Origin of the sequence: Streptomyces sp. NRRL S-350 (genome assembly GCF_000719705.1) — a bacterium.
Classification (GTDB): domain Bacteria; phylum Actinomycetota; class Actinomycetes; order Streptomycetales; family Streptomycetaceae; genus Kitasatospora.
On the sequence record NZ_JOHO01000018.1, the window covers coordinates 1 to 57,140 of the forward strand.

General features: G+C 73.7%; 47 protein-coding genes (1 of these 47 running past the window's edge). 13 read left to right on the top strand and 34 right to left on the bottom strand.

The annotated features are described in order from the left end of the window. Nucleotides 1-140 precede the first annotated feature (140 nt). The 3 genes from IF30_RS0118220 to IF30_RS0118230 all read right to left on the bottom strand — a co-directional run bounded on the left by IF30_RS0118220 (nt 141) and on the right by IF30_RS0118230 (nt 2,083). Nucleotides 141-944 (bottom strand): DUF3710 domain-containing protein, encoded by an 804-nt coding sequence (locus IF30_RS0118220; protein ID WP_030239202.1) that lies wholly within the window; start codon nt 942-944, stop codon nt 141-143. A gap of 69 nt (nt 945-1,013) precedes the next feature. Further along, nucleotides 1,014-1,481 (bottom strand): dUTP diphosphatase, encoded by a 468-nt coding sequence (gene dut / locus IF30_RS0118225; protein WP_030239204.1) that lies wholly within the window; start codon nt 1,479-1,481, stop codon nt 1,014-1,016. Then, complete coding sequence (locus tag IF30_RS0118230) at nt 1,478-2,083, bottom strand: PaaI family thioesterase (RefSeq protein ID WP_030239207.1); 606 nt, start codon at nt 2,081-2,083, stop codon at nt 1,478-1,480. The genes dut and IF30_RS0118230 overlap by 4 nt, the downstream gene beginning before the upstream one ends. Before the next feature lie 136 nt (nt 2,084-2,219). Between IF30_RS0118230 and IF30_RS0118235 the strand changes: the two genes are divergently transcribed. Next, nucleotides 2,220-2,669, top strand: coding sequence for a DUF3093 domain-containing protein (locus tag IF30_RS0118235; RefSeq protein WP_420791146.1), 450 nt, complete (start codon nt 2,220-2,222; stop codon nt 2,667-2,669). A gap of 282 nt (nt 2,670-2,951) precedes the next feature. Here the strand turns inward: IF30_RS0118235 and IF30_RS0118240 are convergent, their stop codons facing one another. The 4 genes from IF30_RS0118240 to IF30_RS0118255 form a co-directional block, all read right to left on the bottom strand. Beyond that, a complete protein-coding gene (locus tag IF30_RS0118240; protein ID WP_030057692.1) occupies nt 2,952-3,251 on the bottom strand; it encodes a DUF4193 domain-containing protein in 300 nt (99 codons plus the stop codon). Nucleotides 3,252-3,723: 472 nt separating this feature from the next. Further along, nucleotides 3,724-4,707 carry an acyl-ACP desaturase gene (locus IF30_RS0118245; protein WP_030239213.1) on the bottom strand — a complete coding sequence of 328 codons (984 nt, stop codon included), beginning with the start codon at nt 4,705-4,707 and terminating at the stop codon, nt 3,724-3,726. A 227-nt stretch (nt 4,708-4,934) separates the two neighbouring features. Continuing rightward, on the bottom strand, nt 4,935-6,242 hold the full coding sequence (locus IF30_RS0118250; protein ID WP_037900413.1) for a sensor histidine kinase: 1,308 nt from the start codon (nt 6,240-6,242) through the stop codon (nt 4,935-4,937). Between the two features lie 99 nt (nt 6,243-6,341). Further along, the gene (locus IF30_RS0118255; protein WP_030057689.1) at nt 6,342-6,995 is read right to left on the bottom strand and encodes a response regulator transcription factor; all 654 of its coding nucleotides are present in this window, start codon (nt 6,993-6,995) and stop codon (nt 6,342-6,344) included. 443 nt (nt 6,996-7,438) lie between these two features. Between IF30_RS0118255 and IF30_RS0118260 the strand changes: the two genes are divergently transcribed. After that, a complete protein-coding gene (locus IF30_RS0118260) occupies nt 7,439-7,624 on the top strand; it encodes a hypothetical protein (RefSeq protein ID WP_030057688.1) in 186 nt (61 codons plus the stop codon). 149 nt (nt 7,625-7,773) lie between these two features. Here the strand turns inward: IF30_RS0118260 and IF30_RS0118265 are convergent, their stop codons facing one another. Then, the gene (locus IF30_RS0118265; RefSeq protein ID WP_030239220.1) at nt 7,774-8,592 is read right to left on the bottom strand and encodes an inositol monophosphatase family protein; all 819 of its coding nucleotides are present in this window, start codon (nt 8,590-8,592) and stop codon (nt 7,774-7,776) included. Between the two features lie 106 nt (nt 8,593-8,698). Further along, complete coding sequence (locus IF30_RS0118270) at nt 8,699-9,841, bottom strand: ferrochelatase (RefSeq protein ID WP_030239223.1); 1,143 nt, start codon at nt 9,839-9,841, stop codon at nt 8,699-8,701. 138 nt (nt 9,842-9,979) lie between these two features. Between IF30_RS0118270 and IF30_RS0118275 the strand changes: the two genes are divergently transcribed. Beyond that, entirely contained in the window at nt 9,980-11,248 is a 1,269-nt protein-coding gene (locus tag IF30_RS0118275; protein ID WP_078891484.1) for an MFS transporter, read from the top strand. Between the two features lie 101 nt (nt 11,249-11,349). Further along, nucleotides 11,350-12,672, top strand: coding sequence for a D-arabinono-1,4-lactone oxidase (locus tag IF30_RS0118280; protein WP_030239226.1), 1,323 nt, complete (start codon nt 11,350-11,352; stop codon nt 12,670-12,672). A gap of 123 nt (nt 12,673-12,795) precedes the next feature. Here the strand turns inward: IF30_RS0118280 and IF30_RS0118285 are convergent, their stop codons facing one another. Then, the gene (locus IF30_RS0118285) at nt 12,796-13,656 is read right to left on the bottom strand and encodes a hypothetical protein (RefSeq protein ID WP_063752692.1); all 861 of its coding nucleotides are present in this window, start codon (nt 13,654-13,656) and stop codon (nt 12,796-12,798) included. A gap of 518 nt (nt 13,657-14,174) precedes the next feature. Here IF30_RS0118285 and sepH point away from each other — a divergent pair. Next, complete coding sequence (gene sepH, locus IF30_RS0118290; RefSeq protein WP_078891486.1) at nt 14,175-15,263, top strand: septation protein SepH; 1,089 nt, start codon at nt 14,175-14,177, stop codon at nt 15,261-15,263. 100 nt (nt 15,264-15,363) lie between these two features. Here the strand turns inward: sepH and IF30_RS0118295 are convergent, their stop codons facing one another. Then, nucleotides 15,364-16,239 (bottom strand): sulfurtransferase, encoded by an 876-nt coding sequence (locus tag IF30_RS0118295; protein ID WP_107054439.1) that lies wholly within the window; start codon nt 16,237-16,239, stop codon nt 15,364-15,366. 165 nt (nt 16,240-16,404) lie between these two features. Here IF30_RS0118295 and IF30_RS0118300 point away from each other — a divergent pair, with 165 nt between their 5' ends. Then, nucleotides 16,405-17,148 (top strand): VOC family protein, encoded by a 744-nt coding sequence (locus tag IF30_RS0118300; protein ID WP_324605641.1) that lies wholly within the window; start codon nt 16,405-16,407, stop codon nt 17,146-17,148. On the opposite strand, the gene IF30_RS0118305 is transcribed toward IF30_RS0118300, so the two are convergent. The 4 genes from IF30_RS0118305 to IF30_RS0118320 all read right to left on the bottom strand — a co-directional run bounded on the left by IF30_RS0118305 (nt 17,145) and on the right by IF30_RS0118320 (nt 22,637). Then, nucleotides 17,145-17,801: a thymidine kinase gene (locus IF30_RS0118305; RefSeq protein WP_030239241.1), complete on the bottom strand. Its 657-nt coding sequence runs from the start codon at nt 17,799-17,801 to the stop codon at nt 17,145-17,147. The two genes, IF30_RS0118300 and IF30_RS0118305, sit on opposite strands and share 4 nt — an antisense overlap. 61 nt (nt 17,802-17,862) lie before the next feature. Beyond that, on the bottom strand, nt 17,863-19,050 hold the full coding sequence (locus IF30_RS0118310; RefSeq protein WP_030239243.1) for an alkaline phosphatase family protein: 1,188 nt from the start codon (nt 19,048-19,050) through the stop codon (nt 17,863-17,865). Between the two features lie 31 nt (nt 19,051-19,081). Further along, complete coding sequence (locus IF30_RS0118315; protein WP_030239246.1) at nt 19,082-19,678, bottom strand: DUF5998 family protein; 597 nt, start codon at nt 19,676-19,678, stop codon at nt 19,082-19,084. A gap of 91 nt (nt 19,679-19,769) precedes the next feature. Next, on the bottom strand, nt 19,770-22,637 hold the full coding sequence (locus tag IF30_RS0118320) for a GNAT family N-acetyltransferase (RefSeq protein WP_030239249.1): 2,868 nt from the start codon (nt 22,635-22,637) through the stop codon (nt 19,770-19,772). Between the two features lie 225 nt (nt 22,638-22,862). Here IF30_RS0118320 and IF30_RS0118325 point away from each other — a divergent pair, with 225 nt between their 5' ends. Next, nucleotides 22,863-23,144 carry an HPr family phosphocarrier protein gene (locus IF30_RS0118325; RefSeq protein ID WP_030239251.1) on the top strand — a complete coding sequence of 94 codons (282 nt, stop codon included), beginning with the start codon at nt 22,863-22,865 and terminating at the stop codon, nt 23,142-23,144. 121 nt (nt 23,145-23,265) lie between these two features. On the opposite strand, the gene IF30_RS0118330 is transcribed toward IF30_RS0118325, so the two are convergent. The 3 genes from IF30_RS0118330 to IF30_RS0118340 form a co-directional block, all read right to left on the bottom strand. Further along, nucleotides 23,266-24,459, bottom strand: coding sequence for an RtcB family protein (locus IF30_RS0118330; RefSeq protein ID WP_030239252.1), 1,194 nt, complete (start codon nt 24,457-24,459; stop codon nt 23,266-23,268). A gap of 334 nt (nt 24,460-24,793) precedes the next feature. Further along, nucleotides 24,794-26,158: a M16 family metallopeptidase gene (locus IF30_RS0118335; RefSeq protein ID WP_037900425.1), complete on the bottom strand. Its 1,365-nt coding sequence runs from the start codon at nt 26,156-26,158 to the stop codon at nt 24,794-24,796. Between the two features lie 20 nt (nt 26,159-26,178). Then, nucleotides 26,179-27,564, bottom strand: a complete 1,386-nt coding sequence (locus tag IF30_RS0118340; protein WP_030239256.1) for a M16 family metallopeptidase — start codon at nt 27,562-27,564, stop codon at nt 26,179-26,181. 274 nt (nt 27,565-27,838) lie between these two features. Here IF30_RS0118340 and IF30_RS0118345 point away from each other — a divergent pair, with 274 nt between their 5' ends. After that, nucleotides 27,839-30,289, top strand: coding sequence for a DNA gyrase/topoisomerase IV subunit A (locus tag IF30_RS0118345; protein ID WP_030239257.1), 2,451 nt, complete (start codon nt 27,839-27,841; stop codon nt 30,287-30,289). A gap of 218 nt (nt 30,290-30,507) precedes the next feature. After that, nucleotides 30,508-31,410 (top strand): sucrase ferredoxin, encoded by a 903-nt coding sequence (locus IF30_RS0118350; protein WP_030239259.1) that lies wholly within the window; start codon nt 30,508-30,510, stop codon nt 31,408-31,410. Between the two features lie 53 nt (nt 31,411-31,463). Here the strand turns inward: IF30_RS0118350 and IF30_RS0118355 are convergent, their stop codons facing one another. The 3 genes from IF30_RS0118355 to IF30_RS0118365 form a co-directional block, all read right to left on the bottom strand. Then, nucleotides 31,464-32,540 (bottom strand): ABC transporter substrate-binding protein, encoded by a 1,077-nt coding sequence (locus tag IF30_RS0118355; protein WP_030239262.1) that lies wholly within the window; start codon nt 32,538-32,540, stop codon nt 31,464-31,466. Between the two features lie 131 nt (nt 32,541-32,671). Next, complete coding sequence (locus tag IF30_RS0118360; protein ID WP_030239265.1) at nt 32,672-33,541, bottom strand: ABC transporter permease; 870 nt, start codon at nt 33,539-33,541, stop codon at nt 32,672-32,674. After that, a complete protein-coding gene (locus tag IF30_RS0118365; protein WP_030239268.1) occupies nt 33,531-34,340 on the bottom strand; it encodes an ABC transporter ATP-binding protein in 810 nt (269 codons plus the stop codon). Before IF30_RS0118365 ends, IF30_RS0118360 begins: the two co-directional genes overlap by 11 nt. A gap of 302 nt (nt 34,341-34,642) precedes the next feature. Here IF30_RS0118365 and IF30_RS0118370 point away from each other — a divergent pair, with 302 nt between their 5' ends. Both IF30_RS0118370 and IF30_RS0118375 read left to right on the top strand, forming a co-directional pair. Continuing rightward, nucleotides 34,643-36,238, top strand: a complete 1,596-nt coding sequence (locus IF30_RS0118370) for a sensor histidine kinase (protein WP_037900416.1) — start codon at nt 34,643-34,645, stop codon at nt 36,236-36,238. After that, nucleotides 36,238-36,924, top strand: coding sequence for a response regulator (locus tag IF30_RS0118375; RefSeq protein WP_030239273.1), 687 nt, complete (start codon nt 36,238-36,240; stop codon nt 36,922-36,924). The genes IF30_RS0118370 and IF30_RS0118375 overlap by 1 nt, the downstream gene beginning before the upstream one ends. 232 nt (nt 36,925-37,156) lie before the next feature. Here the strand turns inward: IF30_RS0118375 and IF30_RS0118380 are convergent, their stop codons facing one another. The 6 genes from IF30_RS0118380 to IF30_RS0118405 form a co-directional block, all read right to left on the bottom strand. Continuing rightward, on the bottom strand, nt 37,157-38,908 hold the full coding sequence (locus tag IF30_RS0118380) for a cation acetate symporter (RefSeq protein ID WP_051710574.1): 1,752 nt from the start codon (nt 38,906-38,908) through the stop codon (nt 37,157-37,159). A gap of 71 nt (nt 38,909-38,979) precedes the next feature. Further along, nucleotides 38,980-39,576, bottom strand: coding sequence for a DUF485 domain-containing protein (locus IF30_RS49375; RefSeq protein WP_324605639.1), 597 nt, complete (start codon nt 39,574-39,576; stop codon nt 38,980-38,982). A gap of 125 nt (nt 39,577-39,701) precedes the next feature. Continuing rightward, complete coding sequence (locus IF30_RS0118390) at nt 39,702-40,394, bottom strand: response regulator transcription factor (protein ID WP_030239283.1); 693 nt, start codon at nt 40,392-40,394, stop codon at nt 39,702-39,704. Then, nucleotides 40,391-41,587 (bottom strand): sensor histidine kinase, encoded by a 1,197-nt coding sequence (locus IF30_RS0118395; protein ID WP_234322743.1) that lies wholly within the window; start codon nt 41,585-41,587, stop codon nt 40,391-40,393. The genes IF30_RS0118390 and IF30_RS0118395 overlap by 4 nt, the downstream gene beginning before the upstream one ends. Nucleotides 41,588-41,634: 47 nt before the next feature. Continuing rightward, on the bottom strand, nt 41,635-42,120 hold the full coding sequence (locus IF30_RS0118400) for a CcdC protein domain-containing protein (RefSeq protein WP_030239288.1): 486 nt from the start codon (nt 42,118-42,120) through the stop codon (nt 41,635-41,637). 156 nt (nt 42,121-42,276) lie between these two features. Beyond that, nucleotides 42,277-44,388 carry a DNA gyrase/topoisomerase IV subunit B gene (locus IF30_RS0118405; protein WP_030239291.1) on the bottom strand — a complete coding sequence of 704 codons (2,112 nt, stop codon included), beginning with the start codon at nt 44,386-44,388 and terminating at the stop codon, nt 42,277-42,279. A 541-nt stretch (nt 44,389-44,929) separates the two neighbouring features. On the opposite strand from IF30_RS0118405, the gene IF30_RS0118410 reads away from it, so the two are divergent. Next, nucleotides 44,930-45,163, top strand: a complete 234-nt coding sequence (locus IF30_RS0118410) for a DUF7455 domain-containing protein (RefSeq protein ID WP_030239293.1) — start codon at nt 44,930-44,932, stop codon at nt 45,161-45,163. Nucleotides 45,164-45,425: 262 nt separating this feature from the next. Here IF30_RS0118410 and IF30_RS0118415 read toward each other — a convergent pair whose 3' ends face one another. The 7 genes from IF30_RS0118415 to IF30_RS0118455 form a co-directional block, all read right to left on the bottom strand. Continuing rightward, on the bottom strand, nt 45,426-46,304 hold the full coding sequence (locus IF30_RS0118415) for a S1 family peptidase (protein ID WP_234322744.1): 879 nt from the start codon (nt 46,302-46,304) through the stop codon (nt 45,426-45,428). Between the two features lie 195 nt (nt 46,305-46,499). Further along, nucleotides 46,500-48,143, bottom strand: a complete 1,644-nt coding sequence (locus IF30_RS0118420; RefSeq protein WP_030239297.1) for an RNA polymerase sigma factor — start codon at nt 48,141-48,143, stop codon at nt 46,500-46,502. A 492-nt stretch (nt 48,144-48,635) separates the two neighbouring features. Continuing rightward, complete coding sequence (locus tag IF30_RS0118425) at nt 48,636-49,568, bottom strand: FadR/GntR family transcriptional regulator (protein ID WP_037900420.1); 933 nt, start codon at nt 49,566-49,568, stop codon at nt 48,636-48,638. Between the two features lie 140 nt (nt 49,569-49,708). Then, complete coding sequence (locus IF30_RS0118430; RefSeq protein WP_030239301.1) at nt 49,709-50,611, bottom strand: ABC transporter permease; 903 nt, start codon at nt 50,609-50,611, stop codon at nt 49,709-49,711. Between the two features lie 3 nt (nt 50,612-50,614). Then, nucleotides 50,615-52,273: an ATP-binding cassette domain-containing protein gene (locus IF30_RS50245; protein WP_051710555.1), complete on the bottom strand. Its 1,659-nt coding sequence runs from the start codon at nt 52,271-52,273 to the stop codon at nt 50,615-50,617. A gap of 723 nt (nt 52,274-52,996) precedes the next feature. Next, complete coding sequence (locus tag IF30_RS0118450; protein ID WP_030239306.1) at nt 52,997-53,755, bottom strand: NUDIX hydrolase; 759 nt, start codon at nt 53,753-53,755, stop codon at nt 52,997-52,999. Between the two features lie 205 nt (nt 53,756-53,960). After that, nucleotides 53,961-56,075, bottom strand: a complete 2,115-nt coding sequence (locus tag IF30_RS0118455) for a glycogen debranching N-terminal domain-containing protein (RefSeq protein ID WP_234322748.1) — start codon at nt 56,073-56,075, stop codon at nt 53,961-53,963. A 777-nt stretch (nt 56,076-56,852) separates the two neighbouring features. On the opposite strand from IF30_RS0118455, the gene IF30_RS0118460 reads away from it, so the two are divergent. Continuing rightward, a protein-coding gene (locus IF30_RS0118460) for an alpha/beta fold hydrolase (RefSeq protein ID WP_030239311.1) crosses the window boundary here: on the top strand, nt 56,853-57,140 show its beginning. It continues 1,026 nt past the right edge of the window; only the first 288 of its 1,314 coding nucleotides appear in the window; it begins with the start codon at nt 56,853-56,855; its stop codon lies off the right edge, out of view.

Below are 57,140 nucleotides of genomic sequence, written 5' to 3' on the forward strand. Positions count from 1 at the left end.
GCTTTGCCGCCCCGGTCTCCCGCGGCGACTCCGGAACTGTACGGGGACGGGCCCGCCACATGCAAATCGCCCCCGCCCGGGCTTCCGGGCAGGGGCGATGAGAGCCGATCGGGCGCCGATCAGGACTGCGTCCGGGGTGCTCAGCGGACCTCGGTGATCTCCGGGCCGCGCGCGAACGGGTCGATCGAGGCGCCGCCGAAGCGGTTCTCGCCCTCGCCGGCGTTGGCGGCCGCCCCGCCACCGTCGGCCACCATCTGGGCGTCCTCGGGAAGCTTCAGCACGATCGGGTCGCGCGGGGCCATCGGGGAGTCACCGCGCACGACGACCGTCTGGCGGAAGACCTGCTCAAGGATCCCGGCCATCTCCGGCTGCACCGCCGCCTGGCCCGAGATCACACCGCGCAGGAACCAGCGCGGGCCGTCGCAGCCGACGAACCGCACCAGCTGGACGCCCTGGGTGCCGTCCGGGAGCTGCACCGGGACCTGGGCGCGGAGGTGCCAGCCGAGCGGGCCCTCCTCCTCGTCGATGAGGCCGCCCTGGGCGGTGATGCCGTTGGCGATCTCCTCCCGGACCTCGCCCCAGATGCCCTCCGACTTCGGGGCCGCGAAGGCCTGGAGCTGGATGGCGCTGTTGCCGAGCACGAGGGTCGCGGCCACGATCGCGTCACCGGCGACCTCGACGCGCAGCTCCATGCCCTCGACTCCGGGGACCAGCAGACCCCCGAGGTCGACTCGCCCCTCCTCGGGGTTCTCCAGCTCGGAGTGGTCCCACGGACCGTCCGGCCGCGGGGCCGGCGGCAGGCCGACCTTGTCGGCCGGGTCCAGCTCGGTCACGTTCTCGCTCTCGGCGGAACCTTCGACGTCATCGGCCGTCTCGTCGGCGCTGATGGCGTCGTCGGCGAGCTGCTCGACAGCGTCCTCGCTCTTCTGGCGACGACGGAACACGGTCACTGTCCTTCCCGGTCCAAGACCGATGCGAATACCTGCTCGGCTTCCTGCGAGGCCGCGGGCATGCTAGACCGCGGCGTGGCCGCCGGTCGACCCGAACCCGCCCTCGGCGCGGGCCGACCCCGGCAGCTCCTCCACCTCGTGGAAGCGGGCCTTCTCGACCTGCTGGATCACCAGCTGGGCGATCCGGTCCCCTCGGCGGAAGCTGACCCCCTCGCGCGGGTCCAGATTGACGACGATCACCTTGATCTCTCCACGGTACCCGGCATCGACCGTCCCCGGGGCGTTCACGAGGGCAACTCCGCAACGAGCTGCGAGCCCGGAGCGGGGGTGGACGAAGGCCGCGTAGCCGTCCGGGAGGGCGACGGCGATGCCGGTGGGCAGGACGGCCCGCTCGCCGGGGGCCAGCTCGGCGTCCACGGTGGTGCGCAGATCGGCGCCGGCGTCCCCGGGCTGCGCGTAGGCGGGCAGCGGCAGCTCGGGGTCGATGCGCTTGATCAGGACGTCCAGCTGCGGGCGGGGGGTGTCGCTCAAGGGTTCACCTCAAAGGCTCGTGCGCGCTTCATCAGATCCGGGTCGTCGAGGACCTTCTCGATGTCCTCGGGGCGACCGTGCGTGGTGAAGTGTTCCAGCTTCACCTGGACGAACAGCGCCTGAGCGCGTACGGCGACCGGTCCGTCCGGGCCGCCGATCCGTGCCTCGGCGGCGCTGTAGATCTTGCGGCCGTGCACGCCGGTGACCCAGGCGCGCAGGTGCAGCACCGAGTCGACGGGCACCGGGCAGAGGAAGTCGGTCTCCAGCCGGCCGGTCACGGCGGGGGCGTGCAGCAGCCAGTTGAGCGTGCCGAGGGTCTCGTCCATGGCGGTGGTCAGCACGCCGCCGTGGGCCAGGCCGGGGCCGCCCTGGTGGACGTCCCGGACGGTGAACTCGGCCGTCACGTCGAGTCCTTGGCCCGCGACCGCGTCGATCCGCAGGCCGCCGGGGTGCTGCGGGCCGCAGCCGAAGCAGTGCTCGTAGTGCGAGCCGAGCCTGCTGCCGGGAGCCGGCGCCTCGGGTGCGCGCGGCGGCAGGACGGCGTCCGGCGGCGGGGTGGTCGGGGTCGGCGGGGTCGGCGGGGTGGTCGAGGACGGTGGCATCGGGGGCTCCGGCCGGTCGGTGGGGCTGTGGGGGGCTGTCGTACCGGTCACGGCGCCCCACCCTACCCAGGGGTAGGTAGGCGCCCGGTGGGGGTGGCGTCCCGGGGCGGGCGTCAGGGCGCCCACAATGGAGGGCATGTACGACGAACGCCTCACGGTGCCGCGCTCCTGGTGGCTGCTCCCGGTCGCAGTGGGCCTCACGCTCGCGCTGATCCTGATCCGGGTCAGCGGCCCGGCCGCGCTGGTCGGGCTGGTGGTCGGCATCGCCGCCGGCGCGGTCGCGATCAGCAGCTACGGCTCGGCCCGGATCCGCGTGGTCCAGGGTTCGCTGGTGGCCGGTCCGGCCCGGATCCCGGTGGACGCGCTCGGTGCCGCTCAGGCGCTGAGCCCGGCCGAGGCGGCGGCCTGGCGCGGCCCCAAGGCCGATCCCCGTGCCTTCATGCTGCTGCGCAGCTACGTCCCGACGGCGCTGCGGATCGAGGTGACCGACCCGGCCGACCCGACGCCGTACCTCTACCTGTCGACCCGCTCGCCGATGAAGCTGGCGGAGGCGTTGGAGGAGGCCCGCCGCCGCGCCCGCGCCTGACGCGCCCCGGGCCTCGGAGGGCCGGAAAGCCCCGAGGGCCCGGAAGCCCGGGAGCCCGAGGGCCTGAACAGGAGACCGGAAAACGGAGAGGGACGGTTCCGCTGCTGCGGGACCGTCCCTACGACTTCGTACGGGCCGACGCGTCGGCCGACTCCGTCCTACCGGGGCCGTCCCTCCGGACGGCTCCCGGACCTGCCGGCCGGCCCCGCTGCCCGGGGCCGGAAGGAGCGGTGTGCCGGTCCCGCGGGGTCCGCGGGCACCGGGCCCTGTCCGCCGCGGTGCTCAGGCGCCGCAGTCCCGGCAGATCGGGTTGCCGTTCTTCTCGCTGTAGAGCTGGCTGCGGTGGTGGACCAGGAAGCAGCTCATGCAGGTGAACTCGTCGGCCTGCTTCGGCAGCACCCGGACGGCGAGCTCCTCGTTCGAGAGGTCGGCGCCGGGGAGCTCCATGCCCTCGGCGGCGTCGAACTCGTCGACGTCGACGGAGCCGCCGCCCTTGTCGTTCCGCCGAGCCTTGAGCTCCTCGATGCTGTCTTCGTTGAGCTCGTCGTCGGTCTTGCGTGGGGTGTCGTAGTCGGTTGCCATTTTTCGCTCTCCCCCTCCGGGTTTGTGCGGTGTGTGCGGTATCTCCAGCGCACGTAACGCATGGGGGGTCGGTCTTGTGCCCGACCCGAGGCGGAGATTTTGCCTTACTTCAAGCCTTGTTACTCAATCGACACTCAGCCCGGGGTCCATCGGGGTGATCCTCGGGGCTGCGGAAGGCCTCACGCTGGGCCATCCCCACCCTGCGTCGAGCCCGCCAAACCGACCACGCACAGTGAGCAAGGGTGGCGCGAGTTGCCGCTCAATCCCTTGCCCACCAGGGATGCCGCCCGATCCGACGAGTCCGCCCGGAGGCGAAATCCGGTCACGGACGGCGACCGACACCGCCGACCAGGTGATCACTCTCCGGGGTCGCCCGAAATCGTGGAGCGACACGGTGTGAGCTTGGTCACGTTCAGAATCTTCCGGGCAAAATACGGAAAATCCACCCACTCCGACTGTCCGGCCGACGGCCCTAGCCGGCGTTCTGCCGGGCCGCCCGGCGCGCCGCGAGCGCGGCCTGGCGCTCCTCGAACTTCCGCGCCTGCGAGTCCAGACCGTCCAGGAAGACGCCGAGCTCGTTCTGCGCCTGCAGCCCCTCCGGGCCGAGGCCGCCGATCTCCATCACCTTGAGCTTGCGCAGCACCGGCTGCAGCACGTCGTCGTGGTGGATGCGCAGGTTGTACACCCCGCCGATGGCGATCTGCGCGGCGGCGCGCTCGAAGCCGGGGATCCCGTGGCCGGGCATGCGGAAGTCGGTGACGACGTCGGCGATGGCGCGCATGGCCTGGTCGGGGGCGATCTCCAGGGCGGCCTTCAGCAGGTTCCGGTAGAAGACCATGTGCAGGTTCTCGTCGTTGGCGATCTTCGCCAGCAGCTGCTCGCAGAGCGGGTCGCCCGCGTACTTGCCGGTGTTGCGGTGGGAGATGCGGGTGGCCAGCTCCTGGAAGGCCACGTACGCGACGGAGTGCAGCATGCTGTGCGCGTTGTCGGACTCGAAGCCCTCCGACATGTGGCTCATCCGGGCCCGCTCCAGCTCCACCGGGTCGACGGCCCGGGTCGCCAGCAGGTAGTCCCGAATGGCTATGCCGTGCCGCCCCTCCTCGGCCGTCCAGCGGTGCACCCAGGTGCCCCAGGCGCCCTCCCGGCCGAACATGCTGGCGATCTCGTGGTGGTAGCTGGGGAGGTTGTCCTCGGTCAGCAGGTTCACGACCAGGGAGACCCGGCCCAGCGCGGTCACCTGCGACTGCTCCAGCGACCAGGCCTCGCCGCCCAGCACGCCGTCGAAGTCGCGGCCCTGGCTCCACGGGACGTACTCGTGCGGCATCCACTCCTTGGCGACGCCCAGGTGGCGGTCGAGCTCCTTCTCCACGACCTCTTCGAGGGCCAGGATCAGCCGGGTGTCGGTCCAGCCGCTCGTTCCGAGCGAGGTGCTGCTCTGCACAGGGGCGATGGTCATGGTCTTGCTCCCGGGGTACGGCACGCGCGGGGGGACGGGCGCGTTGGGCGGGCACACGTCGTACGGACCCGTCGGCGAACGCTCCGACGGACTCACCTACGGTTGCGTAGGTTACGACACCGTAAGTTGCCCGGGGCGGAAAAGACAAGCCGCCCCCGCCAGGCCTTATGTCTTCTTCACAGGCTTGGCGGGGGCGGCTGGGGACGGTCGCCCACGGAACGGGGCGGTCAGCCCTGCGGTGAGGGGATGCGGACCCGCATGGTCAGGCCCCCGCCGGCGCGCGGCGTGGCCTCCACGGTGCCGCCGTGGGCGCGCACCACCGAGCGGACGATGGACAGGCCGAGACCGACCCCCTTGTCGCTGCGGGTGCGGTCGGCGCCCTTGACCCGCCGGAACGGCTCGAAGATGTGCTCCAGCTCGTAGCCGGGCACCACCGGGCCGGTGTTGGAGACCACCAGCTCGCCGCCGCCCGGCACCGCGGCCGTGGCCAGCTCGACCCAGCCCCCCGGGGTGTTGTAGCGCACGGCGTTCTGCAGCAGGTTGAGCGCGAGCCGCTCCAGCAGCACGCCGTTGCCCGCCACCACGGCCGGGTCGAGCTTCGAGCGCAGCTCGACCTCGCGCTTGTCCGCCTCGGCCCTGGTCTGCTCCAGCGCCCGGGTGGCCACCTCGGACATCTCCACCGGGCGGCGGTCGGTCAGCTCGTTCTCGCTGCGGGCGAGCAGCAGCAGGCCCTCCACCAGCTGCTCGCTGCGCTCGTTGGTCGCCAGCAGGGTCCGGCCCAGCTGTTGCAGGTCGGTCGAGGCGGCCGGGTCGGAGAGCTGCACCTCCAGCAGCGTGCGGTTGATCGCCAGCGGGGTGCGCAGCTCGTGCGAGGCGTTGGCGACGAAGCGGCGCTGGGAGTCGAAGGAGCGGTCCAGCCGGTCCAGCATGTCGTCGAAGGTGTCGGCGAGCTCCTTGAGCTCGTCGTCCGGCCCGTCCAGCTCGATCCGCCGGTGCAGGTCGGAGGAGGCCACGTCGCGGGCGGTGCGGGTGATCCGGCCGAGTGGGCGCAGCACCCGGCCGGCCATCGCGTAGCCGGCCGCGAAGGCGATCACGGCGAGGCAGACCAGCATGGTGAGGGACTTGCGGAGCAGGGTGTTGAGCGCGGAGTCGGAGCGCGACAGGTAGTCGGCGGCCTGCAGGTCGTTGAACTGCGCGCTGTCCATCGTGGTGCTGGTGCCGTTGGGGCCGCTGACCTGGACGAAGTTGCCGTTGAAGTTGAACTTGCGCGGCTGCAGGTAGGAGACGGCGTCCTGGAAGAACACGTACATCAGCAGCAGCAGCACCACGCCGGCCATCAGGAACATCCCGCCGTAGAGCAGGGTGAGCCGCATCCGGATGGTGGGGCGGAAGGGCAGCCAGGCGAGTACGCCGTCGCCGGGGACGTACCGTCCGCCCTGGTGGGCGCGCGGAGGGTGCAGGGGCTTGGGCGGTACGGCGCGCGGGCCGCCGGCGGGCGCGCCGGAGGGCCCGCCGGCCGGGGGCGGGGTGGTCATGATCGTCCTCTCGGGGCGTCCGCCGGGGCGGGCGCGGGGTGGTGGAATCCCGGGGTCGGGCCCCTCGTGAAGGGGATCCGCGGGGCGGATCCAGGGTGGTCAGATCCGGTAGCCGGAGCCCGGCACGGTGACGATCACCGGCGGGTCGCCGAGCTTGCGGCGCAGTGTCATGACGGTGACGCGCACGACGTTGGTGAACGGGTCGGTGTGCTCGTCCCAGGCCTTCTCCAGGAGTTGCTCGGCGGAGACGACGGCGCCGCCGGCCCGCATCAGGACCTCCAGCACGGCGAACTCCTTGGGCGCGAGCTGGACGGTGCGGCCGTCGCGGATCACCTCGCGCCGGCCGGGGTCGAGCGAGATGCCGGCGCGCTCCAGGACCGGAGGCAGCGGGATGGTCGCGCGGCGGCCCAGCGCCCTTACCCGGGCGACGAGTTCGCTGAAGGCGAACGGCTTGGGAAGGTAGTCGTCCGCGCCGATCTCCAGGCCCTCGACCCGGTCGCTGATGTCGCCGGAGGCGGTCAGCATGATCACCCTGGTCGCCAGGCCCTGCTCGACCACCTTGCGGCAGACGTCGTCGCCGTGGACCAGCGGGAGGTCGCGGTCCAGGACCACCACGTCGTAGTCGTTGACCGCGATGCGCTGGAGCGCGGCCTCCCCGTCGTACACCACGTCGACGGCCATCGCCTCGCGGCGCAGGCCGGTCGCGACGGCCTCGGCAAGCAGCTGCTCGTCCTCGACGACGAGAACCCGCACGGTCGTTGTCCCTTCTCCAGGCCGGCCCCGGAAGCGGACGCACGGCTCCGACGGTGCCTCCATCCTGCCTGGTCCTGCGGTAAAGCAGCGATAAGCTGCCCCAGGGGCAGGGGGTCCGGGCCCTCGGCGGTGACCGTTCGCGTCGGGAACAGTCCGGTTGGACTGTGACAGGGGCAACTTTCTTCCGCCGGGAGGTTTCCCGGCCCTCCCCGTGGGGAGGACAGCTGCACACCCGCGATCCGGCTATTGGTCGATCGCACCCACCCGCCGTGCGTTCATCCGCGCCGGCCCTGGGGCATGGGACATCACCGGGAGCGGCCGAAGGCCGTCTCCGCGCCTGACCGGAGAGCCACCACCTGCCGGCCGGGGCGCTGTCACCGGCTGGACCTCCTCGGGGCGGAGAGCGCACGACCGTGCACGTCCGACACAGTAAGGGGGCCCGTATGGACGCCTTCAAGGCCGGAATCCTGCAGCGCATCGCCAACGCGGAGCAGGATCTGCACCGCGCGATCGAGGCCGGGGACGAGTTCCTCGCCGAGGTGGAGCAGTCCGAACTGGACGACCTCCGCCGACTCGCCGCCGAGCACGGCGTGGACACGGTGCTGGAGCGCCACCGCACCGCTGCCTGACCCGTTCGGCACTTCCGACCCGTCGCCGGAACTCCGGCACCAGCGGCCCTGCGGGGGCCGTGCGAAACCTCAGGCCCTGGCATCCCCCGTGTGCCAGGGCTCTTCGCATGCCCGGGGCCGGCCGGCTCCGGGCATGCCGTGTCCGGCCGTCAGTCCGTCCAGGCGCGCAGCGCGGTCAGGCGTTCCTGCAGCGGCTCGTAGACGCCCGGGGCGGCGGCCACGGTGAGCTCGCCGCCCGGGCCGTGCCCGGGGCGGCCGCCGACCAGGGCGCCGGCCTCGGCGGCGATCAGGCAGCCCGCCGCGCGGTCCCACGGGGCGAGGCCGCGTTCGTAGTAGCCGTCCAGCCGCCCGGCGGCGACGTCGCACAGGTCCACCGCGGCCGCCCCGCCCCGGCGGACGTCCCGCACCTCGGGCATCAGCGCCAGCAGCACCTCGGCCTGGCGCACCCGCACCGCCTGGACGTAGTTGAAGCCGGTGGCGATCAGCGCCTGGCCCCACGGCGGGGCCGGTCGGGCCGAGAGCGGCCGGCCGTTCAGCCGGGCGCCGCGGCCCAGGACGGCGTGGAACAGCTCGTCGCGGGCCGGGGCGTGGACCACGCCGACGACCGCCCGGCCGTCCACCTCCGCGGCCACGCTGACCGCCCAGGACGGCAGGCCGTACAGGTAGTTGACCGTGCCGTCGAGCGGGTCCACGACCCAGCGCACCCCGCTGGTGCCGGGCCGCTCGGCGCCCTCCTCGCCGAGGTAGCCGTCCGTCGGGCGGCGGTCGGTGATCAGTTCAAGGGCGAGCTTCTCGGAGGCGAGGTCCATCTCGGTGACCACGTCGACCGGGCTGCTCTTGGTGCCGGCGACGCCGAGGTCGGCGGGTCGGCCGTCGCGCAGCAGGGCACCGGCCTGCCGGGCCACGTCCAGGGCGACGTCCAGCAGGTCGTCGAGGAGCCGGTCGTCCGGCTGGGCGGGGGTGGGCACGGGATTCTCCTCCGGAGCGGCGGTGAGCGGCAGTGGGCAGCGGCGAGACGGTGAAGCAGTGGGGCGGTGAAGCGGTGAAGCGGGAGTGGGCGGTCGGGCCGGGCGGTCAGCGCTCGGCGACGGCCGGGCGCGGGGCGCGCGGGTTGGGGCAGCAGGCCACCGCGCACACGTCGTGGCTGGGGCCGAGCCTGCCGAGGGCGCAGCGGGTCACGCTCTCGCCGCGCTCGGTGGCGGCTCGTTCCAGGACCAGCTCGCGCACGGCCGCGGCGAACCGCGGGTCGGCGCCGACGGTGGCGGCGCGGGCCACCGGCAGGCCGAGTTCGGCGGCCTTGGCGGCGGCCTCGGTGTCGAGGTCGTACTTGACCTCCATGTGGTCGGAGACGAAGCCGATCGGCACCATCACCACGGCGGGCGCGCCCTCGGCGTGCCGGGCCGCCAGGTGGTCGCAGATGTCGGGTTCCAGCCACGGGGTGTGCGGGGCGCCGCTGCGGCTCTGGAACACCAGCTCCCAGGGCCGGTCGGCGACCCCGGTGTGCTCGGCGACGGTCGCTGCGATCAGCCGGGCCACGTCCAGGTGCTGGGCGACGTAGGCGCCGCCCGGCGTGCCTCGGGCCGGGTCGTCCGGGGCGCCGGAGGCCTCGGCCATGGCGTCCGGGATGGAGTGGGTGGTGAACGCCAGCCGGGCGCCGGCCCGGACGGACTCGGGCAGTTCCGCCAGCGCGGCGAGGGTGGCGTCGGCCATCGGCTCGACGAAGCCGGGGTGGTTGTAGAAGTGCCGCAGCTTGTCGACCCGCAGGGCGGGCACGCCCTCGGCGGCCAGGGCCGCCAGCGCGTCGGCGAGGTTCTCCCGGTACTGGCGGCAGCCCGAGTAGCCGGCGTAGGCGCTGGTCGCGAGCACGGCGATCCGTCGGTGGCCGTCGGCGGCCATCTCCCGCAGGGTGTCGACCAGGTAGGGCGCCCAGTTCCGGTTGCCCCAGTACACCGGCAGGTCCAGCCCGTGGTCGGCGAAGTCCTTGCGCAGCGCGGCGAGCAGTTCGCGGTTCTGCTCGTTGATCGGGCTGATCCCGCCGAACAGGAAGTAGTGCTTGCCCACTTCCTTCAGCCGCTCCTTGGGGATGCCGCGGCCGCGGGTGACGTTCTCCAGGAAGGGGACCACGTCCTCGGGGCCTTCGGGCCCGCCGAAGGACAGGAGCAGCAGGGCGTCGTACGGGGCGGCGCCGGAGGGGGAGGGTTTGCGCGCGTCGGACATGGCACCGATCCTGCCACTGAGGGGTCGGGCACCGTCGGCGGGGCCGCGCAGGCGCCCGAAAAATAGCGTTTGCCAACCTACGTAAGCTGTGATTACCAGCCTTGTACCTTACCCTCAACCTCCCCGTCCGGAGCTCCCTTGCTGTCCAGCTACCGCCGGATATTCGCCTCCCCCGGCACTCTGGCCTTCTCCTCCGCCGGCTTCGTCTCCCGCCTGCCGATCTCCATGACCGGCATCGGCATCGTGACGATGCTCTCCCAGCTGAGAGGCTCGTACGGTGTCGCGGGTCTGGTCTCGGCCACCCTGGCGGTCTCCGCCGCCGTCCTGGGCCCGCAGGTCTCCCGGCTGGTCGACCGGCACGGGCAGCGCCGGATCGTCCTCCCCGCCATGGCGCTCACCATCGTCGCCGTGGTCGGCCTGCTGCTCTGCGCCCGGCTGAAGGCCCCGGACTGGACGCTGTTCGTCTTCGCGGCGGGCATGGGCGTCATGCCGAGCACCGGCGCGATGGTCCGCGCCCGCTGGGCCCACCTCTACCGCGACGACGCCCCCGGGCTGCACACCGCCTACTCCTTCGAGGCCGTCGTCGACGAGGTCTGCTTCATCGTCGGCCCGATCCTCTCCATCGGCCTGGCCACCTCGGTCTTCCCCGAGGCCGGGGTCCTGCTCGCCGGGGTCTTCCTCGCCGTCGGCGTGCTGCTGTTCGCCGGGCAGCGCTCCACGGAGCCGCCGGTCCACCCGGCCGCCCGGCACCAGGGCCGCTCGGTCATCCTCAACCCCGGCCTGCAGGTGCTGATCCTGACCTTCGTCGCCACCGGCGCGATCTTCGGCTCGGTCGAGGTCGTCACCGTCGCCTTCGCCGAGGCCCAGGGCCACAAGGCGATCTCCAGCGTGATCCTCGCCCTGTGGGCGCTCGGCTCCTGCCTGGCCGGCGTGGTCTACGGCGCGCTCAAGGTCACCGGCTCGCCGGCCACCCGCTTCTTCCTCGGCGTGGTGTTCATGGCCGTCAGCATGGTGCCGCTGCTGCTGGTCGCCCACGCGGTGCGCGGCGTCGGCGGCCTGGTCGCGGTCGGCGGCGCGCTGCTGATCGCCGGCATCGCCATCTCCCCCACCCTGATCTCCGCGATGGCCCTGGTCGAACGGCTCGTCCCGGCCGCCCAGCTGACCGAGGGCATGACCTGGACGACCACCGGCCTCGCCCTCGGCGTCGCGGTCGGCTCCTCCGCCGGCGGCTGGGTCGTCGACGCCTCCGGCGCCGCGGCCGGGTACTGGGTGCCGCTGGCCGCCGGCGGCCTCGGCGTGGTCGCCGCCCTCGCCGGGCTGGGCCGCCTGCACGCCGGACTCGGCTCCGGACACCTCCCGGGGGAAGCCGCCGAAGGGCCTGACCGGACCGTAGACGTCGAACGGTGAACTGACTAGCCTCGCCCTACCCGCGGCCCTACCCGCGGGTAGGGCGGCCGCGCCGCCCCGGACCGCGCCGACCTGTTCGGCCCCGGAGCAGGAGGCAGCCAATGCCCCAGGCCAGTACCGCGAACCGCCCCCGGTGGACCAACTGGGCCGGCAACCAGAGCGCCCGGCCGGCCCGGACCGCCGCCCCCGGCACCGCGGAGGAACTGGCCAAGGAGATCCTCCGCGCCGCCGAACAGGGCCGCACCGTCAAAGCCGTCGGCTCCGGCCACTCCTTCACCGCGATCGCCTCCGCCGGCGACGGCGTCCAGATCCGCCCGCACTCGCTCACCGCCGTCCGCGGGATCGACCGCGAGGCCGGCACCGTCACCGTCGAGTCCGGCCTCCCGCTGCACCGGCTCAACCGGCTCCTCGCCGCCGAGGGCCTCTCCCTCACCAACATGGGCGACATCGAGGTCCAGACCGTCGCCGGCGCCACCAGCACCGGCACCCACGGCACCGGCCGCGACTCCGGCTCGCTCGCCGCCCAGATCCGGGCCCTGGAGATCGTCCTCGCCGACGGCACCGTCCGGCGCTGCTCCCCCACCGAGGACCCCCGGCTCTTCCAGGGCGCCCGGCTCGGCCTCGGCGCCCTCGGCGTGATCACCGCGCTCACCTTCGGCGTCGAACCGGCCTTCCTGCTCAGCGCGCACGAGCAGCCGATGGCCTTCGACGAGGTGCTGGAGCGGCTGGACGACCTCACCGCCGTCAACGAGCACTTCGAGTTCTACTGGTTCCCGCACACCGACCGCTGCTCCACCAAGCGCAACAACCGCAGCCAGGGCCCGGCCGCCCCGCTGCCCCGGTTCAAGGAGTGGCTGGAGGACGACTTCCTCTCCAACACCGTCTGGGAGGGTGCCTGCCGGGTCGGCCGGCGCTTCCCCCGCGCCATCCCCTCGATCGCCGCACTGGCCAGCCGCGCCTGGTCCGACCGCAGCTACACCGACACCGCGCACAAGGTGTTCACCAGCCCGCGCAGGGTCCGCTTCGTGGAGATGGAGTACGCGGTGCCCCGCGCCGCCGTCGCCGGGGTGCTGCGCGAACTGAAGGCCCTGATCGAGCGCTCCGACTGGAAGGTCAGCTTCCCCGTCGAGGTGCGCTTCGCCCCCGCCGACGACCTCTGGCTCTCCACCGCCTCCGGCCGGGACAGCGCCTACATCGCCGTCCACCTCTACCGGGGCACCGCCGACCGGGGCTACTTCACCGGTGTCGAACGGCTGATGACCGCCCATCAGGGCCGCCCGCACTGGGGCAAGCTGCACACCCGCGACGCCGAGTACCTGGCCGGCGTCTACCCACACTTCGCCGACTTCACCGCGCTGCGCGACGAGGTCGACCCACAGCGGGTCTTCGGCAACGACTACCTGCGCCGGGTGCTCGGGGCATAGCCGCCCGGGCGCTCGGGGACTCGGGGACTCGGGGCTTAGCCGCCCGGGCGCTCGGGCGTCCGCTGCATCTGGCGTCCGGCGGCCCAAGCGCCCGGGCCCGGCTGCCGGGGCCCGGCTGTCCGGTCAGTCCGCCGGGGCCCGGTCCGCGGGGGTCTCCACGGGCGGCGAGGCCACCGGCGCCTGCGGAGACCCGCTCCCCGGGCCGGGCTGCGGCGATGTGGCCCCGCCGGTGGGCTTCCCGCCGCCCGCCGACGGGGAGGCACCGGCGGACGGGCTCGCGCTCGCGCTCGCGCTCGGGCCCGCCGAGGGCGAGGCCGTCGGGCCGGTGCTCGGGGTGTCGGTGGGCTCCCGGCTCGGCCGCGTCGTCGCCGAGGTGGCGGCGCCACCGGACGGCGTGGCCTCCGGACCGCGCCCGCCGCCCGGCGCCTGCCGATCCGTCGGGGCGTCCTGCGGCCGGGAGGACGTGGGGGCGACCGACCCGCCGAACGAGGTGCCGTTGCCGGACTCGCCCTTGACCGTCGCCGACACCGGCTGACCGGTGGCCAGCTCGAACGCCACGATCGGCGTCATCGCCAGCACGAACACCAGCCCCGACACGACCGCGTAGCCCTTCCACGTCCACCGCCGACGCGCCCGCACCACCTGCGGCTCGTTCCACTCGGAGGTGACCGCCGGCGACGGCGTCGGCCGCCCCGACCCCACCGGCACCAGGCGCAGCGCGTCCGCGCTCCGGTTCGGCTTCCGGTCCACCGCCACGCGCAGTTGTTCGCCGGTCCGTTTGAAGAGGTGCTGGAACACCGCGCCCCCGGTGGTGGCCCCGATGCTCACCACGGCAGCGCCCATGATCGTTCCGTACACGCCCAGTTCGGAGGCCAACAGCGCGCCCACTACGGCGGCCAGCGCACTCGCCGCGACCTGAGCCGCACTCAGATCGATCCGCCTGCGCTCCTCCTCGCCCTCCCCGACGGGGCTCCGCTCCGACATCGACATCCCTCGGTCCGTACGACTGTTCCTCGAACAAGCCACTCCATCTTGCCCAAAGAAGGACACAAGGGACGAAAATGCGGTTCTGCGCGCCCGGATTGTGTGAAGATGATCACCGTTCATCCGGTGGCGGCCCGCCGCCGGGGGCGGACGCTCTTGAGATTCCCGTGAATCGCGGGAGACTTGAGCGGCGAGCCGCCCCTCCGGATGCCACGAATGGAGTACTGTTCGTAAAGCCCGAGCCTTGGGTCGACTTGTCGACTGCGCCGACACCCGGCAGCTTGACGAGGAGCCACGGAACGGGCACGCACGGCGACGCCAGTCCCGGACCGTCGCGAACACTCCGCGTGCGAGGACGGCCGGGACACCCAGGCGCGACGTCGACGTATGGCGTGGCAAAAAGGCAACCGTGCCACAGCGGTGTGACCGGGCGTAAGCCCGACACGCCGGGGAACTCAGCAAGGTTGTGGCCAGTCGCGAGTGGGCAGGCCACACTCAGTACGGGAGCAGCGACGCAGGTGACGTCGGCAGGCACCACCCGGGAGGTAACCGTGCCCGAACTGCGGGTTGTGGCCGTCAGCAACGACGGCACACGGCTGGTGCTCAAGGCTGCCGACAGCACGGAGTACACCCTCCCCATCGACGAGCGGCTGCGCGCCGCCATCCGCGGGGACCGCCCGCGCCTCGGCCAGATCGAGATCGAGGTCGAGAGCCACCTCCGCCCCCGGGACATCCAGGCCCGGATACGAGCCGGTGCCTCCGCCGAGGAGGTCGCCCAGGCCGCCGGGATCTCCGTCGACCGCGTCCGCCGCTTCGAGGGCCCGGTCCTCGCCGAGCGCGCCTTCATGGCCGAGCGCGCCCGCAAGACCGCCATCCGCCGCAACGGCGAGTCCCCCGGCCCGCAGCTCGGCGAGGCCGTCGCCGAGCGGCTCGCGCTGCGCGGCGCCGAGAAGGACACCGAACGCTGGGACTCCTGGCGGCGCGACGACGGCACCTGGGAGGTCATCCTCTACTACCGGGCCGACGGCGAGGGCCGCAGCGCCTCCTGGACGTACGACCCGCCCCGGCGCCTGGTCCAGCCCAACGACGACGAGGCCCGCGCGCTGATCGGCGAGAACGTCGAGCGCGAGGAGGAGTCGGTCTTCCCGTTCATCCCGCGGATCGCCCGGCTCCCCCAGGACCGGCCGCCCCGCCCGATGATCGACCGGCCCTCCGCCGACCGCATCATGTCGGCCCGCGAGGTCCGCGAGTCGCGGGAGGCCACCGCCGAGTCCCGGGACTCGCTGACCAGCCTGCTCGACGTGGTCCCCGCCTTCCGCGGCGACCTCGCCGTCGGCACCCCCGCCCCGGTCGAGCCGGTGCCCGCGGAGGTCGCCGAGGAGAGCGAGGAGCCGGCGGCGGCAGCGGCCGCGGCCGCCCCGGCGGTCGGCGCGGGCTCGGCCTACGCCGACATCCTGATGCCGCGCGCCGTCGCCCCGCACCGCGAACGCCTGGTCGGCACCACCGACCGGCAGGCCGAGGCGGACGGCGTCCGGCCCGGGCGCCGGGCCACCGTGCCCAGCTGGGACGAGATCGTCTTCGGCAGTCGGCGCAAGAAGCAGGAGTAGCGGCGAGCCGGACCAGGCAGCGGAGCCGGCCGCGCGAGTGGGCAGAGACGCCGGAAGGGGCGGGAGGCCGGGCCTCCCGCCCCTTCCGGCGTTCCCGGGCTCAGCCCGGCTGCTCGGTGACCGCCACCGGTCGGCTCGCGTCGCTCGACCACTCGCTCCACGACCCCGGGTACAGCGTGGCCGGCAGCCCCGCCACCTCCAGCGCCAGGATCTGGTGTGCCGCCGTCACTCCCGAACCGCAGTACACCGCGGTCTCCCGGTCCCCCGCGCCCAGCTCCCGGAACCGGGCCGCCAGCTCGGCGGCCGGGCGGAACCGCCCGTCCGGGCCCACGTTCCCGGCCGTCGGCGCCGACACCGCACCCGGGACGTGCCCGGCCCGCGGATCCACCGGCTCCGACTCGCCCCGGTACCGCTCCCCCGACCGGGCGTCCAGCAACAGGCCGCTGCGCGCCCAGGCCGCGGCACCGTCCGCGTCCACCGTCGGCAACTGCCCCGGCACCGGCTTGAAGTCGCCCTCCCCGGGCTCCGGCACCTCGGTCGTCACCGGCAGCCCGGCCGCGAGCCAGGCCGCGAACCCGCCGTCCAGCACCCGGACGTCCCGGTGCCCGGCCCAGCGCAGCAGCCACCAGGCCCGTGCCGCCGCCATCGAAGCCGCGCCGTCGTACACCACGACCGGCCGCTGCCCGCTCACCCCGAAGCGGCGCATCGCCGCACCGAACTCCTCCGGGTCCGGCAGCGGGTGGCGCCCGCCCCGGCCGGGGGCGCCGGGCGGGGCGGCGAGGTCCCGGTCCAGCTCGACGAAGTGCGCACCGGGCAGGTGCCCGGCCCGGTACTCCTCGGCCGCGGTCGGGCCGCCCGGCACCGCACCGACCAACTGGTAGCGCACGTCCAACAGCACCGGCGGGCGCGCGGAGGCGAGCGCCTCCCGCAGCCCGGCCGCGGAGATCAGCGGAGAACCGTCGTCATGGGTCGTCATGGCGGCCATTGTCGCGCAGCACGACCGACCCGCCGCTCTTTGTGCGCTCTTTGCCGGATTTTCCGCGCGGCCCGAGGGTTGGGGGGCCGCCGGAATGGAAGCATCACCCTCGCGCCGAGGATTCCCGTGCGCCAACCACCCACGAGGAGGCCCGCATTGCCCGCGGTGGAACTCCGACTGGCCCAGGGCACGCCCTGCTGGGTCAGCCTGCTGACCGACGACCTGCCCGGCGCCCGCGCCTTCTACGGCGAACTGCTGGGCTGGACGTACGCCCCCGGCCCGGGCCAACTCGGCGACTACGTCCGGGCCGAGGTCGACGGGGAGCCGGTCGCCGGCCTCGGCGTCTCCACCGCCACCGGCTTCCCGGTGCAGTGGACCACCTACTTCGCCGTGGACGACGCCGACCGCACCACCCAGTCGGTCCGCGAGTGCGGCGGCACCGTCGCCGTCGGCCCGCTGCAGGCCGAGCGGGCCGGGCGGATGGCGATCGCCTCCGACGTCTCCGGCGCCGTGTTCGGCCTCTGGCAGGGCGAGGAGCACCTCGGCCGGGAGGCCGGCAGCGAACCCGGCGGACCGGCCTGGGCCGAACTGCTCACCCCGGACACCGAGGGCGCCGCCGTCTTCTACGCCGGCGTGTTCGACCTCCCGGTCCGGCCCGGGGCGGAGGAGAGCTCACTGCTCGTGCACGGCCGCCCGGTCGCCGGCATCCGGCACCGCGCCGACCTGCGCGGCCACCCGCCGCGCTGGCGCACCCACTTCGCCGTCCGCGACGCCGCCCTGACGGCCCGTCACGCGGTCGAACTCGGCGGCCGGAGTCTGGTCGAGCCGCACGACACCGCCCGGGGCCGTGCCGCCCGGCTGGCCGACCCGCAGGGCGGCCACTTCTCGGTGCTGGAAACGGGAGCCTAGGCCTGCTGCTCCTCGAAGGGCAGCACGTCCGGGGAGAGCACCGAGGCGCGGGCCGTCGCGGCCGTCAGCCGGCGGCGGTGGTGGCGGCGGCACAGCACCTCGTAGCCGACCTCGTCGTCGCTCACCGAGATGTCGCCGATCACCACCTGGGCGCCCTCGACCACCATGACCCCGCCGACCGTCCGGGCGTTGTGGGTCGCCCGCGCGCCGCACCAGCACAGCGCCTCGACCTGCAGCACCTCCACCCGGTCCGCCAGCTCGATCAGCCGCTGCGAGCCGGGGAACAGCCGGGTGCGGAAGTCGGTGGTGATGCCGAAGGTGTAGACGTCGATGCCCAGCTCGTCCACCACCCGGGCCAGCTGGTCGACCTGCTCGGCGGAGAAGAACTGCGCCTCGTCGCAGATCAGGTAGTCCACCCGGCCGCCCGCCGAGAGCCGGTGCACCACGTGCGCGTGGAAGTCGAAGTCGTCCGTCACCTCGACCGCCTCGGCCCGCAGGCCCAGTCGGCTGGAGATCGTCGCCGCGCCCGCCCGGTCGTTGCGGGTGAGGATCATGCCCTGCCGGCCGCGCGCGGAGTGGTTGTGGTCCATCTGCAGCGCCAGCGTCGACTTGCCGCAGTCCATCGTGCCCGAGAAGAACACCAGTTCAGCCATGGGTGGAGCAAGGGCCTTTCACGTCGGGGGAGTTCGGGCACAGAAGAGTCACGGGGGCGGCTCAGCCGCGGACTTCGAGCAGCGGCACGAACTGCTCGACCGGGGTCATCGAACCGTGCAGGCCGATCATCGCGGACTCGCCGGGCTCGTTGCGGGAGGCGACGATCGCGATGTCGTCCCGCGCGGCGGCGACCACGTCGCCGATCCGGCCGTGCACCCGCTCGTCCACCGACGGGCCGAACCAGCCCGCCTCGATCGCCTGGTCCCGGGTGGCGACCCACATCCGGTCGCCCAGCACCTCGCTCCAGACCGCGTGCACGTCGGCCGCGGCCCCCGGCACCGCGTACACGTGCCGGGCCCGGCCCTCGCCGCCGAGCAGGGCCACCCCGGCGCCCAGCTCCCAGTCCTCGTCGAAGTCGATCCGGTCCTCCGGCGCGATGTCGATCATGCCGTGGTCGGCCGTCACGTACATCGCCGAGCGCGGCGGCAGCTGCTGGGCCAGCCGGCGGGCCAGCCGGTCCACCGCGTCCAGGGTCATCCGCCACTCGTCGGAGTCCACGCCGAAGCGGTGGCCCGCACCGTCCAGTTCGCTGACGTACGTGTACACCAGCGCCCGGTCGTGCTCGGCCAGCCAGGAGGCGGCCAGGTCCATCCGCTCCTCGCCGGTCGTCCGGCCCAGGAAGGTGCCGCCGGACAGCGCCACCTTGGTCAGCGGGGTCTGGGCGAACAGCGGGGAGGAGACCTGGGCCGTCGCCACCCCGGCCGCGTGCGTCCGCTCGAAGACCGTGGGGTACGGCTGCCAGGCGTGCGGCTCGGTCGGCGGCTGCCAGCGCAGCTGGTTCATCAGGTAGCCGGCGCCCGGCACCGCCACCGTGTACCCGACCAGGCCGTGCAGGCCCGGCGGCGTCCCGGTGCCGACTGAGGCCAGCGAGGTCGCCGTGGTGGACGGGAAGCCCGCGGTCAGCGGCCGGCCGCTGCCGCCCAGCGAACTCCCGGCGAGCGAGGACAGGAACGGCGCGTACTCGGGGTGGCGCAGCAGCAGCTCCCAGCCCAGGCCGTCCACCAGGAACACCACCACCCGGTCCGCCGGGGCGATCGGCAGCGTCGCGGTGAAGCCGGGCACGCCGAGGCCCGCCGCCACCGAGGGCAGTAGGTCGCACAGCGAGCCGCTGCCGTAGGGGGGCGCGGGAGCCGCGGCCGGGTCAAGGATCTCGAAGGCGTCGTAGCCGTCGGCAGGTGCGAAGGACATGGAACCGGATTCGTAGCGTTCGGTGCGGCGATCAGACCCGGGGGCCGTTGTTGATCGTCGCGTCGGACAGCGCCCGGGCGAACACCAGCGCCTGGGCCACCGTCTCCGGCCCGTCACCGGCCTCGCTCACCCGCAGCGAGAGGTCGTCGGCCGTCGCCGAGCCGGTGTAGCCGTGATCCGCCTCGCAGTTCGGGTCCGAGCAGCCGGCCGGCTCCAGGTCCAGCCGCTGCACCGCGCCCCAGCCGATCGTCAGCACGACCTCGCGCGGCAGTGTCCCGGGGGTGTACGTCTCCGGGTTGGCGACCATCCGGCTCACCACGACCGAGCCGATCCGGTCCAGCCGGACGCTCTCCGTCGAGGTCGTCGCGTACGGCACCGCCGGGCTGCCCTCGGCCCCCGACTGCTCGTCGGTGTGGCTCACCACGAACCGGGTCGGGGTCAGCACCAGCACCGTCACGTGCCGGCGGACCTCGTTGGCGTCGAAGGTCGTCTCCTGGTGCACCAGGTAGGAGCCGATCGGCTCCGGGCCCACCGCGGACTCGACCGCCTCGGACACCAGGGCCGGGTAGTAGCCGCTGCGCTCGATCGCCGAGCGCAGGTCCTGAGTGGTGGTACCGGTCTTCGCCATATCTCCATCCTGGCATGGTCCGCCGACGAAGCGGGCGGCACGGCGCCGAGCTTCGGACAGCAGCGCCCGGGCAGGGCGCAACCAAGGAAGGTTACAGCGTGCTCATGGCGCGCGGGCCCAGATCGCTGCGGACGGGCAGCGGCGCGACCCGCACCCGCGCCCCCAGGATCGCCAGCCCGTGCGGGGCCACGACCACGGGTTCGAGATCCACCGAGGCGATCTCCGGAACGTCGTCCACCAACTGCGACACCCTGAGCAGCAGTTCCTCCAGGGCGCCGGTGTCCACCGCCTCGGCTCCGCGCCAGCCGAACAGCAGCGGCGCGGCGCGCACCTCCCGGATCAGCCCGGCGACGTCCTGGTCGGTGGCGGGGACCAGCCGGTGCGCCGTGTCGCCCAGGAGTTCGGCCGGCGCGCCGGCCAGACCGAAGGAGAGGATCGCGCCGACCGCCGGGTCCACCGTGGCGCCGATCACGGTGTCCACGCCGCGCGGCGCCATCCGCTGCACCACCAGCTCGGCCTGCGCGGCGCCGCCGAGCAGTGCGTCCAGCTCGCGGTGCGCGCGGCGCAGGCCCGCCTCGCCGGTCAGGTCCAGCCGGACGCTGCCCAGGTCGGGGCGGTGGCGCAGGTGCGGGGCGGTCGCCTTCAGGGCCACCGGGTAGCCGAGCGAGGCCGCCGCCGACACGGCCGTCTCCTCGTCCGGGGCCGGGAGTGTCGGGGACACGTCGATGCCGTAGCGGGCCAGCAGCTCGCGGGCCCCGGCGTCGGGCAGGGTGATCCGGGCGCCGCCCGGCTGGGTACGCGTCGTGAGCGAGCGGCGCAGGGTGCCCCGGTCGAGCGTGGTGGTGGGCGCCGGGCGGAGTGCGGCCCGGGTGCTCAGCGCCGCCGCGACCAGGGCGCGGGCGCCGGGCTCGTCGATCCGGTCCAGGTCGGGGACGCGGGCCGTCTCCTCCGCCTCGGCCGTCCGGCGGCGCCACTGCGCGTAGTGGACGGCGTGGGCGAGGGCGTGGACGGCCCGCTCGGGCGCCGCGTACCCGGGGATGCCGCCGGGGCGCAGCCGGGCGGGCAGGTCGGTCAGCGCCAGGTGGGCGAGCAGCAGCGGCTTGCCCACCTCCTTGGCGCGCAGGCCCGCTTCGAGCAGGCCGGCGGCGATCTCCGGGTCGTCCGAGCCCATGGCGGGGTCGTCGTCGCCGGTCAGCCGGCCGCCCATGAAGGCGTGGGCGGAGGTGCCGATCGGCGGGATCGCGACAGCGATCACCGCGTCCACGGCCGGATCGGCGAGGGCGACGTCGAGCGCGATCCGGAAGTTCTCGCCGGTAGCGGCGGTGGTGAGGTCGACGGGCGTGCGCGGACGCAGGCCGGCGCCCAGCAGGGCGTCGTAGGTGAGCAGGCCGAGCGAGTCGGAGTTGCCGACCACCGCGACCCGGTCCCCCGCGGGCAGCGGTTGCAGGGCCAGCAGCTCGCCGGTGTCGTACAGCTCGGTGATGGTCGCGACCCTGATGACGCCCGCCTGCTCGAACAGCGCGTCCACCGTCGCGTCGCGCAGGCCGGTGGCGGTGGCCGGGACGGCGTGCCCGGGCGGCAGGCTGCCGGTGTGCCGGGCGCCCTTGACCACCACGATCGGCTTGGCGGCGGCCAGGCGGCGGGCGATCCGGGTGAACTTGCGCGGGTTGCCGAAGGACTCCAGGTACAGCAGCACCACCTGGGTGGCCTCGTCCTCGGCCCAGTACTGCAGGAAGTCGTTGCCGGAGACGTCGGCGCGGTTGCCCACCGAGGCGAACGAGGAGACGCCGAGGCCGCGCCGGTGGGCGGCCTCCAGCAGGGCCACACCGATCGCGCCGGACTGGCAGAAGATCCCGAAGCCGCCGCGGCCGGGCAGGCGCGGCGCGAGCGAGGCGTTCAGCGGGCTCTCGGGATCGGTGTTGATCAGGCCGAAGGCGTTCGGGCCGATCACCCGCATCCCCGCCGCGCGGGCCTGGCGGACGAGTGCGCGCTGGCGGTCCCGGCCCTCCGGGCCGGTCTCCGCGTAACCGGCGGTGACCACCACCAGTCCCTGCACGCCGTGGGCTCCGCATTCGGCGACGGCGGCCGGGACGGCGTCTTCGGGGACGGCGATCACCGCGAGGTCCACCGGCCCGGGAATGTCCGGAATCGAACGGTGCACGGGGACGCCGTCCAGTTCGGTGCCGGGCGGGGCATTGCGGTTCACCGCGTGGACGGGGTACCCGGCGGGGGCGCTGCCCAGGAGGTCGCGCAGGATCGCCCGGCCGACCGTCTGCGGGTTGCGGGAGACCCCGACCACCGCCACCGAGCGCGGGGTGAGCAGCCGCTGCACCGAGCGGGCCTCGGCGCGGTGCTCACGGGCGCGCATCACGGCGAGCGAGCGCTCGGTCTGTTCGAGGTCGAACTCCAGGTGCACCACACCGTCGGCGAAACTGCGGCGCTGGGTGTAGCCGGCGTCGGTGAAGACCTTCACCATCTTCCGGTTCTCCGGCAGCACCTCCGCCTGGAACCGGCGGATGCCGCGCTCCTGCGCCACCGCCGCGATGTGTTCCAGCAGCGCCGAGGCGACGCCGCGGCCCTGGTGGGCGTCCTGCACCAGGAAGGCCACCTCGGCGTCCGTCCCGGTCTCGGAGGGGCGGCCCTCGGCGTCGATCCGGTCGTACCGGACGGTGGCGATGATGTGGTCCCGGATGACCACGGCGAGGCCGACCCGGTTCACGAAGTCGTGGTGGGTGAAGCGGCGGACGTCCCGGTCGGAGAGGCGCGGGTAGGGGGCGAAGAAGCGGAAGTACTTGGACTGGTCCGAGACCTGCTCGTAGAACTCGACGAGGCGCCCGGCGTCGGCGGGTGTGATCGGCCGGATCCGGGCCGTACCGCCGTCGCGCAGCAGGATGTCCGCCTCCCAGTGCTGCGGGTAGTCCGGGTGCTGCTGGGGGTCGGCTGCCGCGGGGTCGTCCACATTCGTCAGGTTATCCGGCGGTGGGCCGAATGGCGCCGGGTGCGTGGCCACGGCAGGGTGGACGGGATCCGCGGGCGGGGTTTATGCCCCGAAAAGAAACAATCACAAGTCCTGAACGCGGCGGCCCGCAGGGGCCACCTGCATGCGACACTGGTCTAGACAACATGGCCGCTCCCCCGCTCCCCGAGCACGGCCGTGACCAGCTTCACCGGAAAGGCACGTCTCATGGCCGAGCGCCGCGTCACCATCGGTTGGGCCGAGGGCCTGCACGCCCGTCCCGCCTCCGTCTTCGTCCGGGCCGTCACGGCCACCGGCGTGCCGATCACCATCGCCAAGCCCGGCGGCACCCCCGTCAACGCCGCCTCCATGCTCGGCCTCCTCGGCCTCGGCGCCCAGGGCGGCGACGAGGTCGTCCTGGCCTCCGACGCCGAGAACGCCGACGACGCCCTCGACCGCCTCGCCAAGCTCGTCCAGGAAGGCCTCGACGAGCTCCCGGCCGCAGCCTGAGGGCAACCGCCCGCCCGATCGGGGTGCCGCCGGACACCGGCGGCACCCCGATCCGCCGTGGCGGGCCCTGGGGCCCCGGCCGCGGTGAGGCCGGGTCGGCCCCGCCCGCGGCCGGCCGTCGTCAGCCCTTGACGCAGACGACCTGCTTGAGGTGCGCGACCACCTCGACGAGGTCCTTCTGCTGCTCGATGACTTTCTCGATGTTCTTGTAGGCGCCCGGGATCTCGTCCACCACGCCGCTGTCCTTGCGGCACTCCACGCCCTTGGTCTGCTCGGCGAGGTCCCGCGCGGTGAACCGCTTCTTCGCGGCGGTGCGGCTCATCTTGCGGCCGGCGCCGTGCGAGGCGGAGTTGAACGCCGCCTCGTTGCCCAGGCCGCGGACGATGTAGGAGCCCGTCCCCATCGAACCCGGGATGATCCCGAGGTCGCCGGAGCCGGCCCGGATCGCGCCCTTGCGGGTGACCAGCAGGTCGACGCCGTCGTACCGCTCCTCCGCCACGTAGTTGTGGTGGCAGCTGATGACCTCGTCGAAGGTGACCTCCGCCTTGGTGAACTCACGCCGGACGACGTCCTGGAAGAGCGCCATCATGACCGCGCGGTTGTGCTTCGCGTACTCCTGCGCCCAGAAGAGGTCCTGCCGGTAGGCGCCCATCTCCGGGGTCTTCGCGAGGAAGACCGCGAGGTCCCGGTCGACCAGGCCCTGGTTGTGCGGCAGCGAGCGGGCGACGCCCATGTGGTGCTCCGCCAGCTCCTTGCCGATGTTGCGCGATCCGGAATGCAGCATCAACCAGACGGCACCCGTGCCGTCCAGGCACACCTCCGAGAAGTGGTTGCCCGAGCCGAGCGTCCCCATCTGCTGCATCGCCCGCTCGCGGCGCCACTTGACGTCCTCCGCAATGCCGTCGAAGCGCTGCCAGAAGTCGTCCCAGCCGGCGGCCCGGAACCCCCGCAGCTTGGCCGGGTCGACCGGGTCGGTGTGCAGGCCGCGGCCGACCGGGATGGCCCGCTCGATTTCGCGACGCAGACCGGAGAGGTCGTCCGGGAGGTCCTCCGCCGTGAGCGAGGTCTTCACCGCGCTCATCCCGCAGCCGATGTCGACGCCGACCGCCGCCGGGCAGACGGCGTCCTTCATGGCGATGACGGAGCCGACCGTCGCGCCCTTGCCCAGGTGGACGTCGGGCATCACGGCGAGGCCGCGCAGCCCGGGCAGGGAGCTGATGTTGCGCAGCTGCTCCAAGGCCTGGCCCTCGACCGTCGCGGGGTCGGTCCACATCCGGATCGGGACCCGGACGCCGGGGACTTCGGTGTACGACATGGGTGAACGACCTCCAGAGGTCGGGTGGTTCGGGAAAGTGGGGTGCCGCGCGATGAATCCCGGCGCGGCTCGGGGAAGTCCAGGGGTGGAGCTCAGGGGCGGGGCTCAGACGCCCGGGGCGACGGAACGGGGGCAGTACGGCCTCGGGGAGCGTCGTCGTATGGCTTGCTCGACCCGCATGGTGACCGCCTCCCTTCCCTCGTCGCCGTGCGCACCTGCTGTGCGCCGGGGAACATCTATCCACGGAACCGACGGGGCGGGCAAGGGATTTAAAAACGCGTCCGGCCCGGCGGAGCGGGTGCTCCACCGGGCCGGACGGCGACGGCCGGGGCCGTCAGTTGATGACGGTGACCTCGCCGATGCCGAGCGCCCGCACGTCGTCGGCGATCACGGCCGCGTCGCCGACCAGCACGGTGACCAGGCGGTCCGGCGGGAAGGCCGCGACGACCGCCTCGGTGGCGGCGGCGGTGGGCAGTTCGGCGAGCTGCCGGTAGACCTCGGCCTGGTAGTCGTCCGCCAGGTACTGCTCGACCTGGTCGGCCAGCGTGCCGGCGACCGAGCCCGCGGTCTCGTACTTCAGCGGGGCGACGCCGACCAGGAACTGCACGGCCTCGTCGCGCTCGGCGTCGGTGAGCCCCTCGGCGGCGAGGGTGCGCAGGATGGCCCAGGTGTCGGCGAGCGCCGGCGCGGTGGAGGCGGTGTCCACCGAGCCGCTGATGGCGAGCAGCGAGCGCCCGCTGCCGTCGGCGGAGGAGCGCAGCGGCTGGGCGAAGGCGCGGACGCCGTAGGTGTAGCCCTTCTCCTCGCGCAGGACGCGGTCCAGCCGGGAGGTGAGGGTGCCGCCGAGGCAGTAGGTGCCCAGCGTCTGGGCGGCCCAGACCGGGTCGTGGCGGTCGGGGCCGATCCGGCCGATGAGCAGCTGGGTCTGGACGGAGCCGGGGCGGTCCACGATGACGACGCGGCCGTGGTCGTCGCCGACGACCGGGGCGTGGACGGAGGGCTCGGCGGCCGGGCCGGTCCAAGTGCCGAGGGTGCTCTCCAGGAGGGCGGGCAGGTCGACGCCGGTGAGGTCGCCGACCACGACGACGGTGCTGGTCGCCGGGCGCACGTGGGCCTCGTAGAAGGCCTTGACGGCGGCGCGGTCGATCGACTTGACGGTGTCGGCGGTGCCGGCCCGGGGCCGGGAGAGCCGGTCGGCGGCGTCGAAGAGCTCGGCGTAGAGGGCCTTGGCGGCGCGCCGGGCCGGGTTGGCCTGCTCGTGGACGATCTCGTCCAGGCGGTTGGCGACCAGCCGCTCGATCTCGGCCTCGGGGAGGGCGGGAGCGCGCAGCGCGTCGGCGAGCAGCGAGAGGCCGCGCTGGAGCCGCGAGGCGGGGACCTCCAGGGAGACCCGGATGCACGGGTGGTCGGCGTGCGCGTCCAGGGTGGCGCCCGCGCGTTCGAGCTCGCCGGCGAACTCCTCGGCGCTGAGGGTGTCGGTGCCCTCGTTGAGGGCGCGGGCGAGGACGGCGGCGATGCCGTCCAGGCCCTCCGGCTCGGCGGCGAGCGGGGCGTCGAGGAGGACCTCGACGGCGACCAGCTGCTGGCCGGGGCGGTGGCAGTGCAGGACGGTGATGCCGTTGCCGAGGGCGGCCCGCTCGGGGGCGGGGAACGCCCACGGGCTGGGGGTGCCCGGCTGGGGCTGGGGGTGGAAGGTCATGGCGGGGACGTAGTCGGTGCTCATACGGCGGCACCCTCCTCTTCGGAAGCGGCGTCGGAAGCGGCGTCGGTCTCGGCGGCGGTGGCGGCGTCACTCTCGGCGTCGCTCTCGGCACCACCGGTCGGCTCGTAGACCAGGACGGCCCGGTTGTCGGGGTGGAGCCGGGCCTTGGCGACGGCCTGGACCTCCTCGGCGGTGACATCGAGGACCTTGGGGAGGGCGTCGTTGAGCAGCTTGGGGTCGCCGAACAGGACGGCGAAGCGGCAGAGTTCGTCGGCGCGGCCGGCGACGGTGGTGAGCCGGTCGAGCCACTCTCGCTCGATCTGGGCCTGGGCGCGTTCGAGCTCCTCGGGCGTGGGGCCCTCGGCGGCGAACCGGGCGAGCTCCTCGTCGACCGCGGCGTCGATCTGCGCGATGGTGGCGTCGCCGGAGGTCTTGACGTCGAGCCAGCCGAGGCTGGGGGCGCCGGCGAGGCGGAGCAGGCCGAAGCCGGCGGCGACGGCGGTGCGGTCGCGGCGCACCAGCCGGTTGTAGAGGCGGCTGGACTCGCCGCTGCCGAGGATGGTGAGGGCGAGGTCGGCGGCGTCGGCCTCGCGGGTGCCGTCGTGCGGGAGGCGGTAGGCGGCCGTCAGGGCGCGGGAGGGGACGTCCTCGTGGACCTCCTCGCGGATCTCGCGGCCGATGGTGTCGGGCAGTTCGCCGGAGCGCGGGGGCTGTTTGCCGTCGTGGGCGGGGATGGAGCCGAAGTACTTCTCGACCCAGGCGATGGTCTGCTCGGGGTCGATGTCGCCGACCACGGACAGGACCGCGTTGTTGGGCGCGTAGTACGTGCGGAAGAACGTGCGGGCGTCCTCCAGGGTGGCCGCGTCGAGGTCGGCCATGGAGCCGATCGGCGTGTGGTGGTACGGGTGGCCGTCCGGGTAGGAGAGCGCGGTGAGCTTCTCGAACGAGGTGCCGTACGGGACGTTGTCGTAGCGCTGGCGGCGCTCGTTCTTGACGACGTCGCGCTGGTTCTCCATGGACGTCTCGTCGAGGGCGGCGAGCAGCGAGCCCATGCGGTCGGCCTCCAGCCAGAGGGCGAGCTCCAGCTGGTGGGCGGGCATGGTCTCGAAGTAGTTGGTGCGCTCGAAGCTGGTGGTGCCGTTGAGCGAGCCGCCGGCGCCCTGGACCAGCTCGAAGTGCCCGTTGTTGGAGACGTTGGCGGAGCCCTGGAACATCAGGTGCTCGAAGAGGTGGGCGAGGCCGGTGCGGCCCTTGACCTCGTGGCGGGAGCCCACGTCGTACCAGAGGCAGACGGCGGCGACCGGGGTGAGGTGGTCCTCGGAGAGGACGACGCGCAGGCCGTTGGCCAGGCGGTGCTCGGTGATGGCGATGCCTCGGCTGGAGGCGGGGGCCGGGTTGGCCATGCGCTCGGGTCCTTCCCGTCGTCGATGTCGGGGGTTCGTGTGGCGTCCCCCATTGTGGTGCAACGCGCGGGAGCCGTGTTCGTGTCCGCGCGGAGGGGGTCGTTCGCCAGGGGCGGAAGAGGGCCGCTGACCGGGAGTGTCGGCGCGAGGGTCCACAATGGGGGCGCCGTGCCCTGTCCGCCGCACTCGGTTGACGGGCCCGGCGGCAGGGCGCGGTGACCGAACGACGCCCGCCCGAGACACAGCCAGCGACACGTAAGGGAGCCCCGCCGCGATGGCCCGCCGCAGTTCGCAGACCCCGCCGCCCGGAGACTTCGAGGAGCGGATCCTCGACGTCGACGTCGTGGACGAGATGCAGGGCTCCTTCCTGGAGTACGCCTACTCGGTGATCTACTCGCGTGCGCTGCCCGACGCGCGGGACGGTCTGAAGCCGGTGCACCGCCGGATCCTCTACCAGGCCAACGAGATGGGCCTGCGCCCGGAGCGCGGGCACGTGAAGTGCGCACGCCTGGTCGGCGAGGTGATGGGCCGGCTGCACCCGCACGGGGACGCGTCGATCTACGACTCCGTGGTGCGCATGGCACAGCCGTTCTCGATGCGGCTGCCGCTGATCGACGGGCACGGCAACTTCGGTTCGCTGGGCAACGACGACCCGCCGGCGGCGATGCGCTACACCGAGTCGCGGTTGACGGCCGCGTCGATGGCGATGGTGGAGTCGATCCACGAGGACACCGTCGACTTCGGCCCGAACTACGACGGCAGCGAGCAGGAGCCGCTGGCGCTGCCCGCCGCCTTCCCGAACCTGCTGGTGAACGGTGCGACGGGCATCGCGGTGGGCATGGCGACGAACATGCCGCCGCACAACCTGTCCGAAGTGGTGGCGGCGGCCCGGCACCTGATCAAGCACCCCAACGCGGACCTGGACACGCTGATGCGGTTCGTGCCCGGTCCGGACCTGCCGACCGGCGGCCGGATCGTGGGCCTGTCCGGCATCCGGGACGCGTACGAGTCGGGCCGCGGCACGTTCCGGATCCGGGCGACGACGACGGTGAAGGCGGTGACGGCCCGCCGCAAGGGCATCGTGGTCACCGAACTGCCGTACAACGTCGGCCCGGAGAAGGTCATCTCGAAGATCAAGGACCTGGTCAACGCGAAGAAGCTGCAGGGCATCGCGGACGTCAAGGACCTGACCGACCGCGAGCACGGGCTGCGGCTGGTGATCGAGGTCAAGAACGGCTTCGTGCCCGAGGCGCTGCTGGAGCAGCTCTACAAGCTGACGCCGATGGAGGAGACCTTCGGCATCAACAACGTGGCGCTGGTGGACGGGCAGCCGCTGACGCTGGGCCTGAAGGAGCTGCTGGAGGTCTACGTCGACCACCGCTTCACCGTGGTCCGCCGCCGCAGCGACTTCCGCCGCCGCAAGCGGGAGGAGCGGCTGCACCTGGTCGAGGGCCTGCTGGTGGCGCTGGTCGACATCGACGAGGTCATCGCGATCATCCGGTCGAGCGACAACGCCCAGCAGGCGAAGGAGCGCCTGATGGAGCGCTTCTCGCTGTCGCAGACGCAGACCGCCTACATCCTGGACACCCCGCTGCGCCGGCTGACCCGGTTCGACCGGGTGGAGCTGGAGCAGGAGAAGGAGAAGCTCAACGCGGAGATCGCGGAGCTCACCGAGATCCTGGAGTCGGACACCCGGCTGCGCAGCGTAGTCTCCTCCGAACTGGGCGCGGTGGCCAAGCAGTTCGGGACGGAGCGGCGGACGGTCCTGCTGGAGGCGGGGGCGGCTCCGTCGGCGTCCCTGGCGGTGCCGCTGGAGGTGGCGGACGACCCGTGCCGGGTGCTGCTGTCCTCGACGGGACTGCTGGCGCGGACGGCGGACGGCGAGCCGTTCGAGCTGTCGGAGAAGCGCTCGAAGCACGACGTGATCGTGTCGGCCGTGCACGCGACGGCCCGGGCGGACGTAGGGGTGGTGACGTCCACGGGCCGGGTGCTGCGGCTGCCGGTGATCGACCTGCCGGCCCTGCCGCCGACGCCGTCGCCGACCCTGGCCGGCGGGGCCGCGGTGGACGAGTTCCTGCGCCTGGAGGCCGGGGAGCGGGTGCTGGCGCTGACCACACTGGACGAGTCCTCGCCGGGGCTGGCGCTGGGCACCGTGCAGGGCGTGGTCAAGCGGGTGGTGCCGGAGTGGCCGGCGAACAAGGACGAGTTCGAGGTGATCGCCCTCAAGGAGGGTGACGAGCTGGTGGGCGCGGTCGAACTGCGCACCGGCGAGGAGGACTTGGTCTTCATCGCCTCCGACGCGCAGCTGCTGCGCTACCCGGCGGCCCAGGTGCGGCCGCAGGGCCGCCCGGCGGGCGGCATGGCGGGCATCAAGCTGTCGGACGGCGCCCGGGTGCTGTCCTTCGGCGCGGTGGACCCGGCCACGGACGCCGTGGTCGTCACGGTGGCCACGGCCCCGGACACGCTGACCGGCGGCGAGCAGACGACCTGGAAGGTCACCCCGTTCGAGCAGTATCCGCGCAAGGGCCGCGCCACCGGCGGTGTCCGCTGCCAGCGCTTCCTGCGCGGCGAGGACGCCCTGGCCTTCGCCTGGGCGGGCGCCGCCCCGGCCCGCGCCGCCACGGCCAAGGGCGCCCCGGTCGACCTCCCCGACCGCGACCCGCGCCGCGACGGCTCGGGCACCCCGGTCAGCACCCCGATCGCCGTGGTCGCCGGCCCGGCGTGACGGACCGCGCCCAGCGGAGGGGTACCGGCTGCTGCCGGTGCCCCTCCCCTTTTTCGTCGCCGTTTCGCCTGTTCACGGCCGTTCCGCCTCGGTGGCCGTTCCGCCTGTTCACGGCCGTTCCGCCTCTTCGTGGCGGCCCGGCCGGCGGCCCCGGCGTCCTGCGGCGGACCACGGCCGGGGCCGCCTCCGGATGATCCGGTGAGGGTAGCCTTGCCCGGGTGAGCACCTGTGCGACCGTGTCGCGTGAACTTTCGGAGCCGCTGGCCGCGACGGCAGCGGTGGCGACCACCTGGCTGCTGGTGGAGCAGAGCGGGCCCTGGGGCGCCAAGGCGCTGGGCGAGAGCCACCTGGATCCGGCGGTGGGGCGGGCCCTGGAGGCGGCCGCCGCGGGGACGGGGGTGCGGGTGGCGTTGATCCGGCGGCCGGGCCGGCACGCGGACTGCCTGCCGACGGCGCGGCACGAGGTGATCGTCGCCCACACGGTGCCGGGCCGCGACTGGGTGCGCCGGGCGTGGACGGCGGACCCCGCGGAGCTGCTGGAGCTGGACTTCGCGGCACTCGGCGCGGGCGACCACACGGGCTTCGGAGCGGAGCACGTCGGCGGCCCGGTGGCCCTGGTGTGCACCAACGGCCGGCGTGACCGCTGCTGCGCGCTGCTGGGCCGTCCGCTTGCGGCGGAGCTGGCGGCGGCCGGGCACAGCGAGGTCTGGGAGGTGACGCACCTGGGCGGCCACCGCTTCTCCCCGACGATGCTGGTGCTGCCGTACGGCTACGCGTACGGGCGGTTGACGCCGGAGACGGCGAAGGAGGTGCTGGCGGCGACGGCGGCCGGGCACATGGTGCCGGAGTGGTCGCGGGGCTGCTCGGGCTGGGACCGTCCGGGTCAGGCCGCCGAGCACGCGGTGCGGCTGGCGACCGGCGAGACCGGGGTGGACGCGCTGACGCTCACGCAGCGGCCGGACGGCGAGGGCCGCTGGCTGGTCGGGGTGCTGCACCGGGACGGCCGGGCCTGGGAGGTGGACGTGATCGAGTCGGTGAGCGAGCCGCCTCGTCCGGAGAGCTGCGGCAAGGCGGCGGGGACGCCGTCGCGGATGGACGTGCTATCCGTACGGGGGGTCTGAACGCGGCGGGCCCGCGCCCGTGGGGGTGAGCGCGGGACCGCAGCGGCTCGGGATCAGCCGGTGGCCTTGCCGACGAACTCCGTGGTGTACGTCTTGGCCAGGTCGATCGTCCCCTCCTTGCCCTTGACGTCCGGGTGGAACGCCGCGAGCACCGAGAGCACCGTCTTCGGCCCGTCGGCCGGCATCACACCGTCCGTGGTGAACATCGGCAGCGTCGCCTTGATCGCCGCCGCGTACTGTTCGGCGCCGCCCTGCCCGTAGTCGGCGGGCATCTTCGCGGCGATCTCCTCGGGGGTGTGGGTGGACATCCACTTGAGGGTCTTCACGAAGGCGTTGGCGAGCTTCTGGGTGGTGTCCTTGTTCTTCTCGACCCAGTCGATGTTCATGTACAGCGAGGACGACGGGTACAGGCCGCCGAGGGCCTGGCGCGAGCCCTCGGGGGTGCGCATGTCGTAGAGGACCTTGCCGAGGCCCTTGTCCAGGATGTTGGCGACGGTCGGGTCGGTGGTCATCCCGGCGTCGATGCTGCCCTGTTGGAGCGCGGCGATGAAGGTCTGGCCGGCGCCGACCGCGATCGGGCTGAACTCGCTGACGGCGGTGCCGTTCTTGACGGCGAGGTACTTGGTGAGGAAGTCGGTCGAGGAGCCGAGGCTGGTGACACCCAGCTTCTTGCCCTTGAAGTCGGCGCCGGACCTGAGGGAGTCGGCCTGCTTGGCGGAGACCACCTCGACCTCGCCGGGCGCCTGGGCGAACTGCACCACGGATTCGACGTTCTTGCCCTTGGCCTGCAGGTCGATGGTGTGGTCGTAGAAGCCGACGGCGCCCTGGACGTCCCCGGCGAGGAGCGCGGTGGTGGCGTTGACGCCGGCCGGTTCGGTCATGAGCTCGACGTTGACTCCGGCGTCGGCGAAGTAGCCGAGCCGCTGGGTGAGCATCGCGGGCAGGTAGATGACCTTGTCCAGGCCGCCGACCATGATCTTGACCTTGGGTCCGTCGACCTGCTGCCCGGCCGGGGCGGCGACCGCGCCGTGGCCGGCGGTGGCGGCGTCGTTGGCGCAGGCGGTGAGCGGGAGGAGCAGGACGGCGGCGAGGGCGGTCGCGGCGGCTCTGCCGGTGGGGTTGGTGCGCATGGGTGGGGGTGCCTCTCTGTTCCGACCGGCGGGAGGTCAGCGGGCGTGGGCGGGGGGAAGCCAGCGGGGGCGGGGGCAGCCGGGCCGGGAAAGTGGGCCGGGGCGGGGGGAGTCGGCCGGGGCGGGGACGATCAGCGGCCGTCGCCCGCGTCGGCGGGCTTCCACCGGAACAGCTTCTTCTCGGCGAAGGTCAGCAGCCCCTCGGTGAGCAGTGCGACGACGGCGAGGACGGTCATGGCCGCGTACACGCCGGCCGCGTTGAAGGTGCCCTGGGCGGCCGCGACGAGCAGGCCGAGGCCCTTGGTGGCGCCGATGTACTCGCCGACGATGGCGCCGATCAGCGCGAAGCCGAAGCTGACGTGGAGGCTGGTGAAGATCCAGGTGGTGGCGGCGGGGATGACCACCTGGAGGGTGACCTTGCGGTTGTCGGCGCCGAGGATGCGGGCGTTGGCGACGAGGTTGCGGTCCACCTCGCGGGCGCCCTGGAAGGCGTTGAAGAACACCGGGAAGAACACCAGCACCACGGCGGAGGCCACCTTGGAGGCCGGGCCGAGGCCGAACCAGATCAGGAAGATCGGCGCGAGCACGATGCGCGGGATCGCGTTGAGCACCTTGATGTAGGGCCCGAACACGTCGGCGAGGAAGCGGATCCGGCCGAGCGCGATGCCCAGCAGCACACCGCCGATGACGCCGATCACCCAGCCGCTGAGGGCTTCGTAGAGGGTGTAGCCGATCTGTTCGCCGAGCGAGCCCTGGGCGGTGCCGTGGGCGATCCACTGCCAGATCTGATCCCAGATCTTCGACGGCTGCGAGAAGTTGAACGGATCGATGATGTCGGTGCGGGCGCAGACCTCCCAGAGCCCGAGGAAGGCGGCCAGGACCGCGACCCGGGCCGCGTAGACGGTCAACTTCCGGTTGCGGGCGGCCCGTTCGCGGGCCTCGGTTCTCGTGGTGACGACCGGGGGCTTCCCGGCGACGGCGGACGCGGTCTCAAGCGGCACGACCCGCTCCTCTCTCCCGGGTGATGCGCACCTCTTCGCCGAGCGAGGCCCAGATCTCGCGGTACAGCTCGACGAACCTCGGCTCCAGCCGGACGGCCTCCACGGTGCGCGGTCGTGGCAGGTCGACGGTGAAGACCTCCTTGACCGTTGCCGGTCCGGCGGTCATGACGACGACCCGGTCGGCGAGCGCGATGGCCTCGTCCAGGTCGTGGGTGACGAAGACGACCGACGAGCCCGTGCCGGCCCACAGCTCCAGCAGCTGGTCCGACATGAGGGCGCGGGTCTGGACGTCCAGTGCCGAGAACGGTTCGTCCATCAGCAGGATCGCCGGGTCGTTGACGAAGGTCTGGGCGAGCGCGACGCGCTTGCGCATGCCGCCGGACAGCTGGTGCGGGTAGCGGTCCTCGAAGGCGGCGAGGCCGACCCGGCCCAGCCAGTCCCGAGCCCGTTCCCTGGCCTCGGCAGCGGGCACGCCGCGGAAGCGGGGGCCGGCCATGACGTTGGACAGGACCGTCCGCCAGGGGAAGACGGCGTCCTGCTGGAAGACGAACCCGACCCGGGGGTCGATCCCGCTGACGGGCTCGCCGTACACCCGGACTTCGCCCTCCGTGGGCTCCTCCAGGCCGCTGACCAGGGTCAGCGTGGTGGACTTGCCGCAGCCGGTGGGCCCGACGACGGCGACGAACTCGCCCTGGGCGACGGTCAGATCGAGATCGCGGACGGCGGTGTGCAGGGCCCCTGAGGGGGTGCGGAACCGCTTGGTCGCGCCGGACAGCTCGATCGCCGGGGTTTTGCTCATTGGATCCTCCCGGGTCTGTGCTTGCCCCGGAACGGTAGGAGCGGGCCCGGCCCCGGCGGGAGCCTTCTCGGCGTAGTGCGGCTTCTCCGCGTTGAGGGGTGTTCTGCTCGTTTTGCTTCCGCTACAACTGCGGGGGCACGGCTGACAGAAACACGCCGGAAACGTAGGGTGTCCCGACCCCCCGGCGGAGGGCGAGGCCCCTGGCGGAGGACGAGGCCCCCACCTCGGACCAAGCCCCCCACCCGGGCCGTCCAGCCCACCGCCCCCGCAGAACCGCCCGAAGCCGCCGAGAGGAGGCCCGGATGAAGCTCCCCCACTGGCCCCGCCGGGTCTTCGCCCAGCTGCTGCTGAGCCAGACCGTCGTCACCGTCGGTGTCACCGCCGTGACCGCCGGGCTGTTCCTGGCCCCGGTCAGCAGCGAGCTGGACCACGACGCGATGCAGCGGGCCCTGTCGATCGCCCAGGCCACCGCCACCGACGAGACGATCGCGCGGGCCGCCGCCACCCGTGACGTGGTGGCCGCGCAGCGCAACGCCGAGCAGATCCGCCTGGCCACCGGCGCCAGCTTCGTCGTCGTCACCGACCTCGACGGGATCCGGCTCTCGCACACCGACCCCGGCCGGATCGGCCACCGGGTCAGCACCGACCCCGAGGCGGCCCTGGGCGGCCGCAGCGTCACCGCGATCCAGGAGGGCACCCTGGGCCGCACCGCGCGCGGCAAGGTGCCGCTGCGGATGGCGGACGGCCGGATCGTCGGCGAGGTGTCGGTGGGCATCAGCGACGACTCGATCCGCCGCCGGCTGCTGAAGATGCTCACCGGGATCCTGCTGTGCGCGGGCGCGGGCCTGGCCGCCGGGACGGTCGCCACCCTGGCCCTGGCCCGCCGGCTCAAGCGCCGCACCCACAACATCGCGCTGGCCGACATCTCCGCGCTGCTGGTGGAACGGGAGGCGATGCTGCACGGCATCCGCGAGGGCATGGTGGCGCTGGACGAGCGCGGCCGGATCCGGCTGGCCAACGACGAGGCGGTCCGGCTGCTCGGCCTGCCCGAGGACTGCACCGGCCGCCCGATCGGCGCGGTGCTGCCGCCGGGCCGGCTGGCCGACGTCCTGGCCGGACGGATCACCGGCGCCGACCTGCCGGCCGTCCGGGACGACCGGGTGCTGGTGGTGAACCGGATGGCCACGGCCGAAGGCGGCGCGGTGGTGACCCTGCGCGACCGCACCGAGCTGGAGTCGCTGGTCCGCGAGCTGGACACCACCCGCAGCCTGACCGAGGCACTGCGGGCCCAGGACCACGAGCACGCCAACCGGATGCACACCCTGCTGGGCCTGCTGGAACTCGGGCGGCACGAGCAGGCGGTGGCGTTCATCTCGGAGCAGTCCGGCTCGCACGCCGTGGTGGCCGCGCGGATCGCCGAGCAGGTGCAGGATCCGCACGTCGCAGCGCTGCTGGCGGGCAAGACGGCGGTGGCGGGCGAGCGCGGCGTCCGGCTGGCGCTGGCCCCGGCGGCGCACCTGCCGGACGCGGTGGTGGACGCCCGGGCGCTGGTGACGGTGCTGGGCAATCTGATCGACAACGCGGTGGACGCGTTGACGCCGGGCGGGGGCGGCCGCGTGGAGGTGAGCCTGGCGGCGGCCGGCTCCACCCTGCTGCTGCAGGTCGCGGACAGCGGCCCGGGCGTGCCGGAGGACCTGCGCGAGCAGGTCTTCGAGGAGGGGTGGACCAGCAAGGACGCACCCGCGCACCGTCCGCGCGGGCTGGGGCTGGCGATGGTGCGGCGGCTGGTCGAGCGGACCGGCGGCCGGATCGGGCTCGACACCGGACCGCTCGGCGGCGCCCGGTTCACCGTCGAGCTGCCCGAGGCCCTGCTCACCGATCGGCTCGTGGAGGCCTGATGATCGACGTACTCGTGGTGGACGACGACTTCCGGGTCGCGGACGTGCACGCCGCGTACGTGGCCAAGGTGCCGGGCTTCCGGGTCACCGGCACCGCGCACTCGGCCGGGGAGGCGCTGGCCGCGCTGGAGCGCCGCCCGGTCGACCTGCTGCTCCTCGACCACCACCTGCCGGACGAGACCGGCCTGGCCCTGGTGCGCAGGCTGCGCGACCGCCAGGTGGCCTGCGACGTGATGATGGTGACGGCCGCCCGGGACGTGTCGACGGTCCACGCCGCCATGCAGCACGGCGCGCTGCAGTACCTGGTCAAGCCGTTCACCTTCGCCGGGCTGCGGGAGAAGCTGGTGGCGTACGCGCAGCTGCGGCACGCGCTGGCCGCCCCGGCCCGGGAGGCCGGGCAGGACGAGGTGGACCGGCTGTTCGCGACCCTGCGGCTCGCCGCCGCCCCGGCCGGCCCGCTGCCCAAGGGCCACTCCGCGCCGACCACCGACCTGGTGATGGGCGTCCTGCGACGGGCCGGCCGGCCGCTGTCCGCCCAGGAGGTCGCGGACGCCACCGGGCTCAGCCGCTCCACGGCCCAGCGCTACCTCAAGCAGTTGGAGCGCGACAGCCGGCTGCGGCTGACCCTCCGGTACGGCGACACCGGCCGCCCGGAGCACCGGTACGGTCTGGCGGCCCGGGCGTAGGCCCTGGTTCCCGGCCCGGTGGCAGGCGAGGCTACGAGGCTGCGGTCTCCCGTGAAGCGGCAGTCCTCCGTTGAGCGGCAGGCCCCCGTGAAGCGGCAGGCCTCCGTTGAGCGGCAGTCCCCCGTTGAGCGGCGGGACTTCGCAAGCGGCAGCCCAGCGGGTGTCGGCCGGGCCGGGACATGGGGGAACCCCGGCGGCCCCAGGCCCGCCGGGGTTCCCCGGGCGCGGCGGCTCAGGCCGCGCCCGCACCGGTGAGGGCACGCACCTCCAGCTCGGCGAACCGGTCCGCGTCCGCGGGCTCGAGCGACGTGACCGTCCCGATCCAGCCCGCCAGGAAGCCGAGCGGGATGGAGACGATGCCGGGGTTCTCCAGCGGGAACCAGTGGAAGTCGACGCCGGGGAACAGTGCCACCTTGGAGCCGGAGACCACCGGGGAGAAGAGCACCAGCACGATCGCCGGGACCAGCCCGCCGTACACCGACCAGACCGCGCCGCGGACGGTGAACCGCGACCAGAACAGGCTGTACAGCAGCACCGGCAGGTTGGCGGAGGCGGCGACGGCGAAGGCCAGGCCGACCAGGAAGGCGACGTTCAGCTGCTGGGCGAAGAGGCTGATCACGATCGCCGCCGCGCCGATCCCGCCGGCGGCGAGCCGGGCGACGAGGACCTCCTGCTGCTCACCGGCCCCGGGCCCGGGCTCCTCCTCCGCCGACCGGGAGGCCGGAACGGCCTCGCCACGGCCGCGCCGCAGTCGGCCGCCTGCCGCCTGCTGTCCCCGGCCGCGCCGCCCCGGCTTCCGGGGCCGGTTGCGCCATGCGCCGGCCCAGATGTCGTGGGCGAACGCCGCCGACGAGGCCAGGGTCAGCCCGGCCACCACGGCGAGGATCGTGGCGAACGCGATCGCCGAGATCAGCGCGAACAGCACGACCCCGCCGGTGCTGCCGTTGCCGCCGCCGAGCACCAGGGCGAGCAGCGGGACGGCGGTGTTCCCCGCCGGGTTGGCGTGCCGCACCTCGGCCGAGCCGACCAGCGCGGTCGCACCGAGGCCGAGCGCGATGGCCATCAGGTAGAAGCCGCCGACCAGGCCGATCGCCCACATCGTGGAGCGGCGGGCGGCCCGCGCGGTGGGCACGGTGTAGAAGCGGGACAGGATGTGCGGCAGGCCGGCGGTGCCGAGCACCAGCGCGAGGCCGAGGCTGAAGAAGTCCAGCCGGCTGGTGAAGGTGGCGCCGTACTTGAGTCCGGGCTCCAGGTAGCGGTGCCCGGCGCCGCTGTGCTGGGCGGCCTGGCGCATCAGTTCGCCGAGGTCGCCGTGGAAGCGGACCACCAGCAGCACGGTGAGCAGCACCGAACCGGCGGTCAGCAGGAAGGCCTTGATGATCTGGATCCACGTGGTGGCCCGCATCCCGCCGATCGTCACGTAGACCACCATCAGGGCGCCGACCGCGATGATCGTCCAGGTCCGGGCGTGCGGGCTGTCCGTGCCGAGCAGCAGGGCGACCAGCGAGCCGGCGCCGACCATCTGGGCGACCAGGTAGAGCAGGGTGACGACGACGCTGGCACCGCCGGCGGCGGCGCGCACCTTGCGGCGGCGCAGCCGCAGCGCCAGCACGTCGGCGAGGGTGTACCGGCCGGCGTTGCGGACGAGTTCGGCGACCAGCATGAGCACGACCAGCCAGGCCACCAGGAAGCCGATGCTGTAGAGCACGCCGTCGTAGCCGTACAGGGCGATCAGCCCGGCGACGCCGAGGAAGGAGGCCGCGGAGAGGTAGTCGCCGGAGAGCGCGAAGCCGTTCTGGAGCGGGGTGAAGTCGCGGCCGCCGGCGTAGAAGTCCTCGGCGGCGTTGCCCTGGCGGCCGACCCAGAGGGTGATGCCGAGGGTGACCAGGACGACGACGGCGAACAGCACGATCGCGAGCGAGTGGTGGTCGCCGGTGGGGGCGACGGGGGGCGGGGTCGCGGTCGTCACGGCGGTCGCCGCCATGCTCGTCACCGCGTGCGTCGCCGCCGTCACCGCCGTCACCGCGTCGGTCGTCAGGGGGCTCGTCATGGCCGTCACCGCAGCTGGTCCTGGGTGTCCCAGCGCAGGCCCAGGGCGGCGCGGTCGCGCTTGGTCCGGGCGTTGCGGGCGTAGAGCCAGGTGAGCAGGAAGGTGGAGGCGAACTGCAGCAGGCCGAGCAGCCAGGCCACGTTGAGCGGGCCGGCCACCGGGGCGCGCATCAGGCCGGGCGCGGCGGCCTGGGCGGCCACGTACGTCAGGTACCAGCCGAGGAAGACGCCGGCGACCGGGAAGACGAACGACCGGTAGCTGCGGCGGATGTCCTGGAAGGCCGCGCTGGCCTGGACGGCCCGGTAGACCTCGGTGCTGTCGACGGCCTGAGGGGCGGGCGCGGCGGCCCGGGCCCCCGGGCCGGCCTGGACGTCGGCCTCCGGCGAGGCCGCTGCGGCCGGCGCCACCAGGTGCGGGGCCGTCGCGAGCGCCGGCTGGTCCGTCGGGGCGGGGTCCGTACGGGCGGGAGCGGGCTGCGCCGGTACCGCCGTTCGGCGGTGCGGGGGCGATGGCGGGGTGTCGGCGGGGGCGGCGGCAGCCGGAGCGGCCCACCAGTCGAAACGCTGCCCCTGCCCGGGACTGCTCGTCTGCTGCTGTGGCACTGCTGCTCCTGCGACGGCCGGACGTTCTGACCCGACCATGATGTCGGCCGCCGAACCGCGCCCCTGACCATCACAGACACCTTCACTCGATGAGGTGATCGATGATCCGACAGACGCTCATCGGACTACTGCTGCGTACCGGTGATTCCGTGTCGGAACGCGTATGCGACGGCCTGCGCCCGGTCCCGCACCGCGGTTTTGGCGAACAGGTTGTTGATGTGGGTCTTCACGGTGGCCTGGCTGACGAACAGCCGCCGGGCGATCTCGGCGTTGGAGAGCCCCTCCGCGATCAGTCCGAGCACCTCGGCCTCCCGGACGGTCAGCCCGTCGGGCAGCTCCCCCGGCCGGACGGCAGGCCGTTCGGCCATCGGCATCGACCGCCCCGGGGGCTCCGACAGCCGCTCCAGCAAACGGAGTTGGACCTGCGGGGAGAGCCCGGCCGCACCCGCCCGCACGTCCGCGACGGCCCGGGCGATCTCCTCCGCGCCGGCGTCCTTGGTGAGGTAGCCGCGCGCCCCGGCCCGCAGCGCCGGGAACAGCGAGTCGTCGTCGGCGTAGGTGGTCAGCACCACGACTTCGGTCTCCGGGTGCGCGGCCCGGATCCGCCTGGTCGCCTCGACGCCGTCGCAGCGCGGCATCCGCAGGTCCATCAGCACCACGTCCGGGTGATGACGCTCCACCAGGGCGACGGCTTCCTCCCCGTCGCCCGCCGCGCCGACCACCTCGATGCCGGGCAGCAGCCCCAGCAGCATCACGATGCCCTCGCGCACCACCGTCTGGTCGTCCGCCACCAGCACCCTGGTAACCGCTCCCGTCATGCCGGCACCCGCAGCAGCACGCGCCACCCTCCGTCCTCCGGTCCCGCCAGCAGCGTGCCGCCCAGCAGTTCCGCACGTTCGCGCATTCCCAGCAGACCGTACCCGCTGCCGCTCGCCGCCAGCTCCGCCGGCGCCGACTCCCCCGCGGACCGGCCGCGCGGCGCCCGGCGGTCGCGCACCTCCAGCTCCACCTCCCCGTCCAGGTACCGCAGTTCGACGGCGAACCGGGCACCCGGCGCATGCTTCCGGACGTTGGTCACCGCCTCCTGGGCGGTGCGCCGCACGGCGAGGCCGGCCTCGGCGGCCAGCGGCCGGGGCGTGCCGGTGACGGTGAGCACGGCCCGCTCCCGCTCGGTCAGTTCCACCAGGAACTCCCCGACCGGGGTCAGCTCCCCGCGCAGCGCGGACAGCGCCTGCCGGGTCTCGGCCAGCCCGTCCTGCGCCATCCGCCGGGCTGCGACGACCCGTTCGCGGATCTGCTCCCGCTCCGTTCCGGCGTCCAGCATCAGCCGGGCCGCCTCCAGGTGGACCAGCTGAGCGGAGAGGCTGTGGGCGAGCACGTCGTGGATCTCCCGGGCGATCCGGGCCCGTTCGGCGAGCGCCGCGCTCTCCGCCTCGGCCGCGCGGGCGGCGCGCTCCTGGGCGAGCAGCCGGCGGGCGGTGCCGCGCGCCTCGATGTCCAGCCGCAGCAGGAAGCCGAGCAGGGTGGCCCCGCCGATGGTGGCGGCGTTGCTGAGCCAGCTCGACCAGCCGGCCGCGGTGTACGAGCCCAGCGCAGCGGCGGCGGTGAGCAGCGCGGGCGCGACCGGCAGGCGCACCAGGGCCGTGACGGCCAGCCCGATCCAGAGCGTGTCGGCGAGCGTGTAGGCCTGCCCCCGGTTGGCCAGCCAGGCGGCGCCGACCAGGGCCCCGGCCAGCAGGTAGGTGGCTGCGGGGCGCTGCGCCCTGCTGGCCTGGAAGTAGGCGGCGCAGAGCAGAACGGCCCCGGCCAGCCCGGCCGCCGCGACCGCCGCCGCCCAGCCGCTCTGCTTGCCGCCGGAGAAGGTCGCCCAGCCGACGACGGCCATCAGGACGATCCGGCCGAGCCCGGTCAGGACCCGCCGCGGTCGGCTCTCGGCCTCGCGCTCCAGCCCCTCCCGGGACGGCCAGCGGGTCCAGTACCACCCGGCCACGGGTGCCTCCTCGGTGCTCACGGCGGTCTGGGTCGGTTCAGCGGCGTGGATCAGAGCGGCGGTGCGGATCAGTGCAGCAGGGCGGTGTTCCGCGCGGGCTCCAGCATCCGGGCCCTCCAGTTCACCACGAGCGAGCGGACCAGCAGCATGACCGCCATGCCGAGCATCAGCGCGCTGCCCGCCTGGTGGACGTGCAGGGCCGTGCCGAGGCCGTACAGGCCGGCCCGGATGGCGATCATCCCGCCCCAGGCGGCCATCGTGGCCGTGGTGCCCTTGGCCAGGACGGTGCCGTCGGCGTCCCGCCAGAGCCGCACGGTCCAGCCCCAGACGGAGCCCATGGCGAGCACCGTGACCAGGCCGGCGGCCAGCAGGGCGGTCGAGACCACGGTGTGCCGGTGGTCGATGATCTGCGGGTCGCGCAGCGCGAGCACGCCCAGGATCAGCGGCAGCAGCCAGAAGCGGCGCTCGGAGTCCAGACGCTGGACGCGCATCTGGCGCTGGGCCACCAGGACCGCCACCGCGACGATCACGAGGAGGTTGGCGAGGGCACTCATGGGAGTTTCTCCGTCCCGACGGAAGGGCTTCCACTGACCTCTCCGACGCTACGGACCGGGCCGTTCCCGCTGATCGGAGCCGGGGTGGACCTCGGGTGGAACACGAACGCGAGGGCCCTCCACCCCTGGGTGGAGGGCCCGGCCGGACGGGGCGCGTCAGGCGTCGATGCGGGAGCGGTCCAGGGTGGCCGCCGAGTCGACGATGAACTCCTTGCGCGGCGCCACGTCGTTGCCCATCAGCAGGTCGAAGACCTTCTCGGCCTGCTCCAGGTCGCCCAGGTTGATCCGGCGCAGCGTGCGGTGGCGCGGATCCATGGTGGTCTCGGCCAGCTGGTCGGCGTCCATCTCGCCCAGACCCTTGTAACGCTGCACCGGATCCTTCCAGCGCAGCCCCTTGCGCTGGAACTCCAGCAGGGTGGAGCGCAGTTCGGAGTCGGAGTAGGTGTAGTGGTACTTCTCCTGGCCGCGCTTGGGGTTGGTGAGCTCGATCCGGTGCAGCGGCGGCACAGCGGCGAAGACCCGGCCCTGCTCGACCATCGGCCGCATGTAGCGGTGGAAGAGGGTCAGCAGCAGGGTGCGGATGTGAGAGCCGTCGACGTCGGCGTCGGCCATGAAGATGACGCGGCCGTACCGGGCCTGGTCGATGTCGAACGTGCGGCCCGAACCGGCCCCTATCACCTGGATGATCGCGGCGCACTCGGCGTTCTTGAGCATGTCGCTCACCGAGGCCTTCTGCACGTTGAGGATCTTGCCGCGGATCGGCAGCAGCGCCTGGAACTCGGAGTTGCGGGCGAGCTTGGCGGTGCCGAGCGCGGAGTCCCCCTCGACGATGAACAGTTCGCTGCGGTCGACGTCGTCGCTGCGGCAGTCGGCCAGCTTCGCGGGCAGAGAGCTGGTCTCCAGCGCGGTCTTGCGGCGCTGGGCCTCCTTGTGCTGGCGCGCGGCGACCCGGGTGCGGGCGGCCGCGACGACCTTCTCCAGCACGGCCCGGGCCTGGAGCTTCTGGTCCTTCTTGGCCGAGGTGAGGAAGGCCTTGAGCTCCTTGGCGACGACGGCGGCGACGATCCGGTTGGCCGCGGAGGTGCCGAGCACCTCCTTGGTCTGGCCCTCGAACTGCGGCTCGGCGAGCCGGACGGTGACCACCGCGGTGAGGCCCTCGGTGGCGTCGTCCTTGGTGATGTCGTCCTCGGCGACGCGCAGCAGCTTGGCCGCCCGCAGCGCCTCGTTGACGGTCTTGGCCAGCGAGCGCTCGAAGCCGGTGACGTGGGTGCCGCCCTTGGGAGTGGCGATGATGTTGACGAAGGAGCGCAGCGTGGTGTCGTAACCGGTGCCCCAGCGCAGCGCGATGTCCACGCCGAGGGTGCGGGTGACCTCGGTGGGAGTCATGTGGCCGAGGTCGTCCAGGACCGGCACCGTCTCCTTGAAGGTGCCCTCCCCGCGCAGCCGCAGCACGTCGCAGACCGGCTTGTCGGGGGCCAGGAACTCGCAGAACTCGGCGACGCCGCCGTCGTAGTGGAAGACCGACTCCTCGATCTTGTCGCTCTCGGTGAGCCGCTCGTCACGCACCACGATGGTCAGGCCGGGCACGAGGAAGGCGGTCTGCCGGGCGCGGTTGTGCAGCGTCTCCAGGGAGAGCTTGGCGTCCTTGAGGAAGATCTGCCGGTCGGCCCAGTAGCGGATCCGGGTGCCGGTACGGGTCTTCGGCACCTTCCGGGTCCTGACCAGACCGTTGGCGGGCTGGAAGGCCGCGTCCGGGCTGGTCTCCGCGAAGGTGCCGGGGGTGCCGCGGCGGAAGCTGATCGCGTGGGTGTGGCCGGAGCGGTCGACCTCGACGTCGAGCCGGGCGGAGAGCGCGTTGACGACCGAGGCGCCGACGCCGTGCAGACCGCCGGAGGCCGCGTAGGAGCCGCCGCCGAACTTGCCGCCGGCGTGCAGCTTGGTCATCACGACCTCCACGCCGGACAGCCCGGTCTTGGGCTCGACGTCGACCGGGATGCCGCGGCCGTTGTCGCGGACCTCGACCGAGGAGTCCGGGTGCAGCACGACCTCGATGCGGTCGCCGTAGCCGCCCAGCGCCTCGTCGACCGAGTTGTCGATGATCTCCCAGAGGCAGTGCATCAGCCCGCGGCTGTCGGTGGAGCCGATGTACATGCCGGGGCGCTTACGGACCGCCTCCAGCCCCTCCAGGACGAGCAGGTGCCGCGCGGTGTAGTTGGAACCGTCGTCGCCGGCCAGCAGCGCGGACGGCACGGTCGTTTCGGCACTCACGCGGCACTCTCCTCGGTGAAGTTCTTGTCTCATCGGTCACATCCGGACGGATCCGGACCAAACGCCAGTGCAGCACGCCGCACCGACATCCGTCGCTCTGTGTGCGCGCACCCCTCCTGCGGGTGCGCAGCAAGACGGCCCGGGCCCGCGCAGCTTGTACGCGCTGCGCGAACAAGCGCCGCACCCGGGTCTGGGCCGCGGGGGCACCATCTCCTCCCGGTAGCACCGGTCCTGGCGGATCGTGGGGCCCGCCACAGGCTCCGGAACTGCCGTTATGCAGGCTACCGGGGCCCGGGACGGGGCTTATGCTCCAACCCGGCAGAGGATTATGCTACGCGGACCTCGCACCCGATCCCGATCGGACGTTCGAGCGACGGGCGGATCCCGGGAATGTCGGTACGCATGAACCACCGAGCCCCGGGGCACGTCCTCATCAACACAGCAGAATCCTCAGAGAAGAAAAGCCACGAGCGGGAACGTTTTCGGCCTGGTTGGATGTTGACCCTGGTACGACAGCTCGTCGAGCTAGAGAAGAGGCGACGTGACTACTGTTCTGACACCTGCGAGCCCGCTGACCGCGGCTGACCGCTGCGACCGCTGCGGCGCCCAGGCCTACCTGCGCGTCGTACTCGCCAGCGGCGGAGAGCTGCTCTTCTGCGCCCACCACGGCCGGAAGTTCGAGCCCGAGCTCAAGAAGATCGCCGTCGAGATACAGGACGAGAGCGGCCGTCTCGGCGCCACCACGGCCGCAACGGCCACCGACGACGACCGCTGATCGCGGGCGTCGCCACCAGCAGCCAGCGTCGCGCTGTGTCCGGCCGCGCACCCAGTGCGACCGGTGAGCCGGGCGACCGACCCCCTCGGGGGCGGTCGCCCGGCTCTGCTGTTCTCCGAGCCGTTCCCCAGACCTTCCCCGATCAGCCCTCCGGACCGCTCCTGGAACGGTTCTCCCGTGTTCGCGTTCATCCGTGTCGGGCCGCTCCGGTTCCACCCGACGCGACGTCAGAACGTGATCGCGCCCTCACTCGGTGCGACGATCAGAGCACCGAGCGCACCGCGTCCGCGACCGAGGACAGCCGCGTGTAGACGCCCGGGTGGGCCGCCTCGGCGCAGCCCGTCCCCCAGGACACCAGGCCGACCAGCCGCCCGCCGACGATCAGCGGACCGCCGCTGTCGCCCTGGCAGGCGTCCTTGCCACCCTTCTCCTCGCCCGCGCAGACCATCCCCCGCGCGTCGAACTTGCCGTCCTGCCCGCCCGGATAGGCGTGCGCACAGGTCTGGTCCGGGACGATCGGCACCTCCACGCCGCGCAGCACGGGCGAGTAGTCGCCCCGGCCGGTGGTGTCACCCCAGCCGAACACCTGGGCCCTGGTGTCGGCCGCGTACGGCGCGGTCTCGCCCTGGCCGATCAGCTCGACCACCGGCCGGGAGTCCTGGGGCTGGGCGAGGGTGAGCACCGCGACGTCGTTCATGTTGGCGGTGAAGGAGTAGTCGGGGTGGATCCAGACCGACTGCACCGCCACCTCCCGGCCGGCCGTGCCGCGCAGGTCGTCCCGGCCGACGATGGCCTTGAGGCCCGGCCGGTCCACCCGGCCCTTGGCCTCGTCGTAGAAGCAGTGCGCGGCCGTCACCACCTTGGTCGGACCGACCAGTGCGCCCCCGCAGAACTGGCCGGAGCGGCCGCTGCCGAACTGCTGGCGACTGGACAGCGCCACGATCCACGGGTGCTCCGCCGTACTCGCGGCGTCGCCCCCGACCACCCGGCGCTGCGCTTCGGCCGGCGCCGCCGCCCCGAGGGCGACCACCGGGACGGGGACGGCGGCGAGCAGCGCCAGCAGGGCGGCGCGGCATCGGCCGTGGGCCGCCCGGGACGCGGTGGGGGTCGGCAGGTCAGTGCGGTCCGGCTCGGTCGGCACCGTGACTCCAGAAGGCTCGGCAGCAGGCAACCGGCACAGCGTAGGTGACCGGCTACACTGCGCGACCACATACCGACGCGCCGCCACCCGGACGAGCGACAACCGCCACCCGTACGCTGACGCGCCCGGGCCCGGACAGGCCTGAAGGCCCGGAGCCGTGCGGCTCCGGGCCTTCAGGTGGGGTACTGCTGCCGATCAGTCCAGGTAGTCGCGCAGCACCTGGGAGCGCGACGGGTGGCGCAGCTTCGACATGGTCTTCGACTCGATCTGGCGGATGCGCTCACGGGTGACCCCGTACACCTTGCCGATCTCGTCGAGCGTCTTCGGCTGGCCGTCGGTCAGACCGAAGCGCATCGAGACCACGCCGGCCTCGCGCTCGGACAGGGTGTCCAGCACCGAGTGCAGCTGCTCCTGGAGCAGGGTGAAGGAGACCGCGTCGGCCGGGACGACCGCCTCGGAGTCCTCGATCAGGTCACCGAACTCGCTGTCGCCGTCCTCGCCCAGGGGGGTGTGCAGCGAGATCGGCTCACGGCCGTACTTCTGGACCTCGATGACCTTCTCGGGGGTCATGTCGAGTTCCTTGGCCAGCTCCTCCGGAGTGGGCTCGCGGCCCAGGTCCTGGAGCATCTGGCGCTGGACGCGGGCCAGCTTGTTGATGACCTCGACCATGTGCACCGGGATGCGGATGGTGCGGGCCTGGTCGGCCATGGCGCGGGTGATCGCCTGGCGGATCCACCAGGTGGCGTAGGTCGAGAACTTGTAGCCCTTGGTGTAGTCGAACTTCTCGACCGCACGGATCAGACCCAGGTTGCCCTCCTGGATCAGGTCCAGGAAGAGCATGCCGCGACCGGTGTAGCGCTTGGCCAGCGAGACCACCAGACGGAGGTTGGCCTCCAGCAGGTGGTTCTTGGCCCGGCGGCCGTCCTCGGCGATGATCTCCAGCTCGCGCTTGAGCTTGGGGGCGAGCTTGTCGGCGGCCGAGAGCTTGTCCTCGGCGAACAGGCCGGCCTCGATGCGCTTGGCGAGCTCGACCTCCTGCTCGGCGTTGAGCAGCGGGACCTTGCCGATCTGCTTCAGGTAGTCCTTGACCGGGTCGGCGGTGGCACCGGCGACGGCGACCTGCTGGGCCGGCGCGTCATCCTCGTCGTCGTCGGAGAGGACGAAGCCCTCCGACTCCTCCTCCGGGCCCTCGGCCTCGGCCTTGTCGGCCGGCAGGGCCACCTCTTCGAGCAGCTCCTCCTCGCCGAGCAGCTCCTCCTCGCCCTTGCCGCCCTTGGTGGCAGCGGTCTTCTTGGCCGCGGTCTTCTTGGCCGGTGCGGCGGTCTTCTTGGCCGCGGCCTTCTTGGCCGGCGCGGCCTTCTTCGCCGGAGCCGCCTTCGCACCGGCGACCGCGACGGATGCCGCCTCGACGGTGATCTCGGCGGAGACGGTGGGGGCCGGGGCCGCGGCGGCGGCCGCGACGGCCGGAGCCGCGACGGGGGCGCCCGGGGCGATCCGCACGGGCGGCTTGGTCGGGGCCGACGGGGCGGCCGGGGTCCGGGTGGTGACAGCCTTGGTGGCGGTGCGCTTGGTGGGGCTCTTGGCAGCAACGCTCTTGCGCTTGGCGCCGGCCGGTTCGGCCGCGCTGACCATGAGGTCCACCCCCTCCTCAATCAGCACCTGGTTGAGGCTGCGCATGACGTTCTTCCACTTGGTGACCGGGATCTGGTCCGCCTCGAACGCCTGGCGCACGTCGTCACCGGCGATCTGCCCCTGGGCCTTGCCCCGCTCGATGAGCGCCAGCAGAGCCGCGGACTCGGCGATCTCGGGGGGAAGCGAACGGGATGTGCTGGCCGACACGAACAACCTCTCGGACGATGAGTGGACTCGAACCCGTACCGGCCGCCCGAGCGGGCGGGGAAGGAAATCGCGCGTCAGGCGCGCGGTGTCGATTCCGACCGACTCGGGCTTGAGGACTGGGTTTGCAGGACGGCAGCAGCGCCGCGGACCAACACAGCATTCTGACATGTTGGAGTATTCCGGAGCTGCTCCCGCTCAGGAGACATCGCTGCTACTCGTCAAGTGTTACGCATGGCCTTCGTGTCGCGGGTCACACCGCAATGCGCCCGCGGCCACCAGGCCGGAGTCCATCATCGCGCACTCGCACCGAAACGTTTTGTCATGGCCTTGAAGGGCCCCGGAAGACGGGCCCGGGTCTCCTCGCCGCTGGGAGCCCGGTCCTCGGAGGGGCGCACACACGGAGGCCCCCCGACTGCGCCGCACGGCGCGGCCGGGGGGCCTGGCGGAGCGGACCGCCGGGGTCCGGCGCCTCCGCTCGACGGGACAGCCCGTTCAGTGCTCCCGGGGCGCGGGGACGGACGGCTCGATCTCGGGGTGGACGGTGAGCAGCGCCCGCACCGCGACCTCGGCCGCCGCGCCGTCGCCGGCGCCCAGCGCGTCCACCAGCCGGGCGTGCAGGCCGACCGAGGACTCGGAGGGGCGCTCGCAGGAGATCGCCGGGCCGCCGGAGACCTGCAGCGCGCAGGCGACGATCGCGGACAGGTGCTCCAGCATCCGGTTGCCGGCCAGCTGCAGGATCAGGCCGTGCAGTTCGGCGTCGGCCCGGGTGTAGGTCGACAGGTCGGCCTGGGCGGCGGCGTGGCCCATGATCTCGACCAGCTCGACCAGCCGCTGCTGCACGTCCTCGCGGCCGTGACCGGCGGCGAGCCGGGCGGCCAGCGGGTCGATCGACCAGCGGAGCTCGAACAGCTCCCGGCGCTGCTCGTCCCGCTGCGGACCGAAGGCGCGCCACTCGATGATGTCCGGGTCCAGCAGGTTCCAGTCGCTGACCGGGCGGACCCGGGTGCCGACGTTCGGCCGGGCGCTGACCAGGCCCTTGGCCTCCAGCACGCGCAGCGACTCGCGGACGACGGTCCGGGACACCTCGAACCGCTGGCCGATCTCCTCCGGGACCAGCGGGCGGTCGGCGCCGAGGTCGCCGGAGACGATCATCTGGCCGAGCTGCTGGACGAGCTGGCCGTGCAGACCGCGGCCGCGGCTGCTGGTGGTCTTGCGGCCGACCCGGGAGATCTCGGACTCGGCGCCCTCCCAGCGGGGCGCCGGCGGGGTCGGCCGGTCGGCGTACGAGAAGCGGTCCAGGTCGCCGGAGCCGTGGATGGGCCCTTCGGCAGAACGGGCGGGGGTCATGGTGGGGTGCGCAAGGGTACTCACGCCTCCTTTGTCGGCGATCGGGAGGCGTGGCTTGAGAATTCTCGTGAAAAGCACACGAAAGGGTGATCGGCCGTGACTGGATAATTGACTTCTTATCAGGAAGAACCGCTCATTACGGTCACTGCTGGTCGATCTTGGTGGTTCAGGGCAGCCAGCGCCCCCGCGCGGCCCCTCCCGGGCCCCACGGCGGCCCGCTACAACGCTCGGCGGCGGGCCTGGACGAGCAGCGCGACGAGCAGCAGCACGGCCGCGGGCGCCGCGATCGCCGCGAGCAGCGCCGGATCCGTCAGCGCCGCGCTCCCGGCCGCCCCGTTCGCACCGCCGTACACCCAGCCGTAGGCCCACTCGATGCCGGACTGGAACGGCAGCAGTTCGGCCGCACGGGTCGGCCACGGCCGCCCGGTGTGACGCAGCAGCAACGCGACGCCGGACTCCAGGAGCGGCGGCAGCGCGCACAGCAGCAGCAGGCCGGCGGCGGCACTGCGGGTCAGCGACGCCGTCAGCACCCCCGTCCAGGCGGCCGCGACCGTCAGCAGGACGAACGCCAGCAGCGCGGCCGGCACGCCGTGGCCGGCCACCAACGCCAGCGGCGCGAAGACACCCGGCAGGTCGGACAGACCGGACCAGCCGGCGGCGGTCAGCGCCTCCGACACCCGGGCCGACAGCCCCGCGGGCTCCGCCCAGGCCGCCACCGTGACGCCGCCCGGCAACGCCAGGTGCACGGCCACCGTGTCGAACAACAGCGTGGCCAGCGCCAGCAGCGCCGCCACGGGGCCCACCACCAGCAGCTTGGCCAGCAGCAGCCGCACCCGGCGCGGGTACGACACCAGTGAGGCCGGCAGCCCCGGGTGGCGCACCTCGTGCCCGTACGACAGCGCGCCCAGCACCCCGGCTCCGAGGGCCGCGAACGGCAGCGGGATCAGCGGGACGGCGGCGGTCAGCAACCGCACGCACGCCGGGGCGGACAGCGGACCGTCCGGAGCCTGGCTCGCCAGGGCGGCGGCCACGACGGTGTCGCCGAGCAGCACGGCGGCGATCAGCAGCCAGGTGGAATGCAGGCCGCGCAGACGGCGCAGCTCGTAGGCCAGGACACGCACGGTTCACTCGCTCCGGTGGTCGTCGGGGGTGGCGCAGGCCGGGGCGCCGGTCGCGCCGGAGGTGAAGCGACGCAGACGGACGGTGTCGTCTGCGAGCAGGTCGCTGTTCTCCCGGCAGCCCGGCGTCCTGGCCCGGGCGGCCCCCTCGGACGGACGGGGGTCGTCGCGGAAGAGCCGCTCGACGGCGACGGTGGGGACCGGCCCGGTCCGGCCGGCTCGCTCGACGAAACCGGTGCCGGGCTCGGCTTGCTCGCGCTGCTCGGCGGCCCGCGGCGCCGGAGCGCCGAGGACCGGGAGGGCGGCGGCGGTCACGGCGACGGGCAGCGCCCGGGCGGGCAGGGACACGTCGCCCCGGCGCCGCGGAGCGCGGCGCTGGCGGGCGGTGACGGCCTCGCTGTCGGACTTGCTGTCGGACTCGGGGGTGGTCGCGGGGGTGGTTCCGGGGACGGTCTCGGGGTCTGACCCGCACTCGGGCGCGGCCCCCGGTTTGGGCGTGGCCCCGGGCTCGGTGAGGGGCGCAGGAAGAACCGCCGGGGCGGTCGCAGGAATGAGCGCAGCGCCCGGCTTGGCTGCTGGCTTCGCAGTGGCTTCGGCCGCGGGGTTGGCCGCGGGCTTGGCGGCGGCCGCGTCACCGCGGGTGGCCGGGGCTTCGGCCGGGGCGGGCAGCCGGACGGCCCCGGAGGTGGTCTCCACCGCGGGCTCAGGGGCCGGTTCGGCCTCGGGCGCCGGGCGGACCCTGAGGTGGCCGGAGCGGCCCGAGGCGGCCGGCAGGACGACCCGGGGCGCCGGCTGCTCGACCACCCGGTCGGCCAGCTCGTGCAGCAGGATGCCGTGGCGGTAGGCGAGTTCGCCGATCTCGGTACGGTCGATGCCGGCCACCGCGAGACCGACGCTGCCGTCCCGCCGGACGTCGGCGCCCTGACTGACCAGCAGGTCCGCCAACCGCGCCATCTGCGGCCCTCGGACGGCCACTTCTGGGCTGAGCCTGGTCCGGCGGAACTCCACGACCGGCTGATCGGCCACCAGGCGGCCCCGGTCCAGGGTGACGACCCGGTCCGCGAGCTGCGAGGCCTCCTGCGCGGTGCGGGTGGTCGCCAGGACCGTCCCGCCGGCGACGGCGAAGGACCGCAGGAAGGCGTGGAACCACTCGACGTTGCGTGGCGACAGCCCCTCGGTCGGCGCGTCCAGCAGCAGCGTGCCGGGGTCACCGAGCAGGGCCGCGGCCAGGGCCAGGCGGCGGTGCATGCCGGGCGAGAAGGCACGCAGCCGCTGCCCGGCGACGGCCGCCAGCCGGGTCTGCTCCAGCAGTTCGTCGGCCCGCCGGGCCGGGACGCCGACGGCCGCCGCGAGCATCCGCAGGTGGCTCTGCGCCCGGTGACCCGGATGCCCGGCGACCGCGGCCGCGACGTCGCCCGGGCCGGGCAGCACCACGCCGACTTCGCGCTCGGGGCGACGGAGCCGCCGGTAGGGGCGACCGTCGAAGAGTGTGACGCCCTGGCCGCGTTCGAGTCCGAGCATCAACCGCAGCGCGGTGGACTTTCCCGCACCTTCGGCTCCGAGCAGCGCGGTCACCGTGCCTGGCCGGGCGTCGAAGGTCAGATCCAGGACCGCGGGCGGGGCGCCCTTGCGGTAGGTCTTGGTCAGTCCGGTGATCTGGATCATCGCTGGCTGCTCCCATGCCGTCGGCCGACCTGCTCGACGCGGAGCGGCCCCCAGAGGCGCCGGCGTGCGCCCGCACGACTCCGCGCCAGCACATTAGGGGGCGGCGACGGCTATTGCGGGCATTGCGGGAACGGCACGGGGCCGCCGACCGCCCGCCTCACCCGATCAGGGGAAAATCCGATCCTGCGATTCACGGGCCCGCCGTCGTGGGGCCACAGGGCGCGGGTGGGAGTCAGGCCCGTTCCCGACCGGTCGCTACCGGGCCGGCCAGTGCAACGGCGGGAGCTTCTCGTCGCCGCAGCCCGCCAGGGACTCCCCGACGGCTGCCTGGCCCTCGTCGGCGGCCAGGCCCGACTGCTCACGCTCAGCGGTGAGCCGCTCCTTGCGCGGCGGCGATCGACTCGGCCCCGGCCTGCGCGGTCTGCAGTGCGGCCGGCTCCTTCTCCGTGGGGGTGGTGGTCACGTCCAGGCTCTGCAGTCGGCGGTCGGACCCTCGATGAGGAAACGCTGGTGCACGCAGTCCTTGTGGGCCATCGCGGGACTCCCCGGGTCGCGGAGCCCTTCGGCCCGGCGGCCGAGGCTGGTCACCGACTCCCTGCGCCGGTGCCCCGGTGCGCTGGTGGACGCAGCCGGGTCGGGCCGTTCGGACGCCCGGGCCCGGACGCTCACTGGAAACCCCCAGGCCGCGCGGGCCCCGGAAAACCGCCGCACGTCCGGCGGGGCTCAGGACTCCGGACGAAGCATGGGCGGGTTGAGGTCAGTCGCTCCGCCCGCGGTGAACAGCTGCGCCGGACGACCGCCCTGACGGGTCGTCGTGCCCCCGGAGGGCAACAGGAAGCCGGGGGTGCCGGTGACCTTGCGGTGGAAGTTCCGAGGGTCCAGCACCACACCCCAGACCGCCTCGTAGACCCGGCGCAGCTCGCCGACGGTGAACTCGGTCGGGCAGAAGGCGGTGGCGAGGGAGGAGTACTCGATCTTGGAGCGGGCGCGTTCCACGCCGTCGGCGAGGATCAGCCCGTGGTCGAAGGCGAGCGGGACGCCGTCGACCGGGTTGTCGCCGAGGAGTTCGCCGACCGGGGCCCAGCGGGCACTGCTGGCGTCGCCGCCGGCCCGGGGCGTCGGCAGGTCGGGGGCGAGCACCAAGTAGGCGACGCTGACCACGCGCATTCGGGGGTCCCGCTGCGGATGGCCGTAGGTCGCGAGCTGCTCCAGGTGGGCACCGGCCGCACCGGCACCGATCGTGTCCTGGCCGGGGGCGGAGTGGGCGCGCAGGCCGGTCTCCTCGGCCAGCTCCCGGGACGCGGCCTCGGCCAGGCCCTCGTCGGGGCGCACGAAGCCGCCGGGCAGCGCCCAGTACCCCTGGAACGGCGGCTCGCCCCGTCTGACCAGCAGGGCGCAGAGCGAGTGATCGCGCACCGTCAGCACCACCAGGTCAACCGTGACAGCGAACGGGGGGAAGGCCGACGGATCGTAACGCGACATGACGACGATCATAGTCGTCTCTCTGACGATAAGCACAGGCCTGGATACAGGCCGACGCACCGGTCGGCGCGCTGGTGGACGGATCGGTCGGCGCACCGGCAGGCTCCGGTGAGCGCCAGGGCGGTGGCCGGCGCGCCGAGCACCGTTCGCGCACCCGCGGGCGGAGGCTCACCGGCTGGCGCCGCCGGAGCGGCGCCACCGCCGGTCAGCGGGCGACGAGCTGCAGGTCCGCCGACGCCTCCTCGACCATCGCCACGCCGATCCTGCTGACCCGGACCGAGAAGGGCTCGCCTGCCACCCGCAGTCCGGTCAGCTCCAGCTCGCCGAGCGGCGCGGTGCTGGCCGGGCGGACCAGGACCCGGCCGCCCGGGACGTCGGGGCGGACCCCGGCGAGGGCGAACACCGCGTGCACGGCACCGGCCGCGGAAACCGCCGCCGGGCGGCAGGCGGCCGGGTGCGGCACGGGCGGGCTGCCGGGGATGCGCTGCTCCCCCGCGTACATCTCCGGCAGCCGCCCCTCGAAGTGGGCGGCCGCGGCGAGCAGGCCCTCCAGCAGGGTGCCGGCCTCGTTCTCGTGGCCGGCTTCGGCCAACCCGGCGACCGCCAGCGCGGTCTCATGCACCCGGACCGCACCGCCACGGTGGCCGAGTGGGTTGAAGCGGGGGGACTTCACGCTCAGGGTGCGCAGGCCCCAGCCACTGTCCAGCTCGGGCGCGACCAGGCGCTGGGCGAACAGCCGGGTCTGCTCGCGGTCCAGCAGGCTCTCGTGCCGGCTGCCGTGGGCGGCGAGCCCGGTGTCCAGCAGATGTGCCAGCGAGGAGACGACGGCGGGCAGCGGCCGCCCACCCGGGGCCAGCCCTGCGGCGGGGCGACCGCCGGACAGGTCGTCGATCCAGAACCGGTCGCGGAAGCGCCCGCGCAGCCCGGCGGCCCAGCCCCGCCAGTCCTCCGCGCCGGGGCGGCCGAAGGCCTCCAGGAGCTCGGCGCCGTGCAGGGCGGCGCGGTGGGCCTGCGCCTGGACCTCGGCGCGGGCGGCGACCGGGTGGGCGGAGCGCTCCTCGACGGGGCGGCTGAGGTCGGTGACGAAGCCGTCGACCAGTCCCTCGCGCAGGGCGGCCAGGGCCCGCTCGGCGGCCGGCAGCAGCTCGGCCACCTCCACCACGGGCAGGCCCCAGCGCCAGGCCTCGGCCAGCACCGTGACGAACAGCAGGGTGGCCTCGGTGGCGGTGCAGGTGGGCGGCAGCTCCGGACCGCCGTGCCGCAGGGCGCCGGGCAGCAGGCCCCCGGTGCGGCCCGGGGCGGGGGCGAGCTGCTGACGGCGGGCCAGCGCCCGCAGGGTGCCGGCGGCCAGCCGGGTGCCCAGCGGGAGGGTCAGCCGGGCGGCCCAGAGCGCGTCGGCCGGCGCGAGGCCGAAGCGCCAGGGCGCGCCGGAGGCCGGGTAGAGGTCGGTGGGGCGGTCCGGGTCGGCGAACAGCAGGCCACCGAGCGCGTCCAGGGACCGGGAGACCAGCGGGGCGGCCCGGGGGTCGTCGCTGCGGACCTCCGGCTCGGACCACGGCAGCGGGACGCCGGTGCCGCGCCCGGCCGGGGGGCGGGGGCCGGTGGCGGCGCTCTCCAGCTCGGTGCGCAGCTCGACCGACCAGCGGGCGCCGGGCTGGACCTCCAGATCCCAGCGGAGCACCCCCGCGCCGGCCAGCACGGCGTGCGGGGAGGGCTTGGCGCTGACCACCGCGCTGTGCACGGGGCCCGTCCAGCGCAGCCCGGCGGACTGCACCTGGCCCGGCAGGTCGGCCGAGCGGTGTCCGACAGCGATCTCGGCGACCGGGCCGAGGTCGGTGCCGAGGGCGATCTCCAGGGGCAGCCTGGCGGGCCGCGGGCCGGTGTTGCGCACGACGACGGTCTCCACGCCGTCCGCGTGGCGCAGCCGCTCGACGGTGAGCGCAGGGTCCGGGTCGAGGTCGCCGGGGAGGCGGACGGCACCGAGGAAGCGCGCCTGGGCGGTGCTGGTCAGGGTGCCGTGGAGGGGGAGCGGCTCCATGCCGCCCAGCCGAAGCTCCATCCGGGCGAGCACCCGGACGCCGTTGCGGTAGAAGCCGTGCAGGCCGTGGCCGCGCAGTTGGCCGTCGGGGCCGGAGGCGGCCATCGCCGGGGCGTTGACGCAGATCACCGCGTGGTGGACGGCGGGGGGCTGGGGGCGCGGCGGGGCCGTGGGGCGGCCCGGGCCGACGGGCCCGGGGGGCGGCGCGACCTGGTCGAGGCGGCCGGCCGGTCTCGGCGCGCCGACCACGCTCTCGGCCGGCATGGCCTGTGGTGGCCTCATGGCGGTCACCGGACTCTCCTCCCCTCGGCGGTCCGGTGGCCGGGTCAGGCCGGTGGGCCGCGAGCATGCTCTATCGCGTGCTGTTGGTGCCGGGCCGGCGGGGTTTCCCGTCGGCGGGTGTGCCGTGTCTGGCCGTACCCGGGGGCGGGCCGTGCCATGCGGTGCCCGGTACCGGGCAGGTACCGGCGCACCGCGCCGTCTTGCCGGGGCCGCCATCGTGCCCGGGCCGCCGTCAGGCCGGCGTTCCGGCCTGTCAGTGGCCCCCTGCCTGCGGCCAGGGCCGACGGGCCGACCGGCCCGTGGGCGGCGACCGCTGCCTGTCCCGCACGTCGCCGTCGACCGCCGCCGACGCTCGGGGCGGCCGGGCTCCGTGCCACCGGGCGGCCCGCCGTCCGCGCGAGGGCCCCCGGGGTGAACGCCTCGCACCGCCGCCAGGTCACGCCCCGCCGTGCCCGGCGCCGCTCCGGCCCTGGCCCTGGCCCTGGCCCGCCGGGTGGTGGTGCCGCTTGTGCCGGAACGTCGTCGCAACGTCGCCGGGACCTCGCCGTGGGTCAGCCGCTGTCCGCGGCCGAGGCCCGGCTCGGGGCCGTTCCCGGCCGTCCCCTGCGTGGTTTCGGCCCGGTGCAGGCCGGTCTCCGCCGCCCGGACGGGTGGACGGGAACGGTCGAACCGGCGCTCGACGGCGCCAGGATACGGTGCGGTGGTCGCGGCCCCCGCACCCGGTGACCCCGTGAACCGCGACGCCATCGCTGTGACCAGCAGAGACCGAGGAGTTCCATGTCCACCGTCAGCCGGCTGCCCGGGATCGTCACGACCGATCACGTCTTCCAGGCCCCCCTCGACCACACCGCCCCGCGGGGCGAGCAGATCGAGGTCTACGCCCGCGAGGTGGTGGCGGCCGGCCGCGAGCGGGACGACCTGCCCTGGCTGGTCTTCCTCCAGGGCGGCCCTGGCGGCAAGGCTGCCCGTCCGCTCGGGCGGGACTCCTGGCTGGAGCGTGCCCTGGACGACTACCGGGTGCTCCTGCTCGACCAGCGCGGCACCGGGCGCTCCACTCCCGCGACC

Bases quoted from the DNA above. Each gene is read 5' to 3' on its own strand.
- IF30_RS0118375 (WP_030239273.1), top strand. From the start codon at position 36,238: ATGATCGACGTACTCGTGGTGGACGACGACTTCCGGGTCGCGGACGTG.
- IF30_RS0118315 (WP_030239246.1), bottom strand. From the start codon at position 19,678: ATGGCGAAGACCGGTACCACCACTCAGGACCTGCGCTCGGCGATCGAG.
- IF30_RS0118295 (WP_107054439.1), bottom strand. From the start codon at position 16,239: ATGACGACCCATGACGACGGTTCTCCGCTGATCTCCGCGGCCGGGCTG.
- IF30_RS0118325 (WP_030239251.1), top strand. From the start codon at position 22,863: ATGGCCGAGCGCCGCGTCACCATCGGTTGGGCCGAGGGCCTGCACGCC.
- IF30_RS0118390 (WP_030239283.1), bottom strand. From the start codon at position 40,394: ATGACGGGAGCGGTTACCAGGGTGCTGGTGGCGGACGACCAGACGGTG.
- IF30_RS0118380 (WP_051710574.1), bottom strand. From the start codon at position 38,908: ATGGCGGCGACCGCCGTGACGACCGCGACCCCGCCCCCCGTCGCCCCC.
- IF30_RS0118335 (WP_037900425.1), bottom strand. From the start codon at position 26,158: ATGACCTTCCACCCCCAGCCCCAGCCGGGCACCCCCAGCCCGTGGGCG.
- IF30_RS0118330 (WP_030239252.1), bottom strand. From the start codon at position 24,459: ATGTCGTACACCGAAGTCCCCGGCGTCCGGGTCCCGATCCGGATGTGG.
- IF30_RS0118400 (WP_030239288.1), bottom strand. From the start codon at position 42,120: ATGAGTGCCCTCGCCAACCTCCTCGTGATCGTCGCGGTGGCGGTCCTG.
- IF30_RS0118235 (WP_420791146.1), top strand. From the start codon at position 2,220: ATGTACGACGAACGCCTCACGGTGCCGCGCTCCTGGTGGCTGCTCCCG.
- IF30_RS0118305 (WP_030239241.1), bottom strand. From the start codon at position 17,801: ATGGCTGAACTGGTGTTCTTCTCGGGCACGATGGACTGCGGCAAGTCG.
- IF30_RS0118230 (WP_030239207.1), bottom strand. From the start codon at position 2,083: ATGCCACCGTCCTCGACCACCCCGCCGACCCCGCCGACCCCGACCACC.
- IF30_RS0118370 (WP_037900416.1), top strand. From the start codon at position 34,643: ATGAAGCTCCCCCACTGGCCCCGCCGGGTCTTCGCCCAGCTGCTGCTG.
- IF30_RS0118285 (WP_063752692.1), bottom strand. From the start codon at position 13,656: ATGTCGGAGCGGAGCCCCGTCGGGGAGGGCGAGGAGGAGCGCAGGCGG.
- IF30_RS0118250 (WP_037900413.1), bottom strand. From the start codon at position 6,242: ATGACCACCCCGCCCCCGGCCGGCGGGCCCTCCGGCGCGCCCGCCGGC.
- IF30_RS0118245 (WP_030239213.1), bottom strand. From the start codon at position 4,707: ATGACCATCGCCCCTGTGCAGAGCAGCACCTCGCTCGGAACGAGCGGC.
- IF30_RS0118310 (WP_030239243.1), bottom strand. From the start codon at position 19,050: ATGTCCTTCGCACCTGCCGACGGCTACGACGCCTTCGAGATCCTTGAC.
- IF30_RS0118450 (WP_030239306.1), bottom strand. From the start codon at position 53,755: ATGTCGCGTTACGATCCGTCGGCCTTCCCCCCGTTCGCTGTCACGGTT.
- IF30_RS0118355 (WP_030239262.1), bottom strand. From the start codon at position 32,540: ATGCGCACCAACCCCACCGGCAGAGCCGCCGCGACCGCCCTCGCCGCC.
- IF30_RS0118455 (WP_234322748.1), bottom strand. From the start codon at position 56,075: ATGAGGCCACCACAGGCCATGCCGGCCGAGAGCGTGGTCGGCGCGCCG.
- IF30_RS0118340 (WP_030239256.1), bottom strand. From the start codon at position 27,564: ATGGCCAACCCGGCCCCCGCCTCCAGCCGAGGCATCGCCATCACCGAG.
- IF30_RS0118345 (WP_030239257.1), top strand. From the start codon at position 27,839: ATGGCCCGCCGCAGTTCGCAGACCCCGCCGCCCGGAGACTTCGAGGAG.
- IF30_RS0118260 (WP_030057688.1), top strand. From the start codon at position 7,439: ATGGACGCCTTCAAGGCCGGAATCCTGCAGCGCATCGCCAACGCGGAG.
- IF30_RS0118270 (WP_030239223.1), bottom strand. From the start codon at position 9,841: ATGTCCGACGCGCGCAAACCCTCCCCCTCCGGCGCCGCCCCGTACGAC.
- IF30_RS0118365 (WP_030239268.1), bottom strand. From the start codon at position 34,340: ATGAGCAAAACCCCGGCGATCGAGCTGTCCGGCGCGACCAAGCGGTTC.
- IF30_RS0118280 (WP_030239226.1), top strand. From the start codon at position 11,350: ATGCCCCAGGCCAGTACCGCGAACCGCCCCCGGTGGACCAACTGGGCC.
- IF30_RS0118240 (WP_030057692.1), bottom strand. From the start codon at position 3,251: ATGGCAACCGACTACGACACCCCACGCAAGACCGACGACGAGCTCAAC.
- IF30_RS50245 (WP_051710555.1), bottom strand. From the start codon at position 52,273: ATGATCCAGATCACCGGACTGACCAAGACCTACCGCAAGGGCGCCCCG.